41 protein-coding genes are annotated in these 43,242 nt (G+C 72.4%); 18 read left to right on the top strand and 23 right to left on the bottom strand.

Translation table 11 applies throughout. The features are described 5' to 3' along the window. Nucleotides 1-678 precede the first annotated feature (678 nt). Nucleotides 679-1,173 carry an inorganic diphosphatase gene (locus tag AB0D94_RS07310; RefSeq protein WP_008742522.1) on the bottom strand — a complete coding sequence of 165 codons (495 nt, stop codon included), beginning with the start codon at nucleotides 1,171-1,173 and terminating at the stop codon, nucleotides 679-681. Between the two features lie 133 nt (nucleotides 1,174-1,306). Between AB0D94_RS07310 and dacB the strand changes: the two genes are divergently transcribed. The 6 genes from dacB to folE all read left to right on the top strand — a co-directional run bounded on the left by dacB (nucleotide 1,307) and on the right by folE (nucleotide 8,976). Continuing rightward, entirely contained in the window at nucleotides 1,307-2,770 is a 1,464-nt protein-coding gene (gene dacB / locus AB0D94_RS07315; RefSeq protein ID WP_362046887.1) for a D-alanyl-D-alanine carboxypeptidase/D-alanyl-D-alanine-endopeptidase, read from the top strand. Between the two features lie 38 nt (nucleotides 2,771-2,808). Further along, complete coding sequence (locus AB0D94_RS07320; RefSeq protein ID WP_362046890.1) at nucleotides 2,809-3,954, top strand: zinc-dependent metalloprotease; 1,146 nt, start codon at nucleotides 2,809-2,811, stop codon at nucleotides 3,952-3,954. Nucleotides 3,955-4,400: 446 nt separating this feature from the next. After that, nucleotides 4,401-5,441, top strand: a complete 1,041-nt coding sequence (gene tilS / locus AB0D94_RS07325; RefSeq protein WP_362046893.1) for a tRNA lysidine(34) synthetase TilS — start codon at nucleotides 4,401-4,403, stop codon at nucleotides 5,439-5,441. 68 nt (nucleotides 5,442-5,509) lie between these two features. After that, complete coding sequence (gene hpt, locus AB0D94_RS07330; protein ID WP_266935963.1) at nucleotides 5,510-6,070, top strand: hypoxanthine phosphoribosyltransferase; 561 nt, start codon at nucleotides 5,510-5,512, stop codon at nucleotides 6,068-6,070. Nucleotides 6,071-6,254: 184 nt separating this feature from the next. Further along, nucleotides 6,255-8,291 (top strand): ATP-dependent zinc metalloprotease FtsH, encoded by a 2,037-nt coding sequence (gene ftsH / locus AB0D94_RS07335; protein WP_362046898.1) that lies wholly within the window; start codon nucleotides 6,255-6,257, stop codon nucleotides 8,289-8,291. A 76-nt stretch (nucleotides 8,292-8,367) separates the two neighbouring features. Further along, on the top strand, nucleotides 8,368-8,976 hold the full coding sequence (gene folE / locus AB0D94_RS07340) for a GTP cyclohydrolase I FolE (RefSeq protein WP_362046901.1): 609 nt from the start codon (nucleotides 8,368-8,370) through the stop codon (nucleotides 8,974-8,976). Between the two features lie 190 nt (nucleotides 8,977-9,166). Here folE and AB0D94_RS07345 read toward each other — a convergent pair whose 3' ends face one another. The 6 genes from AB0D94_RS07345 to AB0D94_RS07370 all read right to left on the bottom strand — a co-directional run bounded on the left by AB0D94_RS07345 (nucleotide 9,167) and on the right by AB0D94_RS07370 (nucleotide 15,396). Beyond that, nucleotides 9,167-9,655, bottom strand: coding sequence for a DUF3180 domain-containing protein (locus AB0D94_RS07345; RefSeq protein WP_362046904.1), 489 nt, complete (start codon nucleotides 9,653-9,655; stop codon nucleotides 9,167-9,169). 1,360 nt (nucleotides 9,656-11,015) lie between these two features. Continuing rightward, nucleotides 11,016-11,624, bottom strand: coding sequence for a 2-amino-4-hydroxy-6-hydroxymethyldihydropteridine diphosphokinase (gene folK / locus AB0D94_RS07350; protein WP_362046907.1), 609 nt, complete (start codon nucleotides 11,622-11,624; stop codon nucleotides 11,016-11,018). Continuing rightward, nucleotides 11,621-11,980 carry a dihydroneopterin aldolase gene (gene folB, locus AB0D94_RS07355; protein WP_030010912.1) on the bottom strand — a complete coding sequence of 120 codons (360 nt, stop codon included), beginning with the start codon at nucleotides 11,978-11,980 and terminating at the stop codon, nucleotides 11,621-11,623. The genes folK and folB overlap by 4 nt, the downstream gene beginning before the upstream one ends. A gap of 130 nt (nucleotides 11,981-12,110) precedes the next feature. Next, nucleotides 12,111-12,554, bottom strand: coding sequence for a nuclear transport factor 2 family protein (locus AB0D94_RS07360; RefSeq protein ID WP_362046912.1), 444 nt, complete (start codon nucleotides 12,552-12,554; stop codon nucleotides 12,111-12,113). A 22-nt stretch (nucleotides 12,555-12,576) separates the two neighbouring features. Continuing rightward, on the bottom strand, nucleotides 12,577-13,449 hold the full coding sequence (folP, locus tag AB0D94_RS07365) for a dihydropteroate synthase (protein WP_362046915.1): 873 nt from the start codon (nucleotides 13,447-13,449) through the stop codon (nucleotides 12,577-12,579). A 93-nt stretch (nucleotides 13,450-13,542) separates the two neighbouring features. Further along, nucleotides 13,543-15,396, bottom strand: coding sequence for a phosphatidylglycerol lysyltransferase domain-containing protein (locus AB0D94_RS07370; protein ID WP_362046918.1), 1,854 nt, complete (start codon nucleotides 15,394-15,396; stop codon nucleotides 13,543-13,545). 152 nt (nucleotides 15,397-15,548) lie between these two features. Between AB0D94_RS07370 and AB0D94_RS07375 the strand changes: the two genes are divergently transcribed. Continuing rightward, nucleotides 15,549-16,658, top strand: a complete 1,110-nt coding sequence (locus tag AB0D94_RS07375) for an alpha/beta hydrolase-fold protein (protein ID WP_362046923.1) — start codon at nucleotides 15,549-15,551, stop codon at nucleotides 16,656-16,658. A 61-nt stretch (nucleotides 16,659-16,719) separates the two neighbouring features. Here the strand turns inward: AB0D94_RS07375 and AB0D94_RS07380 are convergent, their stop codons facing one another. Further along, nucleotides 16,720-17,682, bottom strand: coding sequence for an ATP-binding cassette domain-containing protein (locus AB0D94_RS07380; protein WP_362046926.1), 963 nt, complete (start codon nucleotides 17,680-17,682; stop codon nucleotides 16,720-16,722). A 145-nt stretch (nucleotides 17,683-17,827) separates the two neighbouring features. Between AB0D94_RS07380 and AB0D94_RS07385 the strand changes: the two genes are divergently transcribed. From AB0D94_RS07385 to AB0D94_RS07400, 4 genes are all read left to right on the top strand, one after another. Then, entirely contained in the window at nucleotides 17,828-18,514 is a 687-nt protein-coding gene (locus AB0D94_RS07385) for an ABC transporter permease (protein ID WP_362046929.1), read from the top strand. Nucleotides 18,515-18,518: 4 nt separating this feature from the next. Next, nucleotides 18,519-19,196: an ABC transporter permease gene (locus AB0D94_RS07390; protein WP_362046932.1), complete on the top strand. Its 678-nt coding sequence runs from the start codon at nucleotides 18,519-18,521 to the stop codon at nucleotides 19,194-19,196. A 65-nt stretch (nucleotides 19,197-19,261) separates the two neighbouring features. Further along, nucleotides 19,262-20,242, top strand: a complete 981-nt coding sequence (locus tag AB0D94_RS07395; RefSeq protein WP_362046935.1) for an ABC transporter substrate-binding protein — start codon at nucleotides 19,262-19,264, stop codon at nucleotides 20,240-20,242. A gap of 96 nt (nucleotides 20,243-20,338) precedes the next feature. Continuing rightward, nucleotides 20,339-21,361, top strand: a complete 1,023-nt coding sequence (locus tag AB0D94_RS07400; protein WP_362046938.1) for a hypothetical protein — start codon at nucleotides 20,339-20,341, stop codon at nucleotides 21,359-21,361. Nucleotides 21,362-21,497: 136 nt separating this feature from the next. Here the strand turns inward: AB0D94_RS07400 and AB0D94_RS07405 are convergent, their stop codons facing one another. Beyond that, on the bottom strand, nucleotides 21,498-22,091 hold the full coding sequence (locus tag AB0D94_RS07405; RefSeq protein WP_362046941.1) for a TetR/AcrR family transcriptional regulator: 594 nt from the start codon (nucleotides 22,089-22,091) through the stop codon (nucleotides 21,498-21,500). Between the two features lie 116 nt (nucleotides 22,092-22,207). Here AB0D94_RS07405 and AB0D94_RS07410 point away from each other — a divergent pair, with 116 nt between their 5' ends. Then, nucleotides 22,208-23,098, top strand: a complete 891-nt coding sequence (locus AB0D94_RS07410; RefSeq protein ID WP_362046944.1) for an NAD(P)-binding domain-containing protein — start codon at nucleotides 22,208-22,210, stop codon at nucleotides 23,096-23,098. 181 nt (nucleotides 23,099-23,279) lie between these two features. On the opposite strand, the gene AB0D94_RS07415 is transcribed toward AB0D94_RS07410, so the two are convergent. The 4 genes from AB0D94_RS07415 to AB0D94_RS07430 all read right to left on the bottom strand — a co-directional run bounded on the left by AB0D94_RS07415 (nucleotide 23,280) and on the right by AB0D94_RS07430 (nucleotide 25,950). Next, the gene (locus AB0D94_RS07415) at nucleotides 23,280-23,510 is read right to left on the bottom strand and encodes a hypothetical protein (protein WP_362046947.1); all 231 of its coding nucleotides are present in this window, start codon (nucleotides 23,508-23,510) and stop codon (nucleotides 23,280-23,282) included. A 93-nt stretch (nucleotides 23,511-23,603) separates the two neighbouring features. Beyond that, nucleotides 23,604-23,819: a hypothetical protein gene (locus tag AB0D94_RS07420; protein ID WP_266935981.1), complete on the bottom strand. Its 216-nt coding sequence runs from the start codon at nucleotides 23,817-23,819 to the stop codon at nucleotides 23,604-23,606. Between the two features lie 28 nt (nucleotides 23,820-23,847). Then, nucleotides 23,848-24,690, bottom strand: a complete 843-nt coding sequence (locus AB0D94_RS07425; RefSeq protein ID WP_362046951.1) for an arylamine N-acetyltransferase — start codon at nucleotides 24,688-24,690, stop codon at nucleotides 23,848-23,850. Between the two features lie 117 nt (nucleotides 24,691-24,807). Beyond that, nucleotides 24,808-25,950: an NADH-quinone oxidoreductase subunit D gene (locus AB0D94_RS07430; protein ID WP_362046954.1), complete on the bottom strand. Its 1,143-nt coding sequence runs from the start codon at nucleotides 25,948-25,950 to the stop codon at nucleotides 24,808-24,810. Nucleotides 25,951-26,057: 107 nt separating this feature from the next. Between AB0D94_RS07430 and AB0D94_RS07435 the strand changes: the two genes are divergently transcribed. From AB0D94_RS07435 to AB0D94_RS07445, 3 genes are all read left to right on the top strand, one after another. Continuing rightward, nucleotides 26,058-26,549 carry a PH domain-containing protein gene (locus tag AB0D94_RS07435; RefSeq protein WP_362046957.1) on the top strand — a complete coding sequence of 164 codons (492 nt, stop codon included), beginning with the start codon at nucleotides 26,058-26,060 and terminating at the stop codon, nucleotides 26,547-26,549. A 281-nt stretch (nucleotides 26,550-26,830) separates the two neighbouring features. Next, nucleotides 26,831-28,165 carry a PH domain-containing protein gene (locus AB0D94_RS07440; protein WP_362047016.1) on the top strand — a complete coding sequence of 445 codons (1,335 nt, stop codon included), beginning with the start codon at nucleotides 26,831-26,833 and terminating at the stop codon, nucleotides 28,163-28,165. Between the two features lie 137 nt (nucleotides 28,166-28,302). Next, a complete protein-coding gene (locus AB0D94_RS07445; RefSeq protein ID WP_362046960.1) occupies nucleotides 28,303-28,461 on the top strand; it encodes a hypothetical protein in 159 nt (52 codons plus the stop codon). An 87-nt stretch (nucleotides 28,462-28,548) separates the two neighbouring features. On the opposite strand, the gene AB0D94_RS07450 is transcribed toward AB0D94_RS07445, so the two are convergent. Both AB0D94_RS07450 and AB0D94_RS07455 read right to left on the bottom strand, forming a co-directional pair. Beyond that, nucleotides 28,549-29,226, bottom strand: coding sequence for a response regulator transcription factor (locus tag AB0D94_RS07450; protein ID WP_362046963.1), 678 nt, complete (start codon nucleotides 29,224-29,226; stop codon nucleotides 28,549-28,551). A gap of 17 nt (nucleotides 29,227-29,243) precedes the next feature. Beyond that, nucleotides 29,244-30,446, bottom strand: coding sequence for a sensor histidine kinase (locus tag AB0D94_RS07455; RefSeq protein ID WP_362046966.1), 1,203 nt, complete (start codon nucleotides 30,444-30,446; stop codon nucleotides 29,244-29,246). A gap of 127 nt (nucleotides 30,447-30,573) precedes the next feature. Between AB0D94_RS07455 and AB0D94_RS07460 the strand changes: the two genes are divergently transcribed. Next, on the top strand, nucleotides 30,574-31,536 hold the full coding sequence (locus tag AB0D94_RS07460; protein ID WP_362046969.1) for an SAM-dependent methyltransferase: 963 nt from the start codon (nucleotides 30,574-30,576) through the stop codon (nucleotides 31,534-31,536). Nucleotides 31,537-31,646: 110 nt separating this feature from the next. Here the strand turns inward: AB0D94_RS07460 and AB0D94_RS07465 are convergent, their stop codons facing one another. After that, nucleotides 31,647-33,203: a M28 family metallopeptidase gene (locus AB0D94_RS07465; protein WP_362046972.1), complete on the bottom strand. Its 1,557-nt coding sequence runs from the start codon at nucleotides 33,201-33,203 to the stop codon at nucleotides 31,647-31,649. A 173-nt stretch (nucleotides 33,204-33,376) separates the two neighbouring features. After that, nucleotides 33,377-34,501, bottom strand: coding sequence for a DUF5937 family protein (locus AB0D94_RS07470; RefSeq protein ID WP_362046975.1), 1,125 nt, complete (start codon nucleotides 34,499-34,501; stop codon nucleotides 33,377-33,379). Nucleotides 34,502-35,290: 789 nt separating this feature from the next. On the opposite strand from AB0D94_RS07470, the gene AB0D94_RS07475 reads away from it, so the two are divergent. After that, complete coding sequence (locus tag AB0D94_RS07475) at nucleotides 35,291-35,500, top strand: hypothetical protein (protein WP_362046978.1); 210 nt, start codon at nucleotides 35,291-35,293, stop codon at nucleotides 35,498-35,500. Nucleotides 35,501-35,517: 17 nt separating this feature from the next. Here AB0D94_RS07475 and AB0D94_RS07480 read toward each other — a convergent pair whose 3' ends face one another. From AB0D94_RS07480 to AB0D94_RS07505, 6 genes are all read right to left on the bottom strand, one after another. Next, a complete protein-coding gene (locus AB0D94_RS07480) occupies nucleotides 35,518-36,255 on the bottom strand; it encodes a GntR family transcriptional regulator (RefSeq protein ID WP_362046981.1) in 738 nt (245 codons plus the stop codon). Nucleotides 36,256-36,422: 167 nt separating this feature from the next. Continuing rightward, the gene (locus AB0D94_RS07485) at nucleotides 36,423-37,235 is read right to left on the bottom strand and encodes a type III pantothenate kinase (RefSeq protein ID WP_362046984.1); all 813 of its coding nucleotides are present in this window, start codon (nucleotides 37,233-37,235) and stop codon (nucleotides 36,423-36,425) included. A gap of 3 nt (nucleotides 37,236-37,238) precedes the next feature. Then, nucleotides 37,239-38,207 (bottom strand): carboxylating nicotinate-nucleotide diphosphorylase, encoded by a 969-nt coding sequence (nadC, locus tag AB0D94_RS07490; protein WP_362047019.1) that lies wholly within the window; start codon nucleotides 38,205-38,207, stop codon nucleotides 37,239-37,241. A gap of 2 nt (nucleotides 38,208-38,209) precedes the next feature. Continuing rightward, nucleotides 38,210-39,961 (bottom strand): L-aspartate oxidase, encoded by a 1,752-nt coding sequence (locus AB0D94_RS07495; RefSeq protein WP_362046987.1) that lies wholly within the window; start codon nucleotides 39,959-39,961, stop codon nucleotides 38,210-38,212. Next, the gene (panC, locus tag AB0D94_RS07500; protein WP_362046990.1) at nucleotides 39,958-40,950 is read right to left on the bottom strand and encodes a pantoate--beta-alanine ligase; all 993 of its coding nucleotides are present in this window, start codon (nucleotides 40,948-40,950) and stop codon (nucleotides 39,958-39,960) included. Before panC ends, AB0D94_RS07495 begins: the two co-directional genes overlap by 4 nt. After that, nucleotides 40,947-41,864 (bottom strand): DUF2520 domain-containing protein, encoded by a 918-nt coding sequence (locus AB0D94_RS07505; protein WP_362046992.1) that lies wholly within the window; start codon nucleotides 41,862-41,864, stop codon nucleotides 40,947-40,949. The genes panC and AB0D94_RS07505 overlap by 4 nt, the downstream gene beginning before the upstream one ends. Before the next feature lie 136 nt (nucleotides 41,865-42,000). On the opposite strand from AB0D94_RS07505, the gene AB0D94_RS07510 reads away from it, so the two are divergent. Further along, nucleotides 42,001-43,122, top strand: a complete 1,122-nt coding sequence (locus AB0D94_RS07510) for a beta-eliminating lyase-related protein (protein WP_362046994.1) — start codon at nucleotides 42,001-42,003, stop codon at nucleotides 43,120-43,122. The last annotated feature ends 120 nt before the right edge of the window (nucleotides 43,123-43,242 follow it).

A 43,242-nucleotide genomic window follows, 5' to 3' on the forward strand; every position in this document is an offset into this window, starting at 1 on the left:
GGGACGCGCAGGAGAGTCCCCGCAGGACGAGCGCGCAACCCAGGCCCCACCGGCGCAGCATGGGCTAAGTGCGCGAGCCGAGGAGACGCTCCGGAGTGTCCCCGGCCCACCCCCCGCCACGGCTTCCGACGGTGACGGGGCCGGCTGCCGAAGCTCGGGCACCCCACCCCGGAACGGCATCCGAGGGTGGCGGGTCTGGCTTCCGGAGCCTGGGCGTGGGGTGGGGACGCGCAGGAGAGTCCCCGCAGGACGAGCGCGCAACCCAGGCCCCACCGGCGCAGCATGGGCTAAGTGCGCGAGCCGAGGAGACGCTCCGGAGCGGCCCCGCCCCACACCCCGCACCCGGCAAGCACGGCGCAGCCAAGGCCGCACCCCGCAAGCGCGGCGCAGCCGAGGCCGCACCCGGCAAGCACGGCGCAGCCGAGGCCGCACCCGGCAAGCGTTGCGCAGCCGAGGCCGCACCCGGCAAGCGCGGCGCAGCCGAGGCCGCACCCGGCAAGCGCGGCGCAGCCGAGGCCGCACCCCGCAAGCGCGGCGCAGCCGAGGCCGCGTCTGCCGAGCCCCCGCAGGGGCAACGGCGGGACGTGACAGCGGGCGGTACCCCCTGAGGGGTACCGCCCGCTGTCACGGCAGGGGGGGGCCGGGGCGAACCCCGTGGACCCCGTGCACCGGCGGAGCCTAGTGGTGGCCGCCCTGCGCCTCGAGGCGCTTGTAGGAGGCCTCGATCTCGGCCTCGGCCTCGGTGCGGCCGACCCAGTTCGCGCCCTCGACCGACTTGCCCGGCTCCAGGTCCTTGTAGACCTCGAAGAAGTGCTGGATCTCCAGGCGGTCGAACTCGGAGACGTGGTGGATGTCGCGCAGGTGCTCGACACGCGGGTCCGAGGCGGGGACGCACAGCAGCTTGTCGTCGCCGCCGGCCTCGTCCGTCATGCGGAACATGCCGATGGCGCGGCACTTGATCAGGCAGCCCGGGAAGGTCGGCTCGTCAAGGATGACCAGCGCGTCCAGCGGGTCGCCGTCCTCGCCGAGGGTGTTCTCGACGAAGCCGTAGTCGGCCGGGTAGCTGGTCGAGGTGAAGAGGCGACGGTCCAGACGGATCCGGCCGGTCTCGTGGTCCACCTCGTACTTGTTCCGCGAACCCTTGGGGATCTCGATGGTGACGTCGAACTCCACGTCCTGCTCCTCCATGATCAGCTTTATTGCTTCGAGCCTGCGTTGATCCAAAAACATGCGCGTCCGGCCCAGCCCTGCCGGGTGGGGTGCCATGCTCGCGGCAAGACGCAGTGGTTAAGTGTCCCTCACGCATATGTGTGATCGCGAAAGGGGCTGGTCCGAGGTGCCATCGATCAAGACGTGGCAGCTCATCGCGGGCTCGGCCGTCGCCGGCCTCGCCCTGTCGGTGGCGACGGTGGCCGCCTCCGGTCCATGGGACTCCGGCCAGCGTAAGGCCGAGCGGGACAGGGCCGCCTCCTGGGGCCGTACGGGTGGCGCAGATCACGGTGGAGAACTGCTGCCCGAGGCCGCTCCCAGCGCCCCCGGCGTGCTCGGCGCCGTCGGGCCGGGAGCCCCGCGCAAGGAGGCCGCCGTCGGCGCCGCCGCCGCGGGCGGGCTGTCCGCGGCGCTGAAGCCGCTGCTCGCCGACCCGGCGCTCGGCACCGTCCGTACCGCCTCCGTCGTCGACACCGCCACCGGAGAGGTGCTGTACGAGGCCGGGGCGCGGGACGCTATGACCCCCGCCTCGACCATCAAGATCATCACCGCGGCGGCCGCGCTGGCCGCCCTCGGGCCCGAGCACCGGATCCGCACCACCGTGGTACCCGGCGCCGCGCCCGGGCAGATCGTGCTCGTCGGCGGCGGGGACCCCTCCCTCACCGCGAAGAAGAAGAGCCCCGCCGGATCCGGCGGCAGCCTCGTGGCCCTGGCCGCCGACACCGCCCAGGCCCTCAAGGCCGCCGGCACCGACAGCGTGACCCTCGCCTACGACGACAGCCTCTACACCGGCCCCGCCCGCCACCCGATCGGCGTCAACCCCAACATCGCGCTGGTGACGGCCCTGACGGCCGACGAGGGCCGCCCCGACGACTCCACCTCCGGGCCCGTCGCCCGCACCGATGACCCCTCCGGGGACGCCGCCCGGGCCTTCGCCGCCCTGCTGGCCGAGCGCGGCATCAAGGTCACCGGCGACCCCGCCCGGGCCAAGGCCGCCGCCGGTGCCCAGCCTCTCGCCACGACCCTCTCCACCCCCATGGCCGGGCTGGTCGAGCGGATGCTGACCAACAGCGACAACGACATCGCCGAGGCCCTGGCCCGGCAGACCGCCCTCGCCTCCGGGCAGCCCGCCAGCTTCGAAGGCGCCGAGAAGGCCGTCACCGACCGGCTCACCGCCCTCGGCGTCGACGTCACCGGCTCCCGCTTCGCCGACGGCAGCGGCCTGGGGCGGGCCGACAAGGTCAGTGCGGGCCTGCTGACCGCCCTGCTGGCCAAGGCCGCGGACCCCCAGCGCCCGGAGTTGAGGCCGGTCCTCACCGGGCTGCCCGTCGCCGGATTCACCGGGACCCTGCGCGCCCGCAACTCCGGCGGCTCCCCCGCCGCCGGCCTGCTCCGGGCCAAGACGGGCACCCTCAGCGGGGTGAACTCCCTCGCCGGGACCGTCGTGGACCCCTCCGGCAGGCTGCTGGCCTTCGCCTTCCTGACGGCGAACAGCGCGGACGGCCCGGCCGCCGAGAAGGGCCTCGACAAGCTGGCCGCGGCGGTGGCGACCGCTCCGTAGGGGGTCCGCCGAGGGGCTGGTCCACGTACGGTTGACGCATGACGAGCATCAGTGGTGCGGAGATGGTCGACTGGAACCTCGCGGTGGCGACCGCGACCCGACTGGTGCGGCCCGGCCCGGAGGTCAGCCGGGACGAGGCCCGGGCCGTGGTGGCGGAGCTGCGCGAGCATGCCAGGACCTCGGAACGGCACGTGCGCGAGTTCACCCGGATGATCGACGAGGGGGCGGCCGTCCACGACACCCCGGTCCTCGTCGTCGACCGGGCCGGCTGGGTCAAGGCGAACGTGGCCGGCTTCCGGGAACTGCTCCAGCCGCTCCTGGGCAAGATGCAGGACCGCCGCGCGGGCGCCCCCGGCGGAGCGGTACTGGGCGCGGTCGGCGGCAAGGTCACCGGAGTCGAGCTGGGGATGCTGCTGAGCTTCCTGGCCTCCCGCGTCCTCGGCCAGTACGAGACCTTCGCGCCGGTCTCCCGCGACCTGCCGGGCTCCGCCGCCGGCGGCGGCAGGCTGCTGCTCGTCGCCCCCAACATCGTGCACGTCGAGCGCGAGCTGGAGGTGAACCCGCACGACTTCCGGCTGTGGGTCTGCCTGCACGAGGAGACGCACCGTACCCAGTTCACGGCCGTCCCGTGGCTGCGCGACCACCTGGAGGGCGAAATCCAGACGTTCCTGGGCGCCACCGAAGTGGACCCGGTGACCGTCCTGGAGCGCATCCGCGAGGCCGCCCAGTCCTTCGCCGGAGCCCGCCCCGACGCCGAGCGCGGCGACGAGGGCCGCTCCCTCGTCGAGCTCGTGCAGACCCCCGAGCAGCGGGAGGTGCTGGCCCGGCTGACGGCCGTCATGTCCCTGCTGGAGGGCCACGCCGACTTCGTCATGGACGGCGTCGGGCCGCAGGTGGTGCCCTCGGTCGCCGAGATCCGCGAGAAGTTCCAGCAGCGCAGGGCCAGTGGGGCGGGCCGCCTCGACGCGGCGCTGCGCAAGCTGCTGGGCCTCGACGCCAAGCTGCGCCAGTACCGCGACGGCGAGCGTTTCGTGCGCGCCGTGGTCGGCCAGGTCGGTATGGACGGCTTCAACCGCGTGTGGACCTCTCCGAACACACTGCCGACCAAGGCCGAGATCGCCAGGCCGGCGGACTGGGTCGCCCGCGTCCACGGCAGGGGGAGCGAGGAGAGCGAAGGGAAGTGACTCAAGGGGCACAGGCCTGTCCGGCACATACAGGGCGGCGTCGCGGGGCCTGGCGCGTGGGCCTGCTGCGTTGTCGTCGGTCGGCACGGCTCCGCCATGACTGCCTCCTCCGCCTTGCAGGCCCGCGCGCCAGGCCCCGCTCCTTCACCCACCCCACATGTGCCGGACAGGCCTAAACATGTCTCACTGGGGGAAGCAGCGTCACCCGTCCGAGGGACCGTGGGCCGTGGGAGGGCGTGCGATGCTCGGGGAACGGCTCGGCTCTGTCACCATCGACGCACTCTGAGTGACAAACCGCTGTCCCGCGGGGACTCCTCGCGGGGACACACGGGACACCGGGCAACAGCACCGAGCAGCACCCCAGCACACGACACACCCTCCGGGGGCGCCCAAGGGCGCCGGCCGGGGGCTCCGAGGCATCCGAACTCCACCGAAGGGCACCGGACATGGGTCCCCATCCTGCGGTCGCGGCGATACGCCTGGCGGTCCGCCGCGTACTCCACGACGTCCTCACCGATCTCCCCCAGACTCCGTCCGGGGGGACCCCCGGCACCACCGGCGGGTCCCCGCCGCTCGTCCTCGTCGCCTGCTCCGGCGGGGCCGACTCCATGGCGCTCGCCTCCGCCCTCGCCTTCGAGGCCCCCAAACTCGGCATCCGGGCCGGCGGCATCACCGTCGACCACGGGCTCCAGGCCGGCTCCGACCTGCGCGCCGCCGAGGTCGTCTCCCGCATGACCGCGCTCCGCCTCGACCCGGTGGAGTCCGTCGCCGTGCGCGTCGGCCGCGACGGCGGACCCGAGGCCGCCGCCCGCGACGCCCGTTACGGAGCCCTGGACGAGGCCGCCGACCGGCTGGGGGCCGCCGCCGTGCTGCTCGGCCACACCCGGGACGATCAAGCCGAAACCGTCCTGCTGGGCCTCGCCCGCGGCTCCGGGATCCGCTCGCTCTCCGGCATGGCCGAGGTCTCGGGCGGGCCCGGCCGCAGCCACCGCTACCGCCGCCCCTTCCTCCAGGTCGACCGGCAGACCGCCCGCAAGGCCTGCATGGTCCAGTCCCTCCCCGTCTGGGACGACCCGCACAACATCGACCCCGCCTACACTCGCTCCCGCCTGCGCCACGAAGGACTGCCCGCCCTGGAGAAGGCGCTGGGCAAGGGAGTCGTCGAGGCCCTCGCCCGGACCGCCCAGCTCTCCCGCGACGACGCCGACGCCCTGGACGCCTGGGCCGCCGAGGCCGAGACAGGCGTGCGCGACGAGGACGGCCGGCTGGAGTGCGCCAAGCTGTACGCCCTGCCCCCGGCCGTCCGCCGCCGGGTGCTGCGCAGGGCCGTGGTCGCCGCCGGTTCTCCCGCGGGCTCCCTCTTCGCCCGCCACATCGAGGAAGTCGACCGTCTCATCACCGGATGGCGCGGCCAGGGCGCCATCAACCTGCCCGGCCGGGTCGAGGCCCAGCGGCAGGGTGGCAGACTTGTCATCCGGCAGGGCTGATTGGTGCTGAAACACGGCTGAGTCCTCCGGGGGCACCTCCCCCGGAGCCCCGGCCGACAACGAAAGTGATGCGGGTGGACGAGAAGGACATGGGCGACGACCTCCAGTCGGTGCTCATCACCAAGGAAGAGATCGACGCGAAGCTGGCCGAGCTGGCCGCGAAGATCGACACGGAGTACGCGGGCAAGGACCTGCTCATCGTCGGTGTCCTCAAGGGCGCCGTGATGGTGATGGCGGACCTGGCACGCGCCTTGTCCACCCCGCTCACCATGGACTGGATGGCGGTGTCCTCGTACGGCGCCGGGACCCAGTCCTCCGGTGTGGTCCGGATCCTCAAGGACCTGGACACCGACATCAAGGACAAGCACGTCCTGATCGTCGAGGACATCATCGACTCCGGTCTGACGCTGTCCTGGCTGCTGTCGAACCTGGGATCCCGCCAGCCGGCCTCCCTGGAGGTCGTCACGCTGCTGCGCAAGCCCGACGCCGCGAAGGTCGCGATCGACGTGAAGTGGGTCGGCTTCGACATCCCGAACGAGTTCGTCGTGGGCTACGGCCTCGACTACGCCGAGAAGTACCGCAACCTGCCGTTCGTCGGCACGCTCGCCCCGCACGTCTACGGCGGCTGAAGCCAGCCTCCCGGACAGGGAACCCTGGAACGATTCCCGCCGTTGGAGCAAGGGAAGACAGGACTGTCAGCCGTCCCACGAGGCCGCGGGTGACAATTCAGGGGTACATTCCGAAGAACAGTCTTTACTCACAGCAGCATTTACCTACGGGCAGGAGGGACGGGGTGCCTGGCGCCCCGTATGGATGGACGTGAAGCGATACTTCCGTGGGCCGGTCATGTGGATCGTGCTGGCCGTCCTCGCCGTGGTCGTGTTGATGAATGTCGTCGGCTCCGGCGGCGGCTACAAGACGGTGGACACCAGCGAGGTCATCAAGGCGATCAACAGCGGCCAGGTGCAGAGCGCAGAGCTCACCACCGGCGACAGCCAGATGATCAAGGTCGAGCTGAAGAAGGACCAGAAGCTCGGCGACAACTCCGGTACCAAGTTCCAGGCCAACTACATCGGAGACCAGGGCGTCCAGCTCGCCCAGAACCTCCAGACCAAGTACGAAGCCGGCCAGATCACCGACGGCTACAAGGTCGCGCCGGACAAGACCAGTCCGTTCCTGAGCGTGCTGCTCTCGCTCCTGCCCTTCGTCCTGATCGTCCTTGTCTTCCTGTTCCTGATGAACCAGATGCAGGGCGGCGGCTCCCGAGTCATGAACTTCGGGAAGTCCAAGGCCAAGCTCATCACCAAGGACACCCCGAAGACGACGTTCGCCGACGTCGCGGGCGCGGACGAGGCCGTCGAGGAACTCCACGAGATCAAGGAGTTCCTCCAGGAGCCGGCGAAGTTCCAGGCCGTCGGCGCCAAGATCCCCAAGGGCGTGCTGCTCTACGGGCCGCCCGGCACCGGCAAGACCCTGCTGGCGCGCGCCGTCGCGGGCGAGGCCGGCGTCCCCTTCTACTCGATCTCCGGTTCCGACTTCGTCGAGATGTTCGTCGGTGTCGGTGCCTCGCGTGTCCGCGACCTGTTCGAACAGGCCAAGGCCAACGCCCCGGCGATCGTCTTCGTCGACGAGATCGACGCCGTCGGCCGGCACCGCGGTGCGGGTCTCGGCGGCGGTCACGACGAGCGCGAGCAGACCCTCAACCAGCTGCTCGTCGAGATGGACGGCTTCGACGTGAAGGGCGGGGTCATCCTGATCGCCGCCACGAACCGTCCCGACATCCTCGACCCGGCGCTGCTGCGCCCGGGCCGCTTCGACCGGCAGATCGCGGTCGACCGTCCCGACATGCAGGGCCGTCTGGAGATCCTCAAGGTCCACCAGAAGGGCAAGCCGGTCGCCCCGGACGTCGACCTGGGCGCGGTTGCCCGGCGTACGCCCGGCTTCACCGGTGCCGACCTCTCCAACGTCCTGAACGAGGCCGCGCTGCTCACGGCCCGCTCGGACAAGAAGCTGGTCGACAACCACGCGCTGGACGAGGCGATCGACCGTGTCGTGGCGGGCCCGCAGAAGCGGACCCGGATCATGTCGGACCGGGAAAAGAAGATCACCGCGTACCACGAGGGCGGACACGCCCTGGTCGCGGCGGCTTCCCCGAACTCCGACCCGGTCCACAAGATCACGATCCTGTCCCGCGGCCGGGCCCTGGGCTACACCATGGTCCTGCCCGACGAGGACAAGTACTCGACCACGCGTAACGAGATGCTCGACCAGCTCGCGTACATGCTGGGCGGGCGCGCGGCCGAGGAGCTGGTCTTCCACGACCCGACGACGGGCGCGGCGAACGACATCGAGAAGGCCACCGCCACGGCGCGGGCCATGGTCACGCAGTACGGCATGACCGAGCGTCTCGGTGCGATCAAGTTCGGCGGCGACAACACCGAGCCGTTCCTGGGCCGCGAGATGGCGCACCCGCGGGACTACTCGGAAGAGGTCGCGGCGCTGGTCGACGAAGAGGTCAAGAAGCTCATCGAGACCGCGCACAACGAGGCCTGGGAGATCCTCGTCGAGAACCGCGACGTCCTCGACAACCTGGTCCTCGCGCTGCTGGAGAAGGAGACGCTGAACAAGGAGCAGATCGCCGAGATCTTCTCGACGATCGTGAAGCGTCCGGCCCGCCCCGCGTGGACCGGCTCCTCCCGCCGCACCCCCTCCACCCGTCCGCCGGTGCTCTCTCCCAAGGAGCTCCAGCTGACGAACTCGGCGAACGGCACGTCGGCGACCACCGCCGTCACGCCGGTCTCCACGGAGAAGGGCATCGAGGTGGCCCCTGAGGACCGCCCCGAAGTCTGATCCACCCGGAATGGAAGCCGCGCCCCCCAGGTTCTAGCCTGGGGGGCGCGGCACTTTCCACAGGAACGAGGAAGCAATGACGGACCCAGTGACCCTGACCGGCGACGAGGGCACGATCGGCGTGTTCGACGAGAAGCGCGCCGAGGCGGCGGTCCGTGAGCTCCTGATCGCGGTCGGTGAGGACCCGGACCGCGAGGGCCTCCTGGAGACCCCGGCGCGCGTGGCGCGGGCGTACAAGGAGATATTCGCCGGCCTCTACCAGAAGCCTGAAGAGGTCCTGACGACGACGTTCGACCTCGGCCACGACGAGATGGTCCTGGTGAAGGACATCGAGGTCATGTCGAACTGCGAACACCACCTCGTCCCGTTCCACGGCGTGGCTCACGTGGGGTACATCCCGTCCACCGACGGCAAGATCACCGGCCTGTCGAAGCTGGCCCGCCTCGTCGACGTGTTCGCCCGCCGCCCCCAGGTCCAGGAGCGGCTGACCACTCAGATAGCGGACTCCCTGATGGAGATCCTGGACCCGCGCGGATGCATCGTGGTCATCGAGTGCGAGCACATGTGCATGACCATGCGCGGCGTCCGCAAGCCCGGCGCGAAGACCATCACCTCGGCGGTCCGCGGCCAGCTCCGCGACCCCGCGACCCGCAACGAGGCCATGAGCCTCATCATGGCCCGCTAGGTCCTGTCCGGGCGGTCTTCGTGGATCAGCCCGCGTCGTCTGGTGCGGTGCATCGCAAGGCGGAGGATCGCAGCTCGTACTTGGCCGTACTCGCGCGGTCCGACAACGCGGCGAGGTGCCGTGCCAGGCGGCGCGGGCCCGCGAAGATCGCCCGGACAGGGCCTAGGGGCTGCCCGCGGCGGCCACAGCACTAGGCGCGGGCCGGGGCCTCCGGGGACTCGTCGTCGTCCTCGGGGAGCTTGAGGACGTGCTCCAGGAACAGGGCGGCGGCGATGACCGCCGCGCCCGCCAGGACCGAGAAACCGGCGTACCAGGCCTGGTCGCGGCGGGCGGGGACCTCCAGGGCCTCGGTCAGCAGAAAGACGCCCACACCGCCGTACATGCCCGCCACGAGGGCGGCCACCAGGGCGCTGGCCTGTCCGAAGACCACCGCGCGGGCCGCCATCAGCGGCTCCACGCCCTTGGCTCCCGGGCGCCGCTCGCGCTGGGCCTTCAGGCGGGACCGCAGCGACAGGGCGGTGGCCAGCAGCACCACGGCGATGGTGCCGAGGACGATCGGCGCGGCCAGCGGGACGCCCGGCAGGCTGCTGTACGCGTTCAACAGCCGGGCGCCCGCCCAGGACAGGACCCCGGCGACGACGAAGATCCCCGCCAGGACCGCCGGCCTCAGTTGCTTCACTTGCCTGTTCCCCGCTTTCCGCGCCGATCCGTCAGGCAGTCCACAGGCTCGCACAGTTCGCTGTGCATCCGTAGCGATCGTGTCGGGTTCTCGCCGTGATGTCCGTCCTGCGTGGGTGCCGTATCTGAGTTCGTGGGTCGAATGCGCGACTTTCTGTCGGCGCCGTCGTTGATCGGATGACAGGACCGGCCGGCAGGGGGTGAAGGGTGGCTCTGAGAGTGCCGCTTGCCCGGGGCGAGGTCGCTCGGACCGCTTGTGCCCGTGGTCTGTTGCGGAGGGGTGTGGACGAGGAGAGCGGCGAGTCGCTGTCCTCATCCGTGCTGGCGGAGCGGGTTGGCTGGTGTGCCGATCTGGTGGCCGGAATGGTCGCCGAGCTGCTGGCCGCGCACTGGAATGCCGCAGATGTGGAGGTTCTCGCGTCCGGACAGGACCACGGGGGCAGGAGGCTGCCGTCGAACGCGTGCGTGGCGCTGCGCCGCCTGGGATGGACCATCGCGCCGCCGGAGGGCGTGCGGGTCAACGACAGGATCGTGCGCATGGCGCAGGAGCAGGCCGGACGCCTACTGCGGTCGGTGAAGTGGCGTGCCGACGTGACCGGCGGGGTGCTTGCGACCTGGCCCGCCGACCCGGCCAGGCGCACGGGACGGGAATGGGATGCGGTACGTGCGGGGGTGCCGGACGGGAAGCATCTGCCATCCAGCATCCTGAAGGGCCGTACCCGGCAGATCGGCGCGTTCCTCAAGAAGCACGGCGCGATGCCCACCGATCTCTTCGAGGTGGAGGGAGTGCCCCGGGCGGCAAGGATGCTGCTGCTTTCCACCTGTGACAGGCAGCAGGCCACCATCGAACGGGCGGATGAGCCCGGCCGTGTGCTGCTGCGCTTGCAGCTGCCCACCCGCCCCGATCTGCAGTCCTCCCGGGACTGGACGTGGGTGGCCTGTCCCCTCAAGCTGCCCCCGACGGTCCCGGCTGGGGCAGCGCTGCACCTGCCCACCCTCCGCCCGCACCAGGACCGGCTCCACACGGCAACAGGCACCACGCCCCGCGCCCAGGCGACGCAGGGCACCCTCCCCCGCCAGACCCTCGGGGCAGGCGGGAAAGCGTCCGGAGGGACACGCTCACACGGAACCGAGACGGCTGCCTCGCGCAGCACACCGGTACCAGGGCGTGACGACGATCGGCACACCCTCCCCCAGCCTCCAGCCGGGGGGACCCCCATCCGGCCGACACCGGCCACGAGGAGCATCACTGGGCGCGGGATTCCACCTGCACGCCCACGTCAGCCCTCCACGGTGGGAGATCCCCTTCCCGGACACAGGTCCGGCCACAGGATCAGTCAGCCGATCAGAGACGCGAACGACTACTCGGGGAGGCGGAGTTCCAGGTCGGGGCGCGGCGTGACGCCCGTCAGGCCGATTTCGGTCAGGAGGGTGGCGACCGGGCCGTGGCCGGGGAGCTGGGCCTCGGGGTCGATGTCGTGCCACGGGGCCAGGACGAAGGCCCGCTGGTGGGCGCGCGGGTGCGGGAGGGTGAGGACGGGGTCGTCGGAGACCACGTCGGCGTACGCGACGATGTCGACGTCGATCGTGCGCGGGCCCCAGCGCTCCTCGCGGACGCGGTCGAAGGCTTCCTCGATGGCGTGTCCGCGCTCCAGGAGGGAGGAGGGCGGCAGGGTGGTCTTCACCGCGATGACCGCGTTGAAGTACGAGGGCTGCGATCCGGGGGCGACGCCCCACGGCTCGGTCTCGTAGACCGCGGAGACGGCCTTGACCCGCAGGCCCGGGGTGTCGCCGAGGGCGTCGATGGCGCCCTGGAGGGTCTCCAGCCGGTTGCCGAGGTTCGCGCCGAGCGCGATGACGGCCCATTTGGGGTTGGACAGGGTCACGTCCGCAGCGTCGACGGCCTCGACGACGGAGGCGGGTACCGGCTGCACTGTGGGGTCGCTCTGGGCGTTCAGTCCGTTGTTCATGCGCGGCTCCGGGTGATCGTGATGGTCACGTCGTCGAAGGGGACGGTGATGGGCGCGTCCGGCTTGTGGACGACTACCTCCACCTGCGCCACCGCTTCGTGCTTGAGGCACTGCTGGGCGATCCTCTCGGCGAGGGTCTCGATCAGGTCGACGGGCTCTCCCTGGACCACGTCGACGACCTCCTCGGCGACGACCCCGTAGTGCACGGTCTTCGCCAGGTCGTCTCCGGCCGCCGCGGGGCGGGTGTCGAGATGCAGCACGAGGTCGACGATGAAGGTCTGGCCTTCCTCGCGTTCCCGGGGGAAGACGCCGTGGTGCCCGCGAGCCTTGAGGCCGCGCAGCGCGACACGATCCACGCGAATCACTCCTGCTTTCGTAAGTCTTCCGGTCCCGGGGCTTCCCGGGGCCATGGGCCTACGCCGAGTGCGGTCGGCGTCGTCCGTCTTCGAATTTACCTGCGAAATACCTCGGCCCCCGCCGTAGGGGTCAGGAGGCGTCCTCCTCTTCGTCCTCGTCGGACTCCGTGAGGACGGGAGAACCGTGGTGGGACCAGAGGCGCCAGCCCTCGGATGTGCGTCGGAACACATTCGTGGCGACGACCAGCTGACCGACCAGCGGGCCGAGTTCCCCGCCGTCCTCGGCGGGGCCGCCGCTGAGGATGTTCTCCGTACAGGTCACCAGCGCGGTGTCACCTATGACGGCCACTTTGGTGTCGGTGAGGAAGAACTGGATGTAGTCCGTGTGGGACATGATCAGGGCGTACGAGCGCAGTACCTCGCCGCGGCCCGAGAGCACCGGCCAGCCGGGGTGGACGCACGAGATCTCGTCCTCGAGCCAGAGCGCCGACAGGGCGTCGAAGTCCCCCTGCTCCATGGCCTCGTAGAAGGCCGTGTTGACCTCTTCGACCGCTTCGATGTCGGTTCTGCTCACAGGGCTCCTTCTCGGTCGGTGGTCACAGCGCTCCTTCCACGGCGCGGGCCACCCGAACCGCGTCGGCGGTCGCCCGTACCTCGTGGACCCGGACGGCCCAGGCGCCCTGGTGGGCGGCGATCGCGGAGACGGCCGCGGTGGCGGCGTCGCGCTCGCGGGCGGGCGGCGGCGCGGCGTCGGCCCCGCCGGCCAGGACCCAGCCGAGGAAACGCTTCCGCGAGGCGGCGACCAGGAGCGGGAAGCCGAGCGCGCGCAGCTCGGGCAGGTGGGCGACCAGGGCGAGGTCGTGCTCGGCGTTCTTGGCGAAGCCGAGGCCGGGGTCGACGACGAGCCGTTCGGGGGCGATCCCGCCGCTCACCACGGTGTCGATGCGGGTCCGCAGCTCGGCGGTGACCTCCGCGAGTACGTCCTCGTAGACGGCGAGGCTGTTCATGCCCTCGCTGAAGCCGCGCCAGTGCATGACGACGAAGGGCACCTCGGCGGCCGCCACGGCCGAGATCATGCCGGGGTCGGCGAGGCCGCCGCTGACGTCGTTGACCAGGACGGCGCCGGCCTCGACGGCCCGGGCGGCGACGGCCGCCCGCATGGTGTCGACGGAGACGGTGACGCCCTCGGAGGCCAGGCCGCGGACCACGGGGACGACCCGGCGCAGCTCCTCCTCCTCGTCGACGCGGGAGGCGCCGGGCCGGGTGGACTCGCCGCCGACGTCGATGAGGTCGGCGCCCTGGGCAACGAGGTCCAGGCCGCGTTTGACGGCGGCGGTGGTGTCGAACCAGCGGCCGCCGTCGGAGAAGGAGTCGGGGGTGACGTTGACGACGCCCATGACCCCGCAGCGGTCCCAGTCCGGCAGACCTGCGACCCGGCCCCTGCCGGTGGCTCCGCGCTTCGTGTTCATAGGTCCAAGGGTAGGGCTGACCTGGATACGGCAGGGCCCCGGCGCCTGTCGGCTGCCGGGGCCCTGGCCGGGCGGGGTGCGGGTGGTCCCGCCTTACGCCACCTGGACCTCGCGTTCGGTCTGCTGCTTCGGTACGGCCGCCATGTGGTGGTGCGCACAGGTGCGGACCGGCTTGGGACGGCGGCGGCTGGCGAACAGGCGGGGCAGGGCCAGCGTCACGAACCCCTCGGCCTGCATCGCGGCGAAACCGATGCGGGGCAGGTCGCGGGTGGTGCGGAAGACGACGAAGCGCGGCTCCCAGCGGGGGCGGAACTTCGCGTTGAACTTGTACAGCGACTCGATCTGGAACCAGCGGGAGAGGAAGACCAGCAGGTTCCGCCACATCCGCAGCACCGGGCCGGCGCCGATCTTCTCGCCGCGGGCGAGGGCCGAGCGGAACATCGCGAAGTTCAGCGAGACCTTCTCGATCTTCAGCGCGGGGGCGGCCTCCAGGGAGGCCACGATCAGCAGTTCGTTCATGCCGGGGTCGGCGGCGCGGTCGCGGCGCATCAGCTCCAGCGACATGCCGTCCTTGCCCCACGGGACGAAGTGCAGGACGGCCTTCAGGTCGCCGAAGGGGCTGGTGTCGCCCTCCTCGACCCGGTGGGCGGTGGCGATGAAGCAGTCGCCGTCGCCCGGGTCGCCGACCCGGCCCAGCGCCATGGAGAAGCCGCGCTCGGTGTCGGTGCCGCGCCAGGCCTCGGCGGCGCCGCGCACCTGCTCCAGCTCCTGCTCGGTGAGCTCGCTGACCCGGCGGACCTTGGTGGTGTAGCCGTTGCGCTCGATGCGCTTCACCATCTGGCGGACATTGCGCATGGCGCGGCCCGAGAGGGAGAAGTCTTTGACATCGACAATCGCCTCGTCACCCAGTTCCAGGGCGTCGAGACCGGTCTCGCGGGTCCAGACCTCGCCGCCGGTCTCGCTGCAGCCCATGACGGCCGGGGTCCAGGAGTGGGCCTTGGCCTCCTCCATGAACCGCTCGATCGCGCCGGGCCAGGCCTCGACGTCCCCGATGGGGTCGCCGGAGGCGAGCATCACGCCGGAGACGACCCGGTAGGTGACGGCGGCCTTGCCGCTGGGGGAGAAGACGACGGCCTTGTCGCGGCGGAGCGCGAAGTGGCCGAGGGAGTCTCGGCCGCCGTGCTTGGCGAGGAGCTCGCGCAGCTTGCCCTCGTCGTCGGCGGTGAGCTGGGCGGCCGGGTGCTCGGGGCGGAAGGCCAGGTAGATGGTGGTGAGCGCGGTCAGCATGCCGAGGGCGCCGAGGGAGTACCCCACGGTCCACGACACCCGGCCTGCGTAGTCGACGGGGCCCTCGAAGCCGAAGAGGCCGTAGACGACGTGCGTGATCTGCTCGTACAGGCCGGGCTTGCCGACGACCTTGCCCGGGTGGACGTTGACGATGACCAGACCGAGCCCGATGGAGCCGGCGCTCATCAGGACGAAGTTCGCGAGCGCCTTCCAGCGGCTGCGCGGGTCGGGCAGCGCCTTGAATTCACCCTGATGGCGCAGCAGCAGCGCGAGGAGCACTGCCGCGATGACCACGCCGATGACCGAGTGCCGGTACGTGAACTGCGCCACGGCGCCCGCCGGCAGGAGCACGACGGCGGCCCGCCAGGCCCGCCGCTTGTGCCGCTTGAGGCCGTGGGCGAGCAGCAGCAGCAGAACGCCCGCGCTGATGGACAGGGCTGCCGCGAACGGGCCCAGGGAGCCCGGCAGCACCTCGGTGACCGCGTGGATGCGGCTGTGGCGGAATCGCGGGAAGACCCCGGCCGCGATGTCCAGAAGGCCGACGATCATGACGGCCGTACCTACCAGGCCGGGCACCGACTCCGGCCTGGGTCCGCTGAGGATTCGGCGGAACCTGCTCGGAACCTGTCCCGACTTATCGCCATCTATCCTGCTAGACATCGCTTCCCGTTGCTCCGCGAGAGATCATGTGGCCGAAGGCCGCGACAGCCTCCGGTGTGTGGTGCGTCCCTTAGGACGACATCGACGGGGAGCGGGTTCACTCTTCCGTCGGAAAAATCCAGTCCTGCCATCAGAAAGTCGACTGACTGCTCATGGGTCTCACCAGTAATACGGTCCTGGCCTTGGCCATCATCGCCGGTGTGCTGCTCTTCGCGGCCACCGTCTGGTTCTGGCCGAAGCTCTCGGGCCGCACCTGGCGTGCGTTCGCCGGACGCATCGGCCTCCTGCTGGCGACGCAGCTGGCGCTGTTCTCGGCTGTGGGTCTCGCGGCCAACAAGTCTTTCCTGTTCTACGGGTCCTGGGCCGACCTCGTCGGCAAGGAGACGTCCATCGGCAAGGTCGTCGACCACTCGATGAGCAGCAAGGACATCAAGGTCGTCGACAAGCAGAAGCTGGACGTGCCCGGCGGGGGCAAGCCCCAGGTCGGCGGCCAGATCCTGAAGGTCTCCATCACCGGGCAGAAGTCGAAGATAACGAGCCCCGGCTACGTGTGGCTGCCGCCGGAGTACTTCCAGCCGCAGCACAAGGACCAGAACTTCCCGGCGTCCATCGTCCTGACGGGCTACCCGGGCACGGCCGAGAACCTGATCAAAGGGCTCGACTACCCCATGAAGGCCTTCAGCCTGTCCAAGGCCGGCAAGATGAAGCCGATGATCCTGGTCATGATGCGCCCGACCATCGCGCCCCCGCGTGACACCGAGTGCGTGGACATACCCGGTGGCCCGCAGACCGAGACCTTCTTCGGGGTGGACCTGCCGCAGGCCGTCCAGGACACCTTCCGGGTGGGCAAGGAAGCCAAGAACATGGGCTTCATCGGCAATTCGACCGGCGGCTACTGCGCCCTGAAGATCGCCGCGCACTACCCGCAGACCTTCGGCGCCGCCGCGGGTCTGTCCGCGTACTACGAGGCCCCGGACGACCCGACGACCGGTGACCTGTTCCACGGGGACGACAAGCTGAAGAAGCGCGCGGACGTGCTGCACAGCATCGAGAACAAGAAGCCGACCGGTACGTCGTTCCTCGTCACCAGCAGCGAGAAGGGCGAGCCGAACCTCGGCGACACCAAGAAGTTCGTCAAGCTGGTCAAGGGCCCGGACCGGGTCTCGTCGATCATCCTCGACAGCGGCGGCCACAACTTCAACACGTGGCGGCGCGAGATCCCGCCCATGCTGCAGTGGATGAGCGGCCGCATCGAGGCCTGAGCCTCCTGCCGCCCGCTGCTGAGAAGGGCCCGACTCCGGTCGGGCCCTTTTCCTGTGCCCCCTACGCCTCCTGGAGCTGGGCCCGGCGCAGCGCGCGGTGGACGCCCTCCGGGGTCAGTACGCCGACCAGCGCGCCCGAGGCCGGGTCGGTGACCCCGATCCGGCCGGAGTCCTCCTGGAGCAGGGCCGCGAGCGCCTCGCGCAGGGTCGCGCCCAGGTCCACCGAGGTCGCCGGAGGCTTCCCCTCCGTCGCCGCGAGGTCGGCCGGTGCGACCGGGGTGACCGCGAGCCGCTTGAGCCCCCGGTCGGCGCCGACGAAGGAGGCCACGTACGGCGTGGCCGGCGCGGCCAGCACCGCGGCCGGGCTGGCGAACTGCTCGATGGTGCCCGCTCCGTAGACGGCGATGCGGTCGCCGAGCCGGATCGCCTCCTCCAGGTCGTGCGTGACCAGCAGGATGGTTTTGCGCACGGTCTTCTGCAGCGTCAGGAACTCGTTCTGCAGGCGCTCGCGCACCACCGGGTCCACCGCGCCGAACGGCTCGTCCATCAGCAGCACCGGCGGGTCGGCGGCGAGCGCGCGGGCCACGCCGACGCGCTGGCGCTGCCCGCCGGAGAGCTGCTCCGGGTAGCGGCCCCCGTAGACGGCCGGGTCCAGTCCCACCAGTTCGAGCAGTTCGGCCGCCCGGGCGCGGGCCCTGGCCTTGGGGGTGCCGATCAGCTGGGGCACGGTCGCCGTGTTCTCCAGCACCGTCTTGTGCGGGAACAGCCCGACCTGCTGGATGACGTATCCGATGCGGCGCCGCAGTTCCACCGGATCGGCGGCGGAGATGTCCTCGCCGCCGAGCAGGATCCGGCCGGAGGTCGGCTCGATGAGCCGGTTGACCATCTTCATCGTGGTCGTCTTGCCGCAGCCGGACGGGCCCACGAGCGTGACCAGCTCGCCCTCCGCCACCTCGAAGGACAGGTCCTCGACGGCTGTCGTCCCGTCGGGGTAGCGCTTGGTCACGTGCTCGAATCGGATCACGGGACCCATCCTTCCCTACCGGCCGTCAGGTTTTGGCGAAGGCTTTGTCAGGGGAGTGTTGCGTGAGTGCGAAGGATTCCGGCCACCGTCGGTGCCGGGGGTTAGGGTCGCTGGTGTACGCCAGTTCGGGACAGGGGGTGAGGGCATGGCCGGGCAGAACTGCCTGGTGGCGAATGACTGGTTCTGCTGGGAGTACGTCACCTCCCGTTCCCAGGAGCTCACCGACGCCACCGTGGAGCACATCTGGATCACGGGCATGTCGGTGGATATCGGCCTCGCCGTCTCCGTGCCCCTGGCCCTGCTGGCCCGCCGCGGCCGCCGCTGGGCCGCGCCCGTACTGGGCCTGACCACCCTGCTCTACACGATCCCCTCGCTCGCCATGTTCTCCCTCCTGCTGCCCTTCTTCGGCCTGTCGGCGGCGCTCGTGGTGACCGGGCTGGTGCTGTACTCGCTGACCATCCTGGTCCGCAACGTGCTGGCCGGCCTGGAAGCCGTCCCCGAGGAAGTACGGGAAGCCGCGCGCGGCATGGGGTACGGCCCCGGGCGGATGCTGTGGCAGGTCGAACTGCCCCTGGCGCTGCCCGCGCTGCTCGCGGGGGTGCGGATCGCCACCGTCTCGACGGTCGCGCTGACCACCGTCGGCTCCATCGTCGGCAAGGGCGGCCTCGGCAATCTGATCGCCCCCGCCGTCAACAGCTCCTTCAAGGCGCAGGTGCTCACCGCCTCCGTGCTGTGCGTGCTGCTCGCGCTGGTGGCGGACCTGCTGCTGCTCGGAGCGCAGCGGCTGCTCACGCCGTGGACGCGGGCCGCGCGGCCGGCGAAGGGGGCCTGAGGTCATGGGTGTGCTGGAAGGGGCCTGGGACTGGCTGGCCGACGGTGCCAACTGGTCCGGGGAGAGCGGGGTCTGGCACCGGCTCGGCGAGCACGTCTACGTCAGCGGGATCGCCCTCGCGATCGCCTGCGCGGTGGCGCTGCCCGTCGGACTGTTCCTCGGCCACCTCGGCAAGGGCGGCGCCCTCGCGGTGAACGTCTCCAACATCGGCCGGGCCGTGCCCGTCTTCGCCGTGCTGGCGCTCTTCATGGTCTCGCCGCTGCGCAACGCGGGATACCTGCCCACCATCGCCGCGCTCGTGCTCTTCGCCGTCCCTCCGCTGCTGACCAACGCCTACGTGGGCATGCGCGAGGTCGACCGGTCCGTGGTGGAGGCCGCCCGGGGCATGGGCATGTCCGGAGGCCAGCTCTTCTGGCGGGTCGAACTGCCGCTCGCGCGCGACCTGGTGATGACGGGGCTGCGGTCGGGCGCCGTGCAGGTCATCGCCACGGCCACCATCGCGGCCATGGTCGGCCAGGGCGGTCTCGGCCGGATCATCACCGCCGGCTTCAACACGTACAACACCGCGCAGGTCGTCGCCGGCGCCCTGCTGGTGGCGGCGCTGGCCCTGCTGGTGGAGGGCGCCCTGGTGGCGGCGGACCGGCTGCTGCCGCGTCCGGCCGCGCGCGGGGCGACCGGCTGACCCTCCCCGCGTCCGCGCCGCACTTGTGCCCGTCCCGTCCTTCCCACTCCCCTGGAGGAGAGATCATGAGCAAGTCCACGCGCGTCCTCGGCGCGGCACTGGGTGCGGTGGCCCTGACCGCCTCGCTCACCGCGTGCGGAGGCGACAGCCTGGAGAAGAGCAAGGAGGGCGGTTCCTCCTCTTCCCCGGCGGCGGGCGGCAAGGGCAGCCTGGTGATCGGCGCGGCCGGGTTCACCGAGTCCAACGTGCTGGCGGAGCTGTACGCGCAGGTGCTGCGGGGCGCGGGGTACGACACGTCGATCAAGACGGTCAACAACCGCGAGCTGTACGAGCCGTCCCTGGAGAAGGGCGAGATCGACGTCGTCCCGGAGTACGCGGCCACGCTCGCGGAGTTCCTCAACGCCAAGGTGAACGGCCCGACGGCGCCGGACGTGAAGCCGGTCGCGTCGAGCGACGTCGCGGCGACCGTCGCGGCCCTGGAGAAGCTGGCCGCCCCGCTCGGCCTGAAGGCGCTCCCGCCGGGTGCGGCGGTCGACCAGAACGCTTTCGCCGTATCCAGGGAATTCGCCGAGAAGAACAATCTCAAGACACTTTCCGATCTTGGAAAGTCCGGGCTGAAGGTGAAGATCGCGGCGGGCGACGAATGCTCCGTCCGCCCCTTCTGCGCCCCCGGGTTGAAGAAGACGTACGGAATCGAAGTCTCCGGTATCGACCCCAAGGGTGTCGGCACCCCGCAGTCCAAGCAGGCGGTCAAGGACGGCGCGGACCAGCTGGCGCTGACCACGACCACCGACGCCACGCTCGACACCTACGGCCTGGTCCTCCTGGAGGACGACAAGAAGCTCCAGAACGCCGACAACGTGCTGCCGGTGGTCAACGCCCAGGACGCGGGCACCCCGGAGGTCGCGGCCGCCCTCGACCAGCTGAGCCAGGTCCTCACGACCGCCGACCTCGTCGACCTGAACCGGAAGGTGGACGCGGAGCGCGCCAAGCCGGCGGACGTCGCGAAGGCCTACCTGGACTCCAAGGGCCTGCTGAAGAAGTAGCAGTTACACGGTTGATGGAGAAATGTGGAGTACCCGCCCGGAAAGATTGCCGGGCGGGTATCCCGCAGGACCTCCACGCCCTGTAAATTTCGGGCCATGCCCCGTGGACGCCACCGCAATCCCGAACCCCTGCACCGGCTGCTCACGCCGACGACGGTCGCCGGTGTGTCCGTCACCAGCGCCGGCGCGGCCTGGCTCCTCGCGGGCCCCGACGACGCCACCGCGCTACGGCTGCTCGTGGCCCTCGCGGCAGCCGCCGGGGTCGCCGGCGCCGTGGTGATGCGCGCCTGGGACCGCTCGGCGGGCCGCCGGGTCGCGGAACTCACCCGCGAGCGGGTCAAGGACGAGTGGAAGACGGAAGAGCGGATAGCCGAGCTGGAGTCCGACCTCGAAGAGGCCCGGATGCTGCGCGGCAGGCTCGACGCCAAGCTGCGCGCCAAGCGGGTCGAACTGGCCGGGCTGCGCGGCGAGCACGCGGCGCTGCTGCGGCGGTACGCGACGGCCGAGACCGAGCGCGCCAGCGCGCTGGAGGGCCGCCGCCTGCTGGCCATCGAGGCCGCTTCGGCCCCGGCGGCCGCGCCCAAGGAGCTTCCGGCCGTCTCCGAGGAGCGCACCTCGGCGGGCGCGCCCACCTCGGTCGGCTACGCCCGGGCCCATGCGGCTCTGGGTGCGCTGGCCGCCAGGCGCCAGGCGCGGGAACTGCCCGCCGCGCCGTCGGCCCCGGCGTCCGCGCTCGCTCCTGCCGCCGCGGATCCTGTCCCCGCTGCCGCGGTTCCGGCGCGCCGTCCGGCCTCCGCGGTGGCTCCGTACGCGGCGCAGCGGCGGACCGCCTCCCGCGCTGAGGGCGGCTTCGACTTCTTCGGTACCAAGAACGCGGCGCAGGCCCGCGCGGTGATCGAGGCGGTCCAGAACGAGGACCTGGCCGACGTGGTCGGCGCCGAGGCCCTCGCCGTTCACCGGGCGGAGTCGGCGCAGACCGGCGCCGAGCCGGCCTCCGGCAAGGGTGCGGTCAAGGCGGCCACCCCGCAGACGCGGGCGGTGGGCCAGGTCATCGACCTGACGGCCCACGACGAGACCGAGCCGATCGACGTGGCCCGCCTGCGCACCGCGATCTCGTAGCACCGGCCGGGGAGAAACGTCCCGCCCGACGGCACCCGACTCAGGCCCTGTCCGCCCGGACAGGGCCTGATCGCGTACGGGGCGGCGTACGGGGACGCGTACGGGGACGCGCACTTGGAGGGCGAGGCCCCCGTAGTCAGGGCGCGTACGAGGCCACCAGGCGGGCCAGGTGGCGGCCCGCGACGAGGAGCGGGGTGCGGCTCCGCCCGACCTGGGCGCTCACCTCGGCGCCTTCCAGGGTGTTGATGACGGTGGCCGCCAGGTCGCGGGCCTGGGGCTCCGGGTAGCCGCAGGCCAGGAGCTTCGCCGCCACCAGGTGCTGCCAGTCGGCGAAGGCCTGGGCGCAGGCCGCCTGGATCTCGGGGAGGCGGCCGACCGTCTCCAGGGCCGTGGCCGTGATGGGGCAGCCGTCCCGCCAGTCGGAGGCCTCCAGTTCCCGCGCGAGCGTCGTGGCGACGGCCTCGACCGCCTCCGCGGGGTCCGGGTGAGTGGAGAGCCCTGAGCGGAGCAACTCGGCGAACTCCTCGCCGCCGAAGTGGATGGCGGCCACCGCGAGCTCCTGCTTGCCGCCCGGGAAGAAGTGGTAGAGCGAGCCCAGGGTGGCTTCGGCCTCGCGGACGAGCTGTTTGACCGGGGTGTTCTCGTAGCCGCCGTGCTGCATGAGGCGGGAGGCGGTGCGGACCAGCCGCTCGCGCGTCCCCAGTTCTGTCTTCGTCCCTGCTGCTGCCATGGGCGTGATCCTACCGCCGATATTGGATAGAGCGTTCGTTCTAGTCCCGTGTTACGGTCGTCCCGAGCGCTAGATAGAGCGTTCGTTCTAGACCATTTCTTTGGGGGAGCTCCGTCATGAACCAGGTACCGACCGCCCAGGACACCAAGGTCACCGTCGTCGGCCTCGGCCCCATGGGGCGGGCCATGGCCGCCGCCTATCTCGACGCCGGCTACGAGGTCACCGTGTGGAACCGCAGCACGGGCAAGGACGCCGACCTCGTGGCGCGCGGGGCGCGGCGCGCCGCGAGCATCGCCGAGGCCGTCGCCGCGAGCGGGCTGACCGTGCTCAGCCTCATCGACGTGGACGCCATGTACACGACCCTCGGCGGCACCGACCTCGGCGGCCGGACGCTGGCCAACCTGTCCTCGGACGTCCCGGAGAAGGCCCGCAAGGCCGCGCAGTGGGCCGAGGCGCGCGGGGCCGCGTACCTCACGGGCGGGGTCAACGTGCCGCCGGACGGCATCGGCCAGGAGGGCTCGTCCGTCTTCGTCAGCGGCCCCGAGGAGGTCTACGAGGAGCACCGCGCCGCGCTCGACGTGCTCGCCGCCACCGACTACCGCGGCGCCGACCCCGGCTACGCGCAGCTCTACTACCAGCTCAACATGATCCTCTTCTGGACGGCGTACACCGGCTGGTACCAGGCGCTCGCCGTCGCCCAGGCCAACGGCCTGACGGCGGCGGACATCCTCCCCTACGCCGGCTACACCGCCGACAGCATGCGCGGCTTCTACACTGGGGGCGCCCCGCGCATCGACGCCGACGACCACGCCGGCACGCACGAGCGCCTCGCCATGTGCGCGGCGAGCGTCGAGCACGTCCTGCACACCGCCGCCGACTCCGGTGTGGACACCGGCATCCTCGCCGCGCACGCCGAGCTCTACCGGCGCGGGGTGGCCGCGGGCTTCGGCGCCGACAGCAGCTCGCGCCTGATCCAGCTGCTGGCTGCGAAGGAGGGCGCCGCCTAGGTCCTGTCCGGGCGATCTTCGTGGATCAGCCCGCGTCGTCTGGTGCGGTGCATCGCAGGGCGGAGGATCGCAGCTCGTACTCGGCCGTACTCGCGCGGTCCGACAACGCGGCGAGGCGCCGTGCCAGGCGGCGCGGGCCCGCGAAGATCGCCCGGACAGGGCCTAGGTCCCGGCCACAGCACTAGCGGATCGCCAGGCTTTCCACAGCCTGTGCACAGAGCGCGCGGACGGCCTGGGGAGTGTCCTCGTGGAGCGGGGTGACGGAGACGGGGCTGCCGGGGGCGCCGGGCGGCGCGGCCAGGACGTCCGGGGCGGCGAGTCCGCAGAGTACGGCCGCGAGGGCCACGGCGGCGGCCCCGCGCGTCAGCCACTCCCGGCGCCGCCGCCGCTTCTCGTCCTGCGCGATCGTCATGCCCGGAACGCTACGGTCACCGGCCGGCGCCCGACATCCCGTCTCCCCCCAGCCCGTTGCGGGGGGAAACCCCCGGGAGGGCAGCCGACGCCGTCAGAACAGCGGTAGCTGCCCCGGGTGTTCGGACAGCACGAAGCCGTCCAGCGTCGGCGCCGAGGCGCCGAGCATCACCCGCGCCCGGGAGCCGGGGCAGGAGACCAGCTCGCCGCCGCCCCGTCCGGCGGGAGGATCGTGGCGGGCGATCCGGCCGGCGGTGACGGCGCAGTCGCGGCCGCAGGCGGGGCAGGCCCGGCGGGGGGAGTGGGACATGCCCCAAGTCTGCCCTGCCGCACCGACATCAGCCGGCCCGGGCCGCCAGCCACGTCGCGTGCGCCCGGCAGACCTGCTCCCACAGCGCCGCCCGGTCCGCCGGGGTCAGATCGTCCAGCGTCCGCCCGAAGACGGTCGCCATGACCTCGTAGAGTTCCTCCGGCGTGTTCAGTTCGCGCTCGCTGGGCCCCTTGGCCGGGTCGATCCGGCCGAGCACCCGCCCGCGCAGCACGTCGATGCTCTCCGCGTCCCGGCGGATCATCACCAGCGTCCGTACGAAGCCGGATTCGGGGGAGGTCGACAGCCGGACGTGCTCGGCCTCGAAGTCGGCCAGGGCGGCGGGCGCCGAACGGAAGACCGTCACCGGGCACGGCCCGTACGAGGTCAGGAAGGTCCAGCCGGGCTCCGGCCCCTCCAGCGGTTCCAGGACGTAGCTGAAGTCCCCCTGCCGGTGCGTGCCCGCGCGCAGCGGCAGCGGATCGTGCGGCCCGTCGCCCAGCCCGGTGTCGACGAAGTACTCCGCCCCGCCGACCCGGACGGTCAGGGCGAGGTGGTCCCCGGTGACCGTGCGGGCGTCGGGGTCGTGGTGGACGCCCCCGACGTGCCGGCTCACGTCGTAGCCGAGGGATTCGAGCAGCGCCGCGAAGGCCCCGTTGACGTGGAAGCAGTACCCGCCGCGGCCCTCGGCGATGCGCCGCGCCGACTGCACCGGGTCGAGGCCCGGTGCGCGGCCCAGCTGGATGTCGACGTTCTCGTAGGGGACCCGTTCCACATGGGCCCGCTGAAGGGCGAAGAGCGCCTCGGCGGTCGGGCGGGGCGGCTCCGGGAAGCCGAGCCGCCGCAGATAGCCGGCGAATATGCCAGAAGTCATGCGGTCACCCTAGGCGGTGACCACCTGACGTGTGGTGCACGACGTATGGAGTGTGGCGTTCCACAACCTCACCCGGGCCGCCCCTACTTGTCGGCGGCCCGCACTTGTCGGCGGCCCCTACTTGTCGATGTCGCCGACCACGAAGAACAGCGAGCCCAGGATCGCCACCATGTCCGCGACGAGCTGCCCGGGCAGCAGCACCGCCAGCGCCTGGATGTTGTTGTACGAGGCGCTGCGCAGCTTCAGCCGGTACGGGGTCTTCTCGCCCTTCGAGACCAGGTAGTAGCCGTTGATGCCGAGGGGGTTCTCGGTCCAGGCGTACGTGTGCCCCTCGGGCGCCTTCAGCACCTTGGGCAGACGCTGGTTGACGGGCCCCGGCGGGAGCTCCGCCATCCGGTCCAGGCAGGCCACGGCCAGGTCGAGGGCGTTGTGCGTCTGGTCCAGCAGGACCTCGAAGCGGGCCAGGCAGTCGCCCTCGGGGCGGGTGACCACCTTTAGGACGTCCTGGAGCTCGCCGTAGGCCAGGTACGGCTCGTCGCGGCGCAGGTCGAAGTCGACACCGGAGGCACGGGCGATCGGGCCGGAGACCCCGTACGCGTGCACCGCCTCGGCGGAGAGCACGCCGACGCCGCGGGTGCGGGCGCGGAAGATCTCGTTCCCGTGGACCAGCTTGTCGTACACGTCCATACGGGTGCGGACGTCGGCGATCGCTTCGCGGGCCCGGCCGAGCCAGCCGGCCGGGAGGTCCTCCTTGAGGCCGCCGACGCGGTTGAACATGTAGTGCATGCGGCCGCCGGAGATCTCCTCCATGACCGCCTGGAGCTCCTCGCGCTCGCGGAACGCGTGGAAGATCGGGGTGATTCCACCCAGTTCGAGCGGGTACGAACCGAGGAACATCAGATGGTTCAGGACGCGGTTCAGTTCGGCCAGCAGCGTCCGCATCCACACGGCCCGCTCGGGGACCTCCATGCCGAGCATCCGCTCGACCGCCATGACCACGCCGAGCTCGTTCGAGAACGCGGACAGCCAGTCGTGGCGGTTCGCGAGCATCACGATCTGGCGGTAGTCACGGGCCTCGAAGAGCTTCTCGGCGCCGCGGTGCATGTAGCCGACCACCGGCTCCGCGCTGACGATCCGCTCCCCGTCCAGGACGAGGCGCAGGCGCAGCACGCCGTGCGTGGAAGGGTGCTGGGGGCCGATGTTGAGCACCATGTCGGTGCTCTCCGCCGCGCCGCCGATGCCGACCGTGGTCTCCGTCATGCGGGCATTGTCTCAGCCGCAGGGGGTGGCGCGTCGACCAGGCCGGATCAGGGACCGGACACCGCGAGCCCGGCCTGGTCGACGGGCCACCCCCCTACGCTTGCGGGATGGAAACGGGGACAACGGGTGAGACGGGCCGACCCGAGTGGGTGGGGCTGCCGGGCGGGCTGCTCACCTTGCGGCGGCTGCTGCTGGTGATCTGGATGAGCCTCTTCGCCGCGGTCACCGCCGTGGTGCTGTGGCTGACGGCCGGCCCGGTCTGGGCGGCCTTCGGGGCGTTCTGGCTCGCGGTCCTGGCCTGGGGCTGGGTGCTGCTCGGCCGGAACTGGCGGTCCTGGCGCTACGCCGAGCGCGCGGACGACCTGCTGATCAGCCGGGGCGTGCTGTGGCGGGAGGAGACGGTGGTCCCGTACGGGCGGATGCAGCTGGTCGAGGTGACCTCGGGCCCGCTGGAGCGGCGCTTCGGGCTGGCCTCCGTACAGCTGCACACGGCGGCCGCGGCCACGGACGCCAAGATCCCGGGCCTGGCGCCGGCCGAGGCGGAGCGCCTGCGCGACCGCCTGACCGAGCTCGGCCAGGCAAGGTCGGCGGGCCTGTGACCTCCGGTCCGGTGGACGACGAGACGATCAGCGCCGGGACGGCGGAGGCCGGGACAGCGGGCGCCAGCACGGCGGGCGCCGGGACGGCGGAGGCCGGGACAGTGGACGCCAGCACGGCGGGCGCCGGGACGGCGGAGGCCGGGACCGCGGCGGCCAGGACGGCGCACGCCGGGACCTCGGACGCCGGCACCGCGGAGGCCGAGGTGGCGCCCGGAGCGGGATCCCCGCCCGGTGCGGACGACACGGCGGGTGGCGACGGGGGGCCCGCCGCCGGGCGGCGGCTGCACCCCTTCACCCCGCTGCGCCGCGCCTGGGTCCCGATCGCCGCGACGGCCGGTGTGATCGCCCAGCAGGGCGACCGCGCCGGGGAGTGGATCGGGGACCTGTCCACCCTGCTCCGGCTGGCGGTGCTCGCGGGCCTGGTCCTGGTCTTCGGCCTGTACGGATTCCTCAGCTGGTGGTTCACGTACTACGCCGTCACCGACACCGAGCTGCGGATCCGCAGCGGACTCCTCTTCCGGCGCACCGCGCACATCCGGCTGGACCGGATCCAGGCCGTGGACGTCACCCGTCCGCTGCTCGCCCGAGTGGTGGGGGTCGCACAGCTGCGCCTCGACGTCATAGGAACCGAGGACAAGGACGAGCTGTCCTTCCTCTCCGAGAAGGACGCCGTGGCGCTGCGCGCCGAACTCCTGGCCCGGGCGGCGGGCTTCGCCCCCGCCGAGGCGGTACGGGTCGGCGAGGCCCCGGAACGGGAGCTGCTCCACGTCCACCCGCGCGACCTCGCCGTATCGCTGCTGCTCAGCCTCGGGGTGTGGGCGGCGCTGGTCGCCGGGCTCACCGCGCCCGCCCTCGTGTGGTGGCTCAGTTCGAGCCCCTGGGCGGCGGTCGTGACCCTGGTCCCGCTGCTCGGCGCGGTCTGGACGGGCAGCGCGGGCCGCTTCCTGGACGAGTACGACTGGACGGTCGCGGAGTCCCCGGACGGGCTGCGGCTGGACCACGGGCTGCTGGACCGGGCGCACGAGACGGTGCCGCCGGGGCGGGTGCAGACCGTACGGATCGTGGAGCCACTGCTGTGGCGGCGGCGCGGCTGGGTCCGGGTGGAGCTGGCGGTGGCGGGCTCGAAGAACGACGTCCTGGTCCCGGTGGCCGCGCGGGAGGCGGCGTACGCCGTGGTCGCCCGGGTCCTGCCGGGCGTGGACCTGGCCGGTCTGGCCTTCTCCCCCTCCCCGCGGGCCGGTTCGCGCTGGGTGGTCCCGGTGTGGTGGAAGGGCTACGGGCTGGCCGTCTCCCCGGAGGTCTTCGCGGCCCGCCGCGGCCGCCTGTGCCGCCGTACGGAGATCGTCCCGCACGCCAAGGTGCAGAGCGTCCGCCTCACCCAGGGGCCCTGGGAGCGCGCCCGCGGGGTGGCCGACGTCTGCGTGGACACCGGGGCGAACGCCACGGTCACGGCCCGGCTGAGGGCGGCCGCCGAGGCCGACGGGCTGCTGCGCGCCCAGGCGGTCCGCTCGCACACCTCCCGCGCCGCGGCCCGGCCGGACCGGTGGATGACGGCGCCGGAATCGGAGACGGGGGCGGAGGCAGGGACGGAGGCGGGCACGGAGTCCGAGGCGTAGGGCGGGACGGGGGGCCGACTGCGGCACAGGAGGTAACTGTGTGATGAGCGGATCAGATGGCCCGTCGCTCCGGGTAGCGAAGGGGGCGACGGATCCTCGACCTGATCCGCAGTCAGCAACCGCAAGGAACAGCTCTGATGAACCGGAACGCTTCCCGCTTCCTGCGCACGGCCCGTCTGGCCGCCCCCGCCCTCGCCGCCGTCACCCTGACGATGGCCTTCGACATCCTCGTCGCCGACCAGGCGGCCCTCGACACCGTTCCCACGGGCGCGGGCTGCGAGTTCGTCGTCCGCTGACCCGCGCGGCGAAGACGCGTACGGCGTTCCCCCGGGCCGGGCAGCCCGGGGGAACGCCGTACGCGGCACAAGGACCAGGACCGGTTCCTAGCCCATGCCACCGCCGCCCGCGCGGACCAGGCCCGTCTCGTACGCCAGAACCACCACCTGGACGCGGTCGCGCAGGCCCAGCTTCGTCAGGATCCGGCCCACGTGGGTCTTCACCGTGGCCTCCGACAGGACCAGCCGGGCGGCGATCTCGCCGTTCGACAGGCCCTGGGCGACCAGCAGCATGACCTCGCGCTCGCGGTCCGTCAGCCGCTCGATCTCCTTGTTCTGCGGCTCCTGCGTGCTCGTCGGCAGCATCGGCGCGAACCGGTCCAGCAGCCTGCGCGTCGTGGAGGGGGCGACGACCGCGTCCCCGCTGTGGACCGACCGGATGGCCCCGAGCAGCTCGGCCGGCGGCACGTCCTTCAGCATGAAGCCGCTCGCGCCGGCCTTCAGGCCGGAGAAGGCGTACTCGTCCAGGTCGAAGGTGGTCAGGATGATGACCTTGGGGTGTTCCTCGGGCTCACAGATCCGCCGGGTCGCCTCGACCCCGTCGAGCCTCGGCATGCGGACGTCCATCAGCACCACGTCCACCTTGGTGGCCCGCAGCACCTCCAGCGCCTCCAGGCCGTCTCCCGCCTCGGCGACGACGTCCATGTCCGGCTGGGCGGCGAGCACCATGCGGAAGCCGGTGCGCAGCAGCACCTGGTCGTCGACGAGCATTACTCGGATGGACATCGGTTACCTCGTCCTCGTCATTTCTTCTTCAGGGGAAGCAGTGCGCTGATCCGGAAGCCGCCGCCCGGCCGCGGCCCCGTGTCCAGGGTTCCGCCGACCATGCCGATCCGCTCCCGCATGCCGATCAGACCGTGCCCGGCGCCGTCCGCGCCGCCGTCCTCGTACAGCTCGTGGGCCGCGCCCCGGCCGTCGTCCTCTACCAGCAGGCCGAGTCCGTCGTCGAAGTAGACCAGCCGGACGCTCGCCTTCGCGTCCGGACCCCCGTGCTTGCGGGTGTTGGTCAGGGCTTCCTGCACGATCCGGTACGCGGTCAGCTCGACGCCGCTGGGCAGCCGCCGCGGGGCGCCCTCGACCTCGAAGTCCACTTCCAGGCCGGCCGCCCGCACCTGCTCGACCAGGACCTCGATCTGTTCGACGTCCGGCTGCGGCACGTAGTCCTCGGACTCCTGCGGTTCGCCGGTGCGCAGTACGCCGAGCAGCCGGCGCATCTCGGCGAGGGCCTGGCGGCCCGTGCCGGAGATGGTCTGCAGGGCCTCCTTCGCCTGCTCGGGGGCGACGTCCATGACGTACGCGGCCCCGTCGGCCTGGACCACCATCACCGAGACGTTGTGCGCGACGACGTCGTGCAGCTCCCGGGCGATCCGGGCGCGCTCGGCGGCGACCGCCACCTTGGCCTGGGCCTCGCGCTGGTTCTCCAGGCGCTGGTTGCGCTCGATGAGCTGGGCGTAGTAGGCCCGGCGGGTGCGCAGGGAGTCGCCCGTCACCCAGGCGAGGGCGAAGGGGACCATGACGAACAGGGCGAAGAGGATCTCCTCCACGGTGCTCGCGCTCTTGTCGACGCCGAAGCGCAGGAAGTAGAGCGGGGAGGCCATGAGCCCCATGCCGAGGGCGGCGCGCGAGACCCAGCGCGGTACGTCGCCGGCGGCGACGGTGAAGAGGATCACGAGCATGGCGACGTCGCAGAACTGGGCCTCGATGCCGAGGGCCAGCTGGTAGACGCCGGCGCCCATGGTCAGCCAGAGCATCTGCTGCGTCCACTTGCGCCGCAGGGCCACGGCGGCGCTCAGCGCGACCACCACCGGGACGGTGGCCAGGCGCGTGGCCGTGTCGCCGCCGCCGGACGCCACCACGGTCATCATCGAGAACCCGAAGAAGAGGACAGCCCAGAAGCTGTCGACGCCCGTCGGGTGTCTGCGGAGGAAGTCGTAGAGGCGCTGCACGTAACCCAGCGTAGGGAAGGGAGATAGGTGCTGGAGTCAACCACAGGTGCGAACCTGGCACCGGAGGCGTACTCCGCAAGGTGGAGGCGAGTTTAACCTGGGTCCGATGAACACCCAGGGTGAATGCATGGCTCCGGTTCGGTGGCGCTCGGCGATGGAAGCCGCGCTGTACGGGCCCGGCGGTTTTTACGTGCGCCCCGGCGGGCCGGGTCCCGCCGGGCACTTCCGCACCTCCGTCCACGCCTCCGGGCTGTACGCGGGGGCGGTGGCCCGCCTCCTGCTGTGGGTGGACGCCGAGCTGGGGCACCCGGCCGGGCTGGACCTGGTGGACATGGGGGCCGGGCGGGGCGAGCTGGTGGCCGGGGTGCTCGCCGCGCTGCCGCCGGAGGTGGCCGCGCGCGTGCGGCCGTACGCCGTGGAGCGGGCGGAGCGGCCCGAGAGGCTCGACCCGCGGATCCGCTGGGCCGCCGAACCGCCCGTACGGGCGACCGGGCTGCTCTTCGCGAACGAGTGGCTGGACAACGTCCCGCTGGAGGTCGCCGAGGACGGGCGCTACGTACTGGTCGCACCCGACGGTACGGAGAGCCCGGGCGGCCCCCTGGACGACGCGGACCGGGCCTGGCTGGAGCGCTGGTGGCCGGAACCGGGCCGGGCGGAGATCGGCCGCGCGCGCGACGAGGCCTGGGCGGCGGCCGTGGCGAGCGTGGAGCGGGGGCTGGCGGTGGCGGTGGACTACGCCCACACCCGCGAGGCGCGGCCCCCGTACGGCACCCTGACGGGCTTCCGAGCGGGCCGGGAGGTGCCGCCGGTCCCGGACGGCAGCTGCGATGTCACCGCCCACGTGGCACTGGACTCCTGCGCGGGCCCGGGCGCGGCCCTGCTCACCCAGCGCGAGGCGCTGACCGCCCTCGGCGTCTCGGGCGCCCGCCCCCCGCTGGCGCTGGCCTCTGCCGATCCGGCGGCGTACGTCCGGGGGCTCGCCGCGGCGGGGGAGGCGGCGGAGCTGACCGCTCGCGGCGGGCTGGGGGACTTCCTGTGGCTCTGCCAGCCCGTGGGCATCCGGGCGGCTTGGCCCGGGGCGACCGGCTGACGGGGCCTTGCTGGCTTCGGCCGGCGGCGGCCGTCAGCGGGACGGATGTGAGCGGCGACGCCCGTCAGGCGAGGCCGGAGATCAGCCTCGCCTGACGGTCCGTGCCGTGGTTACTGCGTCACCTCGTGGCCGTGGCCCTCGTGCAGGCCGCCGCCACTGCCCGTGCCCGGGGTGGTCGGCTGCGAGACGACCGGCTTCGACAGCGGGGCCAGGTCGTGCGCGTAGTGGCCGACCGCGTCCGCGATGATGTCGACGTTGATGTCGAGCGCCTTCTGGTCGATGTTGTTGATGTCGTCGCCCGCGGCGTGGTAGTTCACGTCGTACGCGACGCCCGCCTGGCCGCCGAACTTCGCCGCCTGGGCCTCGGTCTTGATGCCCTCGGCGCCGGTGAAGGTGCCGCCGGAGGGGATGCCCACCTCGATGAACGGGCCGTAGTCCGAGCGGCCGGAGAAGTCCGTGCCCTCGTGCGGGATCTTCTTCGAGTCGAGGAAGTCGGTGATGCCCCGCTCGATCTGCGCCGAGCCCTCAGGGCCCGGACCCGCGCCCGTGGCGTCCGAGTCGTCGCCGTCGTAGACGAAGTAGGCGGCGTTCGGCGAGGCGATCATGTCGAAGTTCAGGTAGAGCTTGATCTTCTTCTTCTCGTCGTCCGTCAGCCCGGCGACGTACGCCTCGGAGCCGAGCAGGCCGAACTCCTCGGCCGACCACCAGGCGAACTTGACCTTGTTCTTGATCTTCCCCTGGCTGCTCGCGAGGCGCTGCGCGACCTGGAGGATGCCGGCCGAGCCGGAGCCGTTGTCGTTGATGCCCGGGCCCGCCGCGACCGAGTCGAGGTGGGCGCCGAGGAAGACGGTGTTGTTCTCGTCGCCGCCGCGGGTCTCGGCGATGACGTTGTAGGTCTTGCGGTTCTCGCGCAGCTCGCGGATGTCGAGGGTGAGTTCGACCGGTCCGGCCGCCGCCTCGGCGGCGAGCTTCTCGCCCTCCGCCTGGGTGATCCCGCCGGTCGGGACCTTGCCCGCGGCCGGGTCGCCGAGGGTGCCGTTCAGGGCGCCCTCGGTGTTGTTGTAGATGACCGCGCCGACCGCTCCGGCCGCGGCCGCGTTGGCCTGCTTCACCGCGAAGGCGCAGCCGCCGCGCTTGACCAGGGCGATCTTGCCCGTGAAGGTGCCCGAGGCGAAGTCCCCCGGCTCGCAGCCGTTGGTGCCGTCCGCGTCGACCGGGGCGACCGCGACCTGCGCGGTGATGCCCTCCTCCGGGCCGCTCGCGGTGTACGTCATCAGGTGGATCGGGACGTCGCGCTCGTTCGCGCCGTTCACCGTCAGCTTCTCGGCGATCGTCTCGACGTACACGAAGTCGAACTCGTTCTTGGTCACCTTGTAGCCGGCCGCGCGCATCACGGCCTCGACGTACTGGGCGGACTGCACGTGGCCCTTGGAACCGGCCGCACGGTTGCCGTTGTTGTAGTCCGCGATGGACTGGAACACCTTGAGGTGGTTGTTGGCGCCCTTGCCGGTCGCGTCCTTGACCAGCTTCCTGGCCAGGGCGTCGCCCTTGGCGGCGTCGCTCTGCGGGCTGCCGGTGGCACCGGCGGGCCCGGCGAGGAGCAGCGGGGAGACGAGGGCAGCGGCCGCCAGGGCGGCGGTTGCTGCAGCTATACGGCGAGAGGCCATGAAGATCCTTCCACGACAAAAGGGCGAGCAGGAGGTACTGCGCGCGGTACGCGGGGGGAGCGGTTGACGCACGTTAAACAAGAAGTGGCCACTCTGGCCAGAGTTTTCGCTGTTTCCGGTTCATGAATTCCGCATATCGGTGAATCTGCGCCGTAGGGAACCGGCCATTCCGCCTAGCGGAGCAGTCCCTCTATGAGGTCCGAACCGAGGCGTGCGACCACGGACAGGTCCAACTGGTGCTGGACATAGCGGCCCTGGCGTCGCGTATGCATCAGACCGGCCTTTTTCAGGACGGCCAGGTGCCGTGACACCTCCGGCGCGGTGATCCCGTGCACGGTCGCCAGCTCGCTCGTCGTGTACGGGGCCCGGGCCAGACTCCGGCACAGCGACATCCGCATCGGGTGCGCCAGCGCCTCCATCCGCCGCTGGAGCAGTTCCACCGAGCCCGGCGCGGAGGCCAGTTGGGGGGAGCCGAGCGGGTAGTGGACCACCGGACGCCAGCCCGGTGCGTGCAGCACGAGCAGGTGCGGCCAGCCGAAGTTCGTCGGTATGAAGACCAGCCCGGGCCCCATCCGGGGATCGGTGGCGGTCGTCGACCCGTTGACCATCTTGTCGGCGGTGATCGTGGTCAGGCCCTCGTCCACGCTCAGCGCGGAGGAGACCTCCTTCAGCGCGGCCGGCAGCCCCTTGCGGCGCAGCACCTCGGTCTTGTGCCGGGCGTCGGAGTTCTGGCCGGGCTCGATGCGCTTCCAGGTCTCGGCGAAGAAGGCCTCGTCGCAGTCCTCCAGGAGCCTGCGCATCCACACCCGTACGGCGACCGGGTCGTCCAGCAGCCGGATCGAGAAGTCCAGCTGGCGCGGGCCGCGGGCGGCGGCCGTCTCCAGCGCCTTGGCCCGGGCCGCGGGATCGCGCAGCGGCGAGGGCCAGCCGCCCTCGTTGTACAGCGCCAGCCAGCAGTGCTCCAGGGCGGCCGTCACGAACTGCTCGTCGTCCAGCCGGTCGAGTACGTCGAGCTCCTCGGCCAGCGTCGCGGCGGGCCGCCCGGTCCCGCCGGGGGTCCCGGCGAAGGGCATGAACACGTCGGAGAAGGAGCTCCGCCACATGAAGTCGCCCTCCAGCAGCCGGTCGGCGAGCGACGGGTCCAGCGCGGCGGAGGTGGCGGTGGTCCAGGAGGCCAGGCCGGGGTGGTGGGCGGGCTGCGAGAGCGCGTGCAGGGCCATGCAGAGTTCCGCGAGGGGCGAGGTCGTGAAGAAGATCCGCTCGGTGGGGAGCCCGGCGATGTCGATGGTGACGCTCATCGCCCCATTCTGCGGGTTGCCCTGCGGGCGGCTCGGCTGGCGTGGTGTGGCGTGGCGCGGCGTGCGCGTGTGGGTGCGGTGCGGCGCCGTTGCTGGGGCGCTGCCCCAGGCCCCGCGCCTCAATCGCCGGCGGGGCTGGGTTTGGCGTCGGGCGTGGGCCGGGGCCGCCGCTTCCCCTGCGGGGGGCTCGGCGGGTGCGGCCTCGGCTGCGCCGTGCTTACCGGGTGTGGGCCGGGGACGCTCCGGAGCGTCTCCTCGGCTCGCGCACTGAGCCCCCGCTACGAATGCCCGGCCCAGGTTGCGCGCTCGTCCTGCGGGGACTCTCCTGCGCGTCCCCGTCCCACACCGCGGCTTCGGAAGCCAGGCCTGGCGGTTGTCCGGGAACTCGTGGTGGAGGGGAGTGGTGCCGCGCAGGGCTGTCCCCGCAGGACGAGCGCGCAACCTGGGTCCCACTTGCGTAGCGGGGGCTCAGTGCGCGAGCCGAGGAGACAGCCCGGAGGGGCACCGCGGACCGACCCCAACGACGGGGCCCCGCTGTGACGAGCCCACCCCGGCCGAGCCGCCCGCAGGGCATACGGCACCGCGGACCGACCCCACCGACCAGGCCCCGGCGCAGCCGAACCCCACCCTGCCAGGGCAAAGCCAGGGCAGATCCAGCCCCGCCGGCGTTTGAGGCGCGGGGTCTGGGGCGGAGCCCCAGGAGCCCCGGCGCCGCCGATGCAAACGGGCCGATTGACGGGTGGCGTCAATCGACGAGCGAGGCGCTGCCGACGGGGTGAGGCTGGATCCATGACCGCGATCGAGCAGTACCTCATAGACACCTACCGGGCATCGCAGCACGGCGCCCCGATGCCCCCGCCGCCGGGCCGGGACGACCTCGCGGTGCTCCGCGCGGCCCGGTCGTACGAGCAGTTCCAGGCCGTCCTGGAGGGCCGTCCGGCCGGCCGTCCGTGGCGCGCCGCCCTGCGCCGGCTGCTGAACCGCCCGCGCCCCTGCTGACCCGCGCCCCGCCGGCCTCAGTCCTCGAAGGTGATCTCGTACGCGATCTCGGCCCGGCGGTCGGCGACGACGATGTCGGCGGTCTCCACCGGCCGGCCGTCCTCGGCGTAGTAGGTGCGCTCGATCTCGGTGACCAGGTCACCGACGCTGATGCCGAGCAGATTGGCCCGGGTCTGGTCCGCGCGGGACGGCCGGGGCACCTCCACCGCCGAAGTGACGTTCACTCCGATCGAGCGCATCCGCGCGACGACGCCCATCCCCTTGAACGGGCCCGTCTCCGGCAGCACGACCGGCGTGCGGTCGGTGAGGGCCATCGGCTCCCAGGACGCGCAGATCTCCACGGGCCGGCCCTCGGACAGGAACTCGTACCTCGTGACCACGCACAGGTCCCCGGGGTCGATGGCGAGCCGCTCGGCGATGCGCTCGGGCGCCGGGGTGCGGGCCTTGGAGTGCGACTCCCAGCTCGCGCCGTCCGTGTCGCGGCCGTTCGGTCCGCTCAGCCGCCGCAGCCGCGAGCGCAGGACGCGCAGCCGCCGTCGCGGCACGCGGACGTAGGTCCCCGAGCCGGCGCGGCCCTCCAGGAAGCCTTCGATGATCAGGAGCTCCATCGCGCGCTGCGTGACGCTCTGCCCCACCTCGTACTCGCCGGCGAAGCGGGCCCTCGACGGCAGCCGCGCTCCGACCGGCCACTCACCGGCCAGGATCCGCTCCCGAAGGGCGTCGGCCACCCGCAAGTACGCCGTGTCACGAGGCATTCGAGCCGTCCTGTACCTGTCGTCGAGAGGGACAAGCTAATTCATCAGGTCGAAGCTGAGCCTTCAGGGTGACGAGGGGTGTCCGGCCGTTCCGGGCGGGGCGCCGGTCCGGCCGGAGGGGCCGCCCCCGGCCGCCCCCGCCCCGCCCCGGCGCCGCCCGGGCCCGGTTACTGGCCGAACTTCGGCGCGTTGCGCTCGTAGACCAGCCGCAGGCCGACCAGGGTCAGCCACGGCTCGTGGTCGTCGATCACCGAGGACTCGCCGAGGACCACCGGGGCCAGGCCGCCGGTGGCGATGACGCGGACGTCGTCCGGGTCGCCGTTCGGGCCGGCCAGCTCCTTGGCCATCCGCGTGACGACCCCGTCGACCTGGCCCGCGAAGCCGTACACCACGCCCGACTGCATCGCCTCGACCGTGGACTTGCCGATCACGTTGCGCGGACGGGCCAGCTCGATCTTGCGGAGCTGGGCGCCCCGTACGCCGAGGGCCTCCATCGAGATCTCGATGCCCGGGGCGATCACCCCGCCCACGTACTCGCCCTTCGCGGACACCGCGTCGAAGGTGGTCGCCGTACCGAAGTCGACCACGATCGCCGGCCCCCCGTAGAGCTCGACCGCCGCGACCGCGTTGATGATGCGGTCCGCGCCGACCTCCTTCGGGTTGTCCATGAGGATCGGCACGCCCGTCTTGATGCCGGGCTCCACCAGCACCGAGGGGACGTCCCCGTAGTAGCGCCGGGTGACCTCGCGCAGCTCGTGCAGGACCGACGGCACCGTCGAGCAGATCGCGATGCCGTGGATGCCGTCGCCCAGCTCGCTGCCGAGCATCGGGTGCATGCCCATCAGGCCCTGCATCAGCACGGCCATCTCGTCGGCCGTGCGCCGCGGGTCGGTCGAGATGCGCCAGTGCTCGACGATCTCGTCACCGTCGAACAGGCCCAGGACCGTATGGGTGTTGCCTACGTCGATGGTGAGGAGCACCGGTTACACCGCCTCGCGCAGATCGAGGCCGATGTCCAGGATCGGGGAGGAGTGGGTCAGCCCGCCGACGGCCAGGTAGTCCACCCCGGTCTCCGCGTACGCCCGGGCGCTGTCCAGGGTGAGGCGGCCCGAGGACTCCAGCACCGCGCGGCCGGCCACCAGGGCCACGGCCTCCGCGGTCCGCTCCACGGTGAAGTTGTCCAGCAGGATCAGGTCCGCGCCGGCCGCCAGGACCTCGCCGACCTGCTCCAGGGTGTCGACCTCGACCTCGATCGGCACCTCCGGGAAGGCCTCCCGTACGGCCTCGAAGGCCTGCGCGACCCCGCCCGCCGCCACCACGTGGTTGTCCTTGACCAGCGCGGCGTCCGACAGCGACATCCGGTGGTTCACGCCGCCGCCGCAGCGCACCGCGTACTTCTCCAGCGCGCGCAGGCCCGGAGTGGTCTTGCGGGTGTCGCGGACCTTCGCCCCCGTGCCCTCCAGGGCGTCCGCCCAGCGCCGGGTCGCCGTCGCGATGCCCGACAGCCGGCACATGATGTTCAGCGCGCTGCGCTCGCCCGTCAGCAGGTCGCGGGTGCGCGAGCGTACGGACAGCAGCACCTGCCCGGCCTTCACGAAGTCGCCGTCCTCCGCGTGCCGTTCGACCTCGAAGGTGTCGGTGCACACCACGGAGAACACGGCCTCCGCGATCCGCAGGCCCGCCACGACGCCGTCCTCGCGCGCGACGAAGTCGGCGATCGCCTCGGCGTCCTCGGGGACGGTCGCGACGGTGGTCACGTCGACGCCGCCGTCCAGGTCCTCGGACAGCGCCATGTGCGCGATGTCCTCGACCTCGATCGGGTCCAGGCCCGCGTCCGCGAGCAGCTGGGCCAGCGCCGGGTCGAGGCCGCTCTCCTCGCCGTCGCCGCAGCCGCAGTCGTCGCCGCAGCCGCCTTCGTTCTGGTCGATCAGGGGGAGTTCGGGGGTGCTCACGGTCACTTCTCCAGGCTGGGGGGGTTCGGGGAGTTCAGGGGGACGCGGACGGACGGGAAGTCCGCCGAGTCGGTGGGGGTGACGACCAGCGCCCGCTTCTCGGTCGCGGAGAGCCGGACGACGAGGTGGCGGCGCCAGGCGGCGTCGTCCCGGTCCGGGTGGTCCTCGCGCCAGTGGCAGCCGCGGGTCTCCACGCGCCGCTCGGCGGCGGCGACCAGGACGCGGGCCACGCACAGCAGGTTCGTGGCCTCCCAGGTGTCCACCCCCGGTTCGGCGGTCTTGCCGTGCGCCTCCAGGTCGTTCAGGGCGGTCGTGTACAGCCCTTCGAGGGCCTCGGCGGCCCGGCGCAGCGACGCGGCCGAGCGCAGCACGCCCGCGCCGTCCGTCATGATCCGCTGGACCTCGTACCGGGCCCCGGCGGGCTGGAGCGGGCCGGTCGCGGGGACCGGGATGCCCGGGCCGGTGCCGGAACGGGCCTGCGTGACGATGTCGTCGGCGATCCGCTCGGCGAAGACCAGGCCCTCCAGCAGGGAGTTGGAGGCCAGCCGGTTCGCGCCGTGCACACCGGTGCAGGCGACCTCGCCGCACGCGTACAGGCCGGGGACGGTGGTGCGCCCGTGCAGGTCGGTCCGTACGCCGCCGGACGCGTAGTGCGCGGCCGGGGCGACCGGGACCGGCTCCGTCACCGGGTCGATGCCGTGGGCGCGGCAGGCGGCGAGGATCGTCGGGAAGCGCTGCTCCCACATCTCGGCGCCGAAGTGCCGGGCGTCCAGGTACATGTGCTGCGCGCCCTGCTCCTGCATGCGGCGCATGATGCCCTTGGCGACGATGTCGCGCGGCGCCAGCTCGGCGAGTTCGTGCTGGCCGGCCATGAAGCGGACGCCGTCCGCGTCGACGAGGTACGCGCCCTCGCCGCGGACCGCCTCCGACACGAGCGGCTGCTGCCCCTCGGCGTCCGCGCCCAGGAACAGCACCGTCGGGTGGAACTGTACGAATTCCAGGTCGGAGACCTCGGCCCCGGCCCGCAGGGCGAGGGCCACGCCGTCGCCGGTGGACACCGACGGGTTGGTGGTGGCGGAGAAGACCTGGCCCATGCCGCCGGTCGCGAGGATCACGGCGGGGGCGTGGACGGCGCCCACCCCGTCGTGCTGGCCCTCGCCCATGACGTGCAGGGTCACGCCCGCCGTACGGCCTTCGGCGTCCTGGAGGAGGTCCAGGACCAGCGCGTTCTCCACGGTCTGGATGCCCGCCGCCTGCACGGCCTCGACGAGCGCCCGGGAGATCTCGGCGCCCGTGGCGTCGCCGCCCGCGTGCGCGATCCGGCGCCGGTGGTGGCCGCCCTCGCGGGTCAGCTCTATCTCGCCGGTCGCGGCGGAGGTGTCGAACACGGCTCCGGTGGCCATCAACCGCCGTACCGCGTCCGGACCCTCGGTGACGAGCAGCCGCACGGCCTCCTCGTCGCACAGGCCCGCGCCCGCGACCAGCGTGTCGTCCAGGTGCTGCTCGGGGGTGTCGCCCTCGCCCAGCGCCGCGGCGATGCCGCCCTGCGCCCAGCGGGTCGAGCCGTCGTCGAGGCGGGCCTTGGTGACCACGACCGTACGGCGGCCCCCGGCGGCGCAGCGCAGCGCGGCCGTCAGACCCGCGACGCCCGAACCGACGACCACGACGTCGGCCTCGACGGACCAGCCGGGGGCCGGGGCGTGCAACCGTATGCCGGTGCCGCCCGACCCGATGCCTCTGCCTGGGGTGCTCACGCGTGTGCTCCGAATTCCAATGGGATGTTGTCGATCAGCCGGGTCGTGCCCACCTTCGCGGCGACGGCCAGCACGGCCTGCCCGGTGAAGCCGGGGCCGGCCTCGGAGAAGTCCTGCGGGTCGACCAGCGCCAGGTAGTCCAGGACCAGCGGCGGCTCCTGCCGGCCCGCCTCCTGGAGCACGTGGTGCGCGGCCGCCCGTACGGCGTCGGGCAGCCCGGCGCCCGCGGCCGAGACGGCGTGCGCGTCGGCCGAGGCGCGGATCTCGCCGAGCCGGGCCAGCGCGGTCGCCCGCTCGTCGCTGGCCGGGGAGGCCTCGGCGCGGGCGCGCAGCGCCGCCTGCGCGGCGAGCCGGTCCTGTCCGGCGAACAGGGCGCGGGACAGGGCCAGCGCGGTGCGCCGCTCGGCGGGCGAGAGGTAGCGGTTGCGGGAGGACAGCGCCAGCCCGTCCTCCTCGCGGACGGTCGGTACGCCGACCACCTCGACGGGGAAGTTCAGGTCGGTCACCATGCGCCGGATCAGGGCGAGTTGCTGCGCGTCCTTCTGGCCGAAGAGGGCCAGGTCGGGGCGGGTGAGGTGGAGCAGCTTGGCGACGACGGTCAGCATCCCGTCGAAGTGGCCGGGGCGGGTGGCGCCTTCGAGGCGTTCCCCCATGGGCCCGGCGCTGATCCGCACCTGCGGGTCGCCGCCCGGGTACACCTCGTCCACGGACGGGGCGAACACGGCGTCGGCCCCCGCGTCCTCGGCGATCCGCAGGTCGGCGTCGAGGGTGCGGGGGTAGCGGTCGAGGTCCTCGCCCGCCCCGAACTGCAAGGGGTTCACGAAGACGGTGACGACGACCTGGCCCTCGGGGCCGGCCTGTTCGCGGGCGGTGCGGATGAGGGTGGCGTGGCCCTCGTGCAGGGCGCCCATCGTCATCACGACGGCCCTGCGGCCGGTGCGGGGGAGCTTCAGGAGCTCCTCCGCGGTGTCGAGCAGCAGCCCGTTCACAGGGCACCGCCCCCGTTCGGGTCCGCGTCGTCGGCCAGTACGCCGAGCAGGTCCTCGGCGAGTTCGGGCTTGAGCAGGCCGTGCGCGAGGGCCCGGTCGGCGGTGGTGCGGGCCATGGCCAGGTATCCGGCGACCGTGCCGGGCGCGTGCTTGCGCAGCTCCGAGACGTGCGCGGCGACCGTACCGGCGTCGCCGCGGGCCACCGGACCCGTCAGGGCGGCGTCCCCGGAGCGCAGGGCGTTGTCCAGGGCCGCGCCGAGCAGCGGGCCGAGCATCCGGTCGGGGTGCTCGACCCCGGCCTTGCTCAGCAGCTCCATCGACTGGGCCACCAGGGTGACCAGGTAGTTCGCGCCCAGGGCCAGGGCCGCGTGGTACAGCGGCCGGGCCTCCTCGGCGATCCACTCGGGCTCCCCGCCCATCTCGATGACCAGGGCCTCGGCGGCGAGCCGCAGCTCCTCGGGGGCGGTGACGCCGAAGGAGCAGCCGGCCAGCCGCTGCACGTCGACCTCGGTGCCGGTGAAGGTCATCGCCGGGTGCAGGGCCAGCGGCAGGGCGCCCGCGCGCCGCGCCGGGTCCAGCACGGCGGTCCCGTACCGCCCGGAGGTGTGGACGAGGAGCTGGCCGGGGCGGACCGCTCCGGTCTCGGCGAGGCCCTCGACGAGGGACGGCAGCGCGTCGTCCGGGACGGTGAGGAGCACCAGGTCGGCGTGGGCCAGCACCTGCGCGGGCGGGACCACCGGCACGTCGGGCAGCATGCGGGCGGCGCGCCGCAGGGACGCGTCGGAGACCCCGGACACGGCGACGGGCCGGTGTCCGGCCTGCTGGAGCGCGCGGGCCAGGGCCGGGCCGACCCGGCCGGCTCCGACGACACCGACGGCGAGCCGTGCAGGGCGCGGCTGCTGTGAAGAGTTCACGCGGGGAGGGCCTTCCGTTCCAGTCCGCGGGGGGTACCGGACGATACGCCGCCATGCTAGATGAGTGAGCCCGAAGTGGCGTCGTTCGCCCGTCAGGGCGGGCGGGGAGCCCGGTCCCGTCGGCGATGATCGGGGCATGAGCGACGACACGGAGCGTACGAAGCGGCTGGTGGCGGCCTGGCGCGGAGCCGGACGGGTGCTGTCCCGCAGCCTGCTGGAGCCGACGGTCGGGGAGCTGCTCGGGGCGCTCGCCGAAGCCCCGTACGACCAGGACGAACCCGCCGACGTGTACGGGGACGGGGTGGTCGCCGCGCTGGAGCGGCGGGTCGCGGAGCTCCTGGGCACCGAGGACGCGGCCTTCTTCCCGTCCGGGACGATGGCCCAGCAGATCGCGCTGCGGTGCTGGGCGGGGCGGACGGGCAACCCGGTCGTGGCCCTGCACCCGATGAGCCACCCGGAGCGCTGGGAGGAGGCCGCGCTGCCGGTGGTCGCCGGCCTGCGCACGGTGTACCCGACGACGGAGGCCCGCCAGCCGGAGCCCGCGGAGGTCCGGGACCTCCCCGAGCCCTTCGGCACGCTGATGCTGGAGCTCCCGCTGCGGGACGCGGGCTTCCTGCTCCCCTCCTGGGAGGAGCTGACGGCGCTGGTCGACGCCGCCCGCGAGCGCGACGCGGTGGTCCACTTCGACGGGGCCCGGCTGTGGGAGTCCACCGTGCACTTCGGCCGCCCGCTGCCGGAGATCGCGGGTCTGGCCGACTCGGTCTACGTGTCCTTCTACAAGTCCCTCGGTGGCCTCAGCGGGGCGGCCCTGGCCGGGTCGGCGTCCTTCGTGGAGGAGACCCGGGTCTGGCGCCACCGGTACGGGGGCCGGGTCTTCCGCCAGTTCCCGCAAGCGCTGTCGGCGCTGGCCGGGCTTGAGCGGGAGCTGCCCAGGCTCCCGGAGTACGTGGCGCAGGCGCGGCTGGTGGCCGGTGCGCTGCGCGAGGCGTTCGCGCAGGCCCAGATCCCCTGGTTCCGGATCCACCCGGAGGAGCCGCACACGCACCAGTTCCAGGTCTGGCTCCCGTACGAGGCGGACCGCCTCACGGACGCCGGGCTGCGGCTGGCGGAGGAGACGGGCACGGTCCTGTTCCGCCGCTGGAGCCCCGACGGGCCGCCCGGCCTGGCGGTGACCGAGCTGGACATCACGGAGCCGGGCCTGGCCTGGACGGCCGCGGACGTCCGCGAGGCGGCCTCGGCGTTCGTGTCCCGGCTCTAGGGGGTGTCCGGTGGATCAGGGCCGGGCCCGGGTCGGCTGGCACCGCGGCTTGCCGCGTTGTCGTCGGTCGCCGACGCTCCGCGTCGACTCCCTCCTCCGCCTTGCAATCCACGGCACCAG

Source organism: Streptomyces sp. NPDC048255 (genome assembly GCF_040652415.1).
Taxonomy (GTDB): domain Bacteria; phylum Actinomycetota; class Actinomycetes; order Streptomycetales; family Streptomycetaceae; genus Streptomyces.

Bases quoted from the DNA above. Each gene is read 5' to 3' on its own strand.
- hpt (WP_266935963.1), top strand. From the start codon at position 5,510: ATGCGGGTGGACGAGAAGGACATGGGCGACGACCTCCAGTCGGTGCTC.
- AB0D94_RS07465 (WP_362046972.1), bottom strand. From the start codon at position 33,203: ATGGCCTCTCGCCGTATAGCTGCAGCAACCGCCGCCCTGGCGGCCGCT.
- AB0D94_RS07470 (WP_362046975.1), bottom strand. From the start codon at position 34,501: ATGAGCGTCACCATCGACATCGCCGGGCTCCCCACCGAGCGGATCTTC.
- dacB (WP_362046887.1), top strand. From the start codon at position 1,307: ATGTGTGATCGCGAAAGGGGCTGGTCCGAGGTGCCATCGATCAAGACG.
- AB0D94_RS07405 (WP_362046941.1), bottom strand. From the start codon at position 22,091: ATGGCAGCAGCAGGGACGAAGACAGAACTGGGGACGCGCGAGCGGCTG.
- AB0D94_RS07480 (WP_362046981.1), bottom strand. From the start codon at position 36,255: ATGCCTCGTGACACGGCGTACTTGCGGGTGGCCGACGCCCTTCGGGAG.
- AB0D94_RS07410 (WP_362046944.1), top strand. From the start codon at position 22,208: ATGAACCAGGTACCGACCGCCCAGGACACCAAGGTCACCGTCGTCGGC.
- AB0D94_RS07375 (WP_362046923.1), top strand. From the start codon at position 15,549: ATGGGTCTCACCAGTAATACGGTCCTGGCCTTGGCCATCATCGCCGGT.
- AB0D94_RS07445 (WP_362046960.1), top strand. From the start codon at position 28,303: ATGAACCGGAACGCTTCCCGCTTCCTGCGCACGGCCCGTCTGGCCGCC.
- AB0D94_RS07385 (WP_362046929.1), top strand. From the start codon at position 17,828: ATGGCCGGGCAGAACTGCCTGGTGGCGAATGACTGGTTCTGCTGGGAG.
- AB0D94_RS07475 (WP_362046978.1), top strand. From the start codon at position 35,291: ATGACCGCGATCGAGCAGTACCTCATAGACACCTACCGGGCATCGCAG.
- folE (WP_362046901.1), top strand. From the start codon at position 8,368: ATGACGGACCCAGTGACCCTGACCGGCGACGAGGGCACGATCGGCGTG.
- AB0D94_RS07420 (WP_266935981.1), bottom strand. From the start codon at position 23,819: ATGTCCCACTCCCCCCGCCGGGCCTGCCCCGCCTGCGGCCGCGACTGC.
- AB0D94_RS07320 (WP_362046890.1), top strand. From the start codon at position 2,809: ATGACGAGCATCAGTGGTGCGGAGATGGTCGACTGGAACCTCGCGGTG.
- AB0D94_RS07510 (WP_362046994.1), top strand. From the start codon at position 42,001: ATGAGCGACGACACGGAGCGTACGAAGCGGCTGGTGGCGGCCTGGCGC.
- ftsH (WP_362046898.1), top strand. From the start codon at position 6,255: ATGGACGTGAAGCGATACTTCCGTGGGCCGGTCATGTGGATCGTGCTG.
- AB0D94_RS07460 (WP_362046969.1), top strand. From the start codon at position 30,574: ATGGCTCCGGTTCGGTGGCGCTCGGCGATGGAAGCCGCGCTGTACGGG.
- AB0D94_RS07450 (WP_362046963.1), bottom strand. From the start codon at position 29,226: ATGTCCATCCGAGTAATGCTCGTCGACGACCAGGTGCTGCTGCGCACC.
- AB0D94_RS07400 (WP_362046938.1), top strand. From the start codon at position 20,339: ATGCCCCGTGGACGCCACCGCAATCCCGAACCCCTGCACCGGCTGCTC.
- AB0D94_RS07415 (WP_362046947.1), bottom strand. From the start codon at position 23,510: ATGACGATCGCGCAGGACGAGAAGCGGCGGCGGCGCCGGGAGTGGCTG.
- AB0D94_RS07395 (WP_362046935.1), top strand. From the start codon at position 19,262: ATGAGCAAGTCCACGCGCGTCCTCGGCGCGGCACTGGGTGCGGTGGCC.
- folP (WP_362046915.1), bottom strand. From the start codon at position 13,449: ATGAACACGAAGCGCGGAGCCACCGGCAGGGGCCGGGTCGCAGGTCTG.
- AB0D94_RS07425 (WP_362046951.1), bottom strand. From the start codon at position 24,690: ATGACTTCTGGCATATTCGCCGGCTATCTGCGGCGGCTCGGCTTCCCG.
- AB0D94_RS07435 (WP_362046957.1), top strand. From the start codon at position 26,058: ATGGAAACGGGGACAACGGGTGAGACGGGCCGACCCGAGTGGGTGGGG.
- tilS (WP_362046893.1), top strand. From the start codon at position 4,401: ATGGGTCCCCATCCTGCGGTCGCGGCGATACGCCTGGCGGTCCGCCGC.
- AB0D94_RS07390 (WP_362046932.1), top strand. From the start codon at position 18,519: ATGGGTGTGCTGGAAGGGGCCTGGGACTGGCTGGCCGACGGTGCCAAC.
- AB0D94_RS07370 (WP_362046918.1), bottom strand. From the start codon at position 15,396: ATGTCTAGCAGGATAGATGGCGATAAGTCGGGACAGGTTCCGAGCAGG.
- folK (WP_362046907.1), bottom strand. From the start codon at position 11,624: ATGAACAACGGACTGAACGCCCAGAGCGACCCCACAGTGCAGCCGGTA.
- AB0D94_RS07430 (WP_362046954.1), bottom strand. From the start codon at position 25,950: ATGACGGAGACCACGGTCGGCATCGGCGGCGCGGCGGAGAGCACCGAC.